Below are 56,540 nucleotides of genomic sequence, written 5' to 3' on the forward strand. Positions count from 1 at the left end.
GCCATCCAGGCCAGCGTCAGCGCCAGCGGCCAGGCCAGCGCATGCGTGAGTGAAAGCAGCTCGCTCATCCAATCCTCCGGTAGGACGCGCCAACCGGCGGCAGGGAGCCGCGCAGGCACGATGGTCCGATTCGGCGCGGGGGAGCGCCAGACGCGGCAGATGGGGAAACGCTGCGCCGCGTGTCGAAAAATGCCCCCCGGCGAACGCGGGGGGCAAAAAGAAACGGGTTGAGCCGCCTCATCGCTGATCGGGCTCCCGGACGCTACCGGTTGCCACCCAGCTATACTGCACGAAAAATATAATCGTGGCAACCCTATTTGTGCGAATGTACAGACAGGCGATATGGCGCCCTACCCGCACATTGTCGTAGGAATCCGATCGTCAGCGCATCTTGCGCGCCTTGTGCGCGCGAAAATATTGACATGGATGAAACAGATGGGGCGTATTAGAAGAAACGTTACCGGGATGGCTGCCGAGCGGATGCCGGGATTGCTGGCGGGCGCCGCGCTGCTGCCGGGCGCCTACGTCGGGTTGCGTTCCACGCTGCCGCAACGGCTAGCGATCGCCCTGCGTGGCCAGGTAGGCGACGATGTCCCCGGCCTGCTGTTCGCTCATGAAATTCATGAAGCGCATGCTGTTGCCGGGTATGACCGCGTCGGAGTCGCGGATGAAGGCGGCCAGGTTCCGTTCGTCCCATACCAGCCTGGACGCTTTCATCGCCGGCGAATAGGCGTAGCCGGCCACGCCGCCCGCCTGGCGGCCGAGCACGCCGTTGAGCTGCGGCCCGAAGATATTGCCCGCATTCGGCCCCACCTGGTGGCAACCGGCGCAGCGCGCGAACAGCTTGCGCCCGGCCTCGATCCGGGCCGCCGACGGCGCGCCGGCGGCGCCGGCCACGCCTGCCGCGGGCGCGGCAGCGTCGCGCCCGCAGCCACCCAGGGCCAGGACCAGAATCAGGACCAGGCCCGGCGCCACGCCCGGCCAGACTCGCGGCGCGCGCATCTACTTGACCCGCTGTTTTTCGAGCTTGCGCGCCAGGGTGCGCCGGTGCATGCCCAGCCGTCGCGCGGCCTCCGAGATATTGAAGTCGGTCTCGGCCAGCACGGCGTGAATGCGCTCCCATTCCAGCGTCTTGATCGAGGTCGATCGATTCGTGACCTCGACGTCGGCGCTGCCGGCCACGTGGCCGAAGGCGGCCTCGATGTCGTCGGCGTCCGACGGCTTGGCCAGGTATTGCACGGCGCCCAGCTTGATCGCCTCGACCGCGGTGGCGATGCTGGCAAAGCCCGTCAGCACCACGATCAGCATGTCCGGGTCGTGCTCGTGCAGCAGCTGCACGCAGGCCAGGCCCGAGGTATTGCCCTTGAGTTTCAGGTCGACCACGGCGTAGCCGGGGTTGTGCTGGGCCAGCAGGGCCTGGGCCTCGTCGTGGCCGGTCGCGCCCAGCACCCGGTAGCCGCGCCGCTCGAAGGAGCGGGTCAGGGTGCGGGCGAAGGCGTCGTCGTCTTCGATGATGAGCAGCAGCGGCTCAGGATTCTGCATCGTCTGTTTCCTCCAGTTCGATCGCGGCCAGGGGCAGGCGCACGGACACTTCGGCGCCGCCGCCCTCCTCCAGGCGCCGGTTGCGCGCGGTGACGGTGCCGCCGAGCTTGCGCACGACGTTCACCGCCAGGAACAGCCCGAGTCCGCCGCCGGGCTTGCCCTTGGTCGAATGATAGGGCTTGCCGAAATGGGCCAGCATGCTCGGCGCAAAGCCGGGACCGCGGTCGAATACGGTCAGCACCAGGGTGCGCTCGTCGATGTGGGCGTCCATGTAGACCCAGTCGGGCGACGCTTCGAGCGCGTTGTCGAGCAGGTTGTCGACCGTCTGGCGCAGCGCCGAGTCGCTCGCCACCGGCAGGTCGTCGGCGATCCGGTTATTGTAGATGAAGGTGCGCACCGGACGGCTGGCCTCCCAGCCTTCGGCGAGCTCGTCGAGGAACCGGCGGATGGTGGTGCGCTCGGCCGACTCGCCGCGCGCCTCGCCGGCCGACAGCAGGATGCCGCTGACGATCGCCTTGCAGCGCTTGAGCTGGGTCTGCATCTCGGTCAGCTCGCCCAGCAGCTCGGGGTCGTCGCGCAAGGCCGGCATGCGCTTCCAGTCGCCCAGGATCACCGAGACCGTCGACAGCGGCGTGCCCAGCTCGTGGGCGGCGCCGCTGGCGAGCAGGCCCATGCGCACGATGTGCTCTTCCTCGGCCGCACGCTGGCGCAGCGCGGCCAGCTGGGTCGCCTTGTCGCGCACGTTCTCAGAAATGCGCGAGATGAACATCACCAGCAGGGCGGCGTTGAGCGCGAAGCAGACCAGCAGGCCTTGCACGTACAGGCTGCCGATGCCGCGCGCATGGTCGAACGGCAGCGCGAGCGGCTGGGCGTAGACGGCGAGACCGGCCATGCAGGCGATCGTGATCAGCACGATGCTCCAGGTCCACAGCACGTCGAGCAGCACGGCCGAGACGATCACCTGCAGCAGATAGAGAAAGGCGAACGGATTGGTGGTGCCGCCCGACAGGTACAGCAGCACGGTGAGGCTGGAGACGTCGACCAGGATCGCCAGGAACATCTCGCCGTTCGACACCGGCCGCCGTTCGTGCCAGCGCAGGTGGCTGGCGACGTTGAAGGCGATCAGGCAGGCCAGCACCTGCAGCATGTGCACCAGCGGCAGCTCGATCCCGAAGATCAGGATGGCCGAGGCGATGGTGGTGATCTGGCCGATGACGGCGATCCAGCGCAGCTCGATCAGCTGCAGCATGTTCTTGTGGCCGGCCGCGAACTCCACGTTGGCGGCGGCGGCGGACGGCGAGGAGCGCGCCGCCCTGGCAAAAAAATCCAGCGGAGATTGCATCGGAATCCGTTATGTCTGTCCTGCGGCCCGCGCGCGCGGCGCGGCAGGCGTCTTAATCGTCGGCGTCGCCGCCCCGTCCGGCCCTGGCTTCGTAGCGCACGACCCACCACGCGGCGGCGGCCACCATGAGGGCCAGAGCATACCAAGTGAGCGCGTAGACGAGGTGATTATTCGGGAAAGCGATGACGGTCAGGCCGCCCACGGCGGTTTCCGGCGCGGCGGCAGGGTCCTGGCCCTTGCCGGCGTCGACGAAGAACGGCGCGACCCTGGCGAGGTCGAAGCCGCGCGCGGCGGCGATGGCGCCGACTTCGCGCGCGTACCAGCGGTTGTTGACGGGATCGTTATCGCGCAGGAAGCCGCTCTTGGGCTCGGCGATGCGCAGCAGGCCATGGAAGTCGACGCGTTCGCCGGTGGCGGCGGCGCAGGGATCGGCGCCGGCGCGACGGCCAGGATAACGGGTCGCGATGTCGCCGCTCGAGGCAATGAAGCCGCGGTTGACGAGGATGATGTGGCCGTCGTCGAGGCACAGCGGCGTGAGCAGCCAGAAACCGGCGCCGAGGTCGGACAGCGCCTGCACCGGTGTGGTCAATTCGTAGAGATAGCGGCCCGACAGGCGCACGCGCCGGTATTCGTCGGACTCTCTTGAGACTTGCGCCCATTGCGCCGCCGCGGGCGGCGCAACGGGTTGCGCATGAACGCGTGCGTCGACGCGTTCGATCAGGTCCAGTTTCCATTGCAGGCGAAACACCTGCCAGGTCCCCAGACCGGCAAACAGCACGAACAGCAGCAGGGCCGCCACCGCCAGCGCGCGCCGCACGAAGGCGGAGCGCGGAGGATGCGCCGGCGCCGCCGGCTGTTCGTGCACTACCGACATCAGGTCATGTCGTGGGTGCTGTTCGGACCCATGCCAGGCATCATATTGGTGTTCATATGATGCATGACCCAGATCGAACCGGCCAGCACGATGACCAGGATCACGACGGTCAGGATCAACGCCATCATGTTCCAGCCGCCTTCGGCCTTCGAGTTCAAGTGCAGGAAATAAACCATCTGCACGATCAGCTGCACGCCGGCGAACGCGAGGATGATCCACTTGGTCGTTTCCGGCGCCAGCACGTTGCCCATCACCAGCCAGAACGGGATGATCGTCAGGATCGCCGACAGCGCGAAGCCGATCATGTAGTCCTTGGCGCTGTAGTGCGTCACGTGGACGTCATGGCCATGATGGCCGTGGTCGTGGTGGTCGCTCATGGCAGGACTCCCATCAGGTAGACAAAGGTGAAGACGAAGATCCAGATCAGGTCCAGGAAGTGCCAGAACAGCGACAGGCACGACAGGCGACGGAAGTTTTCCGGGGTCAGGCCGTGTTTACCCAGCTGGAAGTACAGGGTCACCAGCCAGATGATGCCGAAGGTCACGTGCAGGCCGTGGGTGCCGACCAGCGCGAAGAACGCGGTCAGGAAGCCCGAACGCTGGGGACCGGCGCCCATGTGGATCAGGTGCTGGAACTCATAGATTTCCACGCACAGGAAGGCCAGGCCCAGGATGCCGGTCACGGCCAGCCACATGCGGGCCTTGGACAGGTTCTTCGCCTGCGCGGCGATCATGGCGAAGCCGAAGGTCAGCGACGACACCAGCAGGAACGCGGTGTTGAGCGCGATCAGCGGCAGCTCGAACAGCTCGGCGCCGGTCGGACCGCCGGCATACGAGCGGCCCTGCACCGCATAGGTCGCAAACAGGGACGCGAAGATGAGGCAGTCGCTCATCAGGTAGAGCCAGAAGCCCAGCAGCGTGCCCTGCTCCGGGTGGTGTTCGCGGGCGATGTAGCGCCCGCTCACGTCATCGGCGACGCTGCCGCCGGTTACAGATGCTTTAAGTTCAGACATGGCTTTCCATCATACGGGTACGCTCTGCTTCGGTACGGGCCACTTCTTCGGCCGGAATGTAGTAGTCGCGCTTGTAGTTGAAGGTATGGATGATGATCGCGGCCATCATGGCGACGAACGAAACCACGGTCAGCGCCCACATATGCCAGATGATGCCGAAGCCCACCACGCACGAAATCGCGGAGATGATGATGCCGGCGCCGGTGTTCTTCGGCATGTGGATCGCCACGAAGTCCTTCAGCGGACGACGGTAGCCGTTCTTCTTCATGTCGGCGAAGGTGTCGTTGTCGAACACCACCGGGGTGAACGCGAAGTTGTAGTCCGGCGGCGGCGACGAGGTCGCCCATTCCAGCGTACGGCCTTCCCATGGATCGCCGGTGAAGTCGCGCAGGCGAGCGGTGTTACGGTCACGGAAGCTGACATAGAACTGCATCAGCAGCGCGGCGATACCGCCGGCGATCATCAGGGTGCCCACGAACGAAATCTGGAACAGCCACTGGACCGAAGGATCGTCGAAATGGCTGACGCGACGGGTGTAGCCCATGAAGCCCAGGATGTACGGCGGGGTGAACGCGACCCAGAAGCCGATCGACCACAGCCAGAACGAGACCAGGCCCCAGAAACGGTCCAGCTTGTAACCGAAGGCTTTCGGGAACCAGTAGTTGATGCCGGCGAAGATACCGAACACGACGCCGCCGATGATCACGTTGTGGAAGTGGGCGATCAGGAACAGCGAGTTGTGCAGCACGAAGTCGGCCGCTGGAATGGCCAGCATGACGCCGGTCATGCCGCCGATCACGAAGGTCAGCATGAACGAGATCGTCCACAGCATCGGCAGTTCGAAGCGGATACGGCCGCGGTACATGGTGAACAGCCAGTTGAAGATCTTGGCGCCGGTCGGGATCGAGATGATCATCGTCGTGATGCCGAAGAACGCGTTGACGCTGGCGCCCGAGCCCATGGTGAAGAAGTGGTGCAGCCAGACCAGGTAGGACAGGACCATGATGACGCAGGTCGCGTACACCATCGAGGTGTAGCCGAACAGGCGCTTGCCGCAGAAAGTCGAGACGACTTCGGAGAAGATGCCGAACGCCGGCAGGATCAGGATGTACACCTCGGGGTGGCCCCAGATCCAGATCAGGTTCACGTACATCATCGGGTTGCCGCCACGGTCGCTCGTGAAGAACGCGGTGTCGAGCAGGCGGTCCATGCCCAGCATGGCCAGCACGGCGGTCAGGATCGGGAAGGTGACCACGATCAGGATGTTGGTGCACAGCGAGGTCCAGACGAAGACAGGCATCTTCATCAGGTCCATGCCCGGCGCGCGCATCTTGATGATGGTGACGATCAGGTTGACGCCCGAGAGGGTCGTGCCCACGCCCGCGATCTGCAGCGCCCAGATGTAGTAATCGACGCCGACGCCCGGACTTGCCAGGATGCCCGACAGCGGCGGGTACGCCAGCCAGCCGGTACGCGCGAATTCACCGACGAACAGCGACGCCATGATCAGCACGGCGCCCATGGTGGTCATCCAGAACGAGAAGTTGTTCAGGAACGGGAAGGCCACGTCGCGCGCGCCGATCTGCAGCGGCACCACATAGTTCATCAGCCCCGTCACGAACGGCATCGCCACGAAGAAGATCATGATCACGCCGTGGGCGGTGAAGATCTGGTCGTAGTGGTGCGGCGGCAGGAAGCCGGCGTTGTCGCCGAAGGCGATCGCCTGCTGGGCGCGCATCATCAGTGCGTCGGCAAAGCCGCGCAGCAGCATGATCAGGCCCAGGATCATGTACATGATCCCGATTTTCTTGTGGTCGATACTGGTGATCCAGTCTTTCCACAAGGTGCCCCACAGGCGGAAGTACGACAGGATGGCCACGAGGGCCAGGCCGCCGACGATCACGCCTGCGAAGGTAGCGAGCAGAATCGGCTCATGGAGCGGGATCGCGTCCCAGCCCAGCCGACCGAAGATGAACTTCGTCAAGTCGAATGATTCTTGCATGATTACTTCATCAAGGTATTAATAGGAGCGACGCACATTTCCAGCGCTTCCGCCAGCTGCGACTTACCGCCCAGCGATTGCTGGCGGATGGCGGCGGCCATCTGGTTGCGCTTCTCGTCTTCGTGCATCTGCTGGTTCATGCACATGCTGCCTTCCGCCACGCAGCGGTTGACGACGCGGTTGAACAGCGCAGGCTCGACCTGGCCGTAGTGGCGCACGGCCTCCTTGGCGGTCGGCTTTTCCAGCACCAGGTAGTCGGCGCGATCCAGCACGGCTGGATTGGCCTTCATTTCCTGCACCCAGGTGTTGAACTCTTCGTTGGTGACACCCTTGTAGGCGAACTTCATGTGCGAGAAACCGTCGCCGCTGAAGTTGGCCGACAGACCGTGGTAGTCACCGGTCTTGTTCAGGACCGCGTTCAGCTCCGTCTCCATGCCCGGCATCGCGTAGATCATGCCTGCCAGGGTCGGGATGTAGAACGTGTTCATCACGGTCGAGGCGGTGATCTTGAAGCGCACCGGGGTGTCGATCGGGGTCACCAGCTGGTTGACCGAGGCGACGCCCTGTTCCGGATAGATGAACAGCCATTTCCAGTCCAGCGCCACGACCTGCACTTCGAGCGGCTTGGTCGAGGCCGGGATCGGACGGTGTTCGTCCAGGCGTTCGAGCGGACGGTAAGGATCGAGCTTGTGGGTGCTGACCCAGGTGATCAGGCCAAGGACGATGATGATCAGGAGCGGAGCGCCCCAGATGATGAGCTCGAGCTTGGTCGAGTGGTCCCAATCGGGTTCGTACTTCGCGTTGGCGTTCTTGCGATAGCGCCAGGCGAACAGGACAGTCAGGATCATCACGGGGACGATGATCAACAACATCAGCACTACCGATATGGTGATCAGATCGGCCTGCTGCTTCGCAATATCACCGGTGGGATTCATGACGACCGTGTTGCAGCCGGCCAGCGCTGCGAGCGGAAGTAATGGGAGTCCGCGGCGGACAATTTTAGGAATCATGCTAGGTATCTAACGTTACATGGAATAAGAACATGCTACTGTAATGCCAACGGTCGCCAAAGAACATTGGACACATTGTCCCACCTTTGCCAAAATGCAATTTCAACAACAGTGGCGGCCGTCGACTTCTCTGGAGAACACAATATGCCAAGCACGACGACGTACGGCGGCGCCGGGGCCGCTCCGATCACACACCCCAATAGCGGGGCTCGCAACATCAATGCCAGGGATGCACACGTCGATCCGGGCGACATCGCCGTCGGCGTGGTGATCGGCCGTTCGGCCGAATACTTCGAGTTCTTCACGTACGCCATCGCGTCGGCCCTCGTCTTCCCCGCCATTTTCTTCCCGTGGGCCGACCGGCTCGAGGGCACCCTGTATTCGTTCGCCATCTTCGCCCTCGCCTTCATTGCGCGTCCGATCGGCACGGTCGTGTTCATGGCGATCCAGAAGCGCTGGAGCCGCGACATGAAACTCGGCATCTCGCTGCTCATGATGGGAACCAGCACCGTCGTGATCGCCATGCTTCCGGCCTATAGTGAAATCGGCGCCGCCGCGATCATCCTGCTGGCGGCCCTGCGCATCGCCCAGGGTTTCGCCCAGGGTGGCTCGTGGGATGGGTTGCCTTCGCTGCTGGCGCTCAGTGCCCCGGAGAACAAGCGCGGATGGTACGCCATGCTCGGACAATTGAGCGCACCGCTAGGCTTCGTGATCGCGGCCGGCATCTTCGCCTTCCTGATCACCTATACGTCCGAAGAAGACTTCCTGACCTGGGGCTGGCGCTTCCCGTTCTTCGTGGCCTTCGCCATCAACGTGGTCGGCACCTTCGCACGCCTGCGCCTGGCCAGCACGCCCGAGTATTCGCGCCTGCTCGACTCGCACCACCTCGATCCGGCCCCGGTCGGCGAGCTGGTGAGCAAGCAAGGCAGCAATATCGTGATCGGCGCCATGGCCGCCCTGGCCAGCTATGCCCTGTTCCACCTGGTGACCGTGTTCCCGCTGTCGTGGATCCAGCTGTACGATACCCGTCCGATGGACGAGTTCCTGCACGTCCAGATGTGGGGCGCCGGGCTGGCGGCCGGGGCCATGCTGATCTCGGGCGTCGTCGCCGACAAGCTGGGCCGCCGCACCACCCTCGGCACCGCCGCGGCCCTGATCGCCCTGTACTCGGCCTCGATCCCGTTCCTGATCAATAGCGGCACCGCCGGCCAGAACGCCTTCATCCTGATCGGCTTCACCCTGCTCGGCTTCTCGTATGGCCAGGCTGCGGGCGCCACCACCTCGAACTTCCTGAAGCAGTTCCGCTACACCGGCGCGGCCCTGACCTCGGACCTCGCCTGGCTGGTCGGCGCGGCCTTCGCCCCGCTGGTCGCCCTCGGCCTGTCGGCCCACTTCGGCCTGGGCTACGTCAGCCTGTACCTGCTGTCGGGCGCCGTGGCCTCGCTGGCGGCGCTGAGCCTGAACCGCAAGCTGGAGATTCGCGACTGATGCCTGTCGCCTGACGTGACATGACGGCGGCCCCGCGGGGCCGCCTTTTTTTTTGGGCTCGGCTTTGGGCTCGGCTTTGGGCTCTGCTTTTCAGCTCTGCTTTTCAACCCTGCTTTTCAACCCTGTATATCGCACCTGGTCGCGCGCCGTGCGCCATTGCCGGGGATTGGCCGACTGCTCGTGTTCGTGGCCACGGTTCGTAATGCGCTGCTTGCCGTGCTATTCGACCATGGCGATGCTGGCGGCGGGCGATTCTCCGCGCCGGAATAGATGCCGAGCGCCGTCAGGACGCGAAAGCGGCGCGCGCCGGCCCCGCCATCGCTCATCGGCTTGACGATACTGGCGGTCGTCGGCTCGGGGGCATGCGGCGCGAGTCCAGCCGGCGCCGGGCGGCGATTTGTGCACACATTGTCGCGGCTGGCCCCGGTGTCAATGCCCGGCATGCTCGACAGCCCGGACTTCACCGCCTGCGTCACTTTGGCGCTCATGACTTCGTGCGCGCCCGCGTCCAGCGCCGCGTAGCCGCATAGCCGCATAGCCGCATAGCCGCGTTTAGCGGCCGTGGACGGCGCCCGCCTGGGGAGGAAGATCTCCCGCGTCGGGTCGGTGTCGATGGCGCGCACGCGCAAGGCGAGCACCTGCGTGCCCTGCGCGCGCCGCGACGTCGAGCATGCGCTGACGGGTGTGTTCCGTTTGGAGGGGATGGTCATGCGGTGGTGGCAAGCATGGGATGATCGTCAATGCGACCATCCCGCCATGCCGGTCACCGGGATGTCACGACAGCGCCGTGTCGAGCACCGTCATCAGGATGAAGCCGAAGACCAGTGCGATGCTGGCCTGGGTGCCGTTGCCCGACTGGCGCGACTCGGGGATCACGTCGTTGACGATCACCAGCAGCATGGCGCCGGCGGCGGCGGCCAGCGCATACGGCAGCAGGCCGGCCGAGATGCCGATGAGGGCCACGCCGAACACGGCGGCGATCGGCTCGACCAGGCCCGAGGCCACGCCCATGCCGACCGCGGCCAGGCGGCTGTAGCCGACTGCGTGCAGCGCGAGCGCCACCACCAGACCTTCGGGCACGTCCTGGATCGACACGCCGGTAGCGAGCGAGGTGGCTTTCTCGAGGTCGATGCCGGCGAAGGCCACGCCGATGGCCAGGCCTTCCGGCAGGTTGTGCAGGGCCACGGCCCACACGAACAGCCAGGCGCGCCGCACCGACACTTTGTCGGGCTCGTTGGACAGGATGCCCTCGGTGCGCACCGCGCGCCCGAGCAGCAGGATGGCGCCGGCGCCGAACATGATGCCGGCGCCGACCATGAGACTCGATTCCCAGTTGCCCGCCCCTGCCGTCTTGGCGGCCGACAGCGCCGGGATCACCAGCGAAAACGCGGTGGCGCCGAGCATGACGCCGGCACCGAAGCCGAGGAAGCAATCGTAGGTGCGCTTGGTGAAATTTTGTGCGAACAGGACCGGCAAGGTGCCCAGGGCAGTTGCCGCCGCCGCGGTGCTGCCGCCCGCCAGGGCCGCCAGCATCTTGGGATTGGCGTTGATGATCTGCTCGACCATGCTGCCGAGCAGGACGAGAAAGCCGATGGCGCAGATGCCGAAACCGATGGCGCGGCGTGGGGTCAGCCAGCGGGCAAGGCCACGAGGGTCGTTGCTCTTGTCGGTTTGGAGTTGCATGCCTGTTCCTGTCAAAGACCGCGCCAGGCCGCCCCGCACCACGCGTGGGGCGGCGACCGGCACGGCGGGGATCACTTCTGCGGCTTGGCGCCGCGCTTCGGTTTGCCGGCGCCGGTATCGTCGAGCGGACCGCCCTTGGAGCCGACGTTGGCGTCGCCCATCGCATTGCCGCCCGATCCACCCATCGTACCACCAGTTGCCGATTGCATCATGCCCAATTCGGAACCGGTCCGTGGCGTGGCCGTGGGATCGGACATCGTGCGCATCGCCATATTGCGCAGGACATCGATGTCATCGGTCGGCAGGGCCACTTCGGCCTCGCCCGAGCCGCCGTCGACGGCCATCTGCTTCTCGCGGTCGCTGATGAAGTCCCAGTCGGCGCCCTGGTTCCAGGCGCCGCGCACCTCGCCCGCGCCTTGCGACATATTGTAGTAAACGCTGGCGAAGGCCGGGATCACCGGCATCTTGCCCGGTGGGAAGTTGGGCTCCATCGCATACAGCGCCTTCTCGAACGACTTCATGTGCGCCACTTCGCGCGTCATCAGGAAGCCCAGCGCCTCTTTCACCCCCGGGTCGTCGGTCAGCGCGATCAGGCGCTCGTAGACGATCTTGGCGCGCGCCTCGGCGGCGATGTTCGAGCGCAGGTCGGCGGTCGGCTCGGTGATCGAGTCGATGTAGGCGGCGGTCCACGGCACGCCGGCCGAGTTGGTCAGCGGCGCGCCGGCCCCGTACAGCACTTGCGTGATATGGCTGTCGTTGCCCGGACCGGTGATGGCGCGGTACATGTCGGCCTCGGTGTCGATGGCTTCGGCCAGGCGGCCCTTGGCCCCCTTGTTCAGCATGGCGACGATGTTGCCGATCACCTCCAGGTGGCTCAGCTCCTCGGTCGCGATGTCGAACAGCATGTCCTTGCGGCCTGGATCGTCTTCGGCGACGGCCTGGGTGAAGTACCGCATGGCCGCAGCCAGCTCGCCCTGCGGTCCCCCGAACTGTTCGAGCATGAGGTTCGCCAGGGCCGGGTTGGGCCCGCTGACGCGGACTGTATATTGCAAGCGCTTGTTGTGTGCAAACATGTCAGGATTCTCCGTTGAGGTGGAACTCCGGCACCCACGCGAGCTGCGTGCCCTGCCGTTAAAGAGGCTGCCGCCGGGACCGGCAGCTCGAACACCCATGTTCGCAGGTCGGCAGTGAACTGACAGTCAGGAGTCGTCCCGTGTCCATGTAGGACATATGTGACATGCAATTGTTTCAGTTCAACATTCCTCTTCAACATCGCGCTTCGATATTCCGCGTCACCATTCCTGGTCCGCGTGTATCTGCCATCCGAAGCGCGCGCCCGGCTGGGCCGGTGGCCGACAAGCCACCGGCGCGCGCGCCTACAGTCTTCCCGCGCCGACCCGGCCTACCATATTGTTCAAACAATCACGAACGGGGGTACTACCATGAATCTCAAACGACTGAGCCCAAGTATTACCGACATGATCCGCTTCGACCATTCGCATGTGATGGTCACCTTCCACCAGTATTCCAAGGACAAGAGCCCAACCGTCAAGAAGGCGCTGGCCGACACCATCTGCGACGGCCTGGAAATCCACGCCACGCTTGAGGAAGAGATCTTCTATCCGGTGATGCGGCAGCGCGACGGCGGCGAGCCGTTCATCCACGAGGCCGAGCCCGAGCACGATGACATGCGCCGCCTGATCGCCGAGCTGCGCGCCACGTCCGGCGCCGACCCGCGCCACGATGCGCTGGTGATGGAATTGATGCGTGACGTGATGCACCATGTCGCCGAGGAAGAAACCAAGCTGCTGCCGGACGCCGAGGCGATCCTCGGCAAAGAGCGCCTGGCCGAGATGGGCGCCGAGATGACGCGCCGCCGCATGCAGCTGGTGGGGCCGAAGGCCGGAAAGCTGGCCAAGGAACACCTGGTCGGCTTCTCGGGCAGCACGGCGGCGATGGTGATCGGCGTGGCCGGCGCCCTGCTGGCCGCGTTCGCGCTCAAGCCGAAGAAAACTGCATGGAAGTCGCAGCCGGCCAATACCTGACCGCGCTTTACTGCTAACGACCACGCCGCCGCTCGCAAGACCGGCGGCGTATTGCGTTCTTCTTACCTTAGACTTGGTCGGGGAAGAACACGGGCATCGGGTCAAGCGTGGACTTGACCCCGAGATGGGCGCCCTGCTCCTTCAGCCAGCGGTCGGCCGTCTTGACGCCCTGGTCGTGCAGCAGCTGGAGGAAGGGCATCTCGGCATTCATCTTGGCCGAGATGCCGTGATCCTGCAGGAACTCGTTGCCGCTGATGAGGTGCAGGTGCATGCCCTTGGGCGTCGCCCCGGCGCCGCGGCGTTCGTCGGGCAAGCCGTCCAGGTAGCGCAGCGCGCTGATTTCGCGCACGAAACTGATGTTGAACGCGATCTCGTTGGACCGATTGGCGATGTCGGCCATATTGGTCGGCATGTCGCCGCGCGCGATCGGATTGTTCTGGATGATGATCAGGTCGCTCGCGGCCGAGTGCCGCATCAGCGGCTCCAGGGGCGGATTGGCGACATAGCTGCCGTCCCAGTACATCTCGCCCTCGACCTCGACCGCCGCGAACACCGTCGGCAGGCAGCACGAGGCCACCAGGCGCTGCACGTCCATCTCTTCGCGCCGGAACAGCTTGCCGGTTCCGGTGCGCACGTTGGTGGCGGCGATGAACACCTGCAGTTCCTCGCAGTCGCGCACCCGGTCGAAGTCGATCATGGTGGCGAGGAAGTTGCGTAAGGGATTGAGGGTGAGCGGACCTTCGCGCACCGGCCCCATCAGGGCGCCCATCAGTTCGAGCAGGTGGTAGGCCGGCGAGAACGCCATCGTGAAGGTGGGCGCCATGCGGTCGAGCGGCGTGCGCTGCAGCGGGCTCAGGGCCGCCGCGCTGCCGAGCGTGCGCCAGAACTTGTCGAGCGCCCGGCGCGCGCCCTCGCGTCCGCCGCCGCGCGCGTAGCCGTCGGCCACCACCACGGCATTGAGCGCGCCGGCGCTCGAGCCGCTCAATGCGTCGATGACCAGGTCCGGCTCTTGCAACAGGCGGTCGAGGACACCCCAGCCGAATGCGCCGTAGGTGCCCCCACCCTGGATGGCGAGGCTGATCGTTTTATAGTTGGTCAAAATCTGCTCCGTCATGAATGAATTGGAAACAGATTAGCCCGGCTGTCGATTGTGCGGGGCAGCGGTGCCCTACTGCATCCACCTCATCACGAGGGGCACCAGCCAGGGCGCCAGCAGCGCCGTCAGCGCGCCGTTCAGGCCCATCGCCAGGCCGGCGAAGGCGCCCATCCCGGGGCTGACCTGGAACGCGCGCGCGGTGCCGATGCCGTGCGAGGCCAGGCCCAGCGCGAAGCCGCAGGCGGCCTCCGAGCGCACGCCCAGCAGCATGAAGACGTAGCGGCCGAACACGGCGCCGAAGATGCCGGTGCCGATCACCAGCGCCGCGGTCAGCGCCGGGATGCCGCCGAGCCGCTCGGACACCGCCATCGCGATCGGCGAGGTGGCCGATTTCGGCCCCAGCGTGTATGCCAGCTCCGGCGTCGCGCCGAGCAGCAGCGCCACCACCACCGCCGACACGATGGCCGTCACGCTGCCGGCCAGCAGCGCCGCGCCCAGCGGCAAGGCGGCGCGGCGCAGGCGCGGCAGCTGGCGCACCAGCGGCACCGCCAGCGCCACCGTGGCCGGCCCGAGCAGGAAGTGGACGAATTGGGCGCCGCTGAAATACCGCTCATAGGACATGCCGGTGAGCCACAGCACGGCCACGATCAGTGCGACCGCGATCGCCACCGGATTGGCCAGCGGCGACGCATTGCACAGGGCGAAGATACGCTGCGCCGCCAGGTAGGCACACAGGGTGAGGGTCAGTCCCAGCAGGGGTGAGGCGGAAAGATAGACCCAGAAATGGCTGAATCCGGCGAAATCAGGCATCGCCGCCCTCCGTCGCATTACCCATCCCGCGCAGGATCAGGCCGGTGACGGCCAGGGCCAGCACGGTGCTGACCACGAGCGAAGCCAGGATCGCGAACCAGTGGCCGCTGCCGCTGCTGGCGGCGACCACGATGCCCACGCCGGCCGGCACGAACAGCAGCGACAGGTGCGACAGCAGCGTATTGGCGGCCCCCTCGACCAGCGCCTTCAGCTTCGGCATGGCCAGCAGCGCCCCCATGAGCAGCAGCATGCCGGCGACCGGCCCCGGCAAGGGCAGCTGGAACACGAATACGACGCCTTCGCCCAGGCACTGGAACAACAACAGGACCGCGAACGCAGCCAGCATACCTCTACTCCCGACACGAGACGGCGGCCGGGCCCGTTGCCCGTCCGCCAAAAAGTGTACAGGATAGCAAATCCGGCCGTGCGCCGTGCGAACGCCGGCTGCCGGCCCGGCCCGGGATCAGGCTGCGGCCGTCGCCTGCGCTCCTTCGATCGCGCCGCGCTTGACCTGGTCGCGCTCGATCGACTCGAACAGGGCCTTGAAGTTGCCTTCACCGAAACCGTCGTCGCCCTTGCGCTGGATGAACTCGAAGAACACCGGGCCCAGTTGCGGCACCCCGAAGATCTGCACCAGGAGGCGCGCATGGCCGTCCTTCACGGCGCCGTCGAGCAGCAGGCCGCGCACCTTCAATGCCTCGGCATCCTGGCCGTGGCCCGGGATGCGCTCGTCCAGCATCTCGTAATACGTGTCCGGCGGCGGCGCCATCAGGGGCACGCCGGCCGCGCGCAGCCTGTCGACGGTCGCGATCAGGTCGTCGGTGAGCAGCGCGATGTGCTGGATGCCTTCGCCGTTGAACTGCATCAGGAATTCCTCGATCTGGCCGCCGCCGGCCTTGCCTTCCTCGTTCAGCGGAATGCGGATCATGCCGTCCGGCGCCGTCATCGCCTTCGAGGTCAGGCCAGTGTACTCGCCCTTGATGTCGAAGTAGCGGATCTCGCGGAAGTTGAACAGTTTCTCGTAGAAGCAGGCCCAGTAGGACATGCGGCCGCGGTAGACGTTGTGGGTCAGGTGGTCGATGATCGCCAGGCCGTGGCCCACCGGGTGACGCTCGACGCCTTCGATGAACTCGAAGTCGATGTCATAGATCGACTTGCCCTCTTCGAAGCGGTCGATCAGGTACAGCGGCGCGCCGCCGATGCCCTTGATGGCCGGCAGGCGCAGCTCCATGGGACCAGTCGGGATCTCGACCGCCTGGGCGCCCAGCGCCAAGCAGCGCGCATAGGCCTTGTGCGCGTCCTTGACACGGAAGGCCATGCCGCAGGCCGACGGCCCGTGCTCGGCCGCGAAATACGCGGCGTAGCTTTTGGGCTCGTTGTTGATGATGAAGTTGATGCCGCCCTGGCGGAACAATGCCACGTCCTTGGAGCGATGGGTCGCCACCCTGGTAAAGCCCAGCGCCTCGAACACCGGCTCCAGCACGCCCGGCGTGGGCGACGCGAACTCGACGAACTCGAAGCCCATCAGGCCCATCGGATTTTCGAACAGGTCTGCCATTGTCTCTTCCTTTATCTAGCTAGCGATCGTTGACTGTTGCTCTTTACTACTGACTCAGGTTTCCGCGAACACGTCGGCCAGGAGTCCCCGCAGCCACTGGCTGCCCGGATCCTGGTTGAAGCGGCGGTGCCAGAAAATATTCGTCTGCAGCGGCGGCAGGTCGAGCGGCGGCGTCGCCCATTCGAGCCCGAACGGCGCGGCCGCGCGCTCGGCCAGTTTTTGCGGCACCGTCACCACCAGGTCGCTGGTGCTCACGATATACGGCACCGCCGTGAAATGCGGCACCCTGTAGCGTATCCCGGGCCCGTGCGCCGCCTGCCCGACACCGGCCCTGGCCAGCGCCGCGTTCACCCGGTCGTACGGACTGTCGGCGGCGTCCACCAGCAGGTGCTCGGCCGCGACGAAGCGCTCCAGCGTCAGCTCGCCGCGCGCCAGCGGGTGCCCCTTGCGGAACATCGCCACGAACGGCTGGCGGAACAGGTGGCGCTGGTACAGCGCCTCGGAGACGTCCTCGAACGGCCCGACCGCCAGGTCGACCCGCCCGCCTTCCATCTCTTCCTTGAGCGACAGCGTGGCCACCCGCACCGAGCTGATCTCGACGTGGGGCGCCAGCTGGCGGCAGCGCTCGATCAGGGTCGGCATGAAATACACTTCGCCGACGTCGGTCATGGCCAGCATGAAGCGCCGGTTGCTGGACCCTGGCTCGAAGCGGCTGCGCTGGTTCAGGGCCAGCGCCACCTGCACCATCGCCGCCCCGATCGGCTCGGCCATCTGGCTCGCCAGCGGGGTGGGCTGCATGCCGCTGGCGGTGCGCACGAACAGCTCGTCGCCGAAGCTGCGGCGCAGCCGCGCGAGCGCGTTGCTCACGGCCGACTGCGACAGCCCCAGGCGCCGGGCGGCCGACGAGATCTGGCGCTCCCGGTAGACCTCGTGGAATACCGAGAGCAGGTTCAGGTCGATATCGTGTGCTTCGATCATGTACCGTGTGCTTCGTTCATGGATTTCCCCGGCTGCCGGCCGCACCGGCGACTGACATGCATTGTCCACGCCAGGGCCGTGGCCCGAACAGTAATATTTATGATATGAATAGTCTACATTCTTCTATTCATCTCGTAAAAGATGGCGGAGTATTCTAGAGTGGCGCCATCGACGACACGACCCACCATCCAGGAGACCCCATGCGCCACGAGCCCGGCCATCCGTCCGCCTACATGAGCGGTTTCGGTAACGAGTTCGCCACCGAAGCCCTGCCCGGCGCCCTGCCCCGGCACCGCAATTCGCCGCAGCGCGTGGCTTATGGCCTGTACGCCGAGCAGCTGTCCGGCACCGCCTTCACCGCCCCGCGCAGCCAGAACCGGCGCTCGTGGCTGTACCGCATCCGTCCGGCGGCGGTGCACGGCAGCTTTGTGCCCCTGGACGCCCCGCGCCTGGCGGCCCGCTTCGACACGCCCGCGCCGCCGAACCAGCTGCGCTGGAGCCCGCTGCCGATGCCCCATGCACCGACCGACTTCATCGACGGCTGGGTGACCATGGCCGGCAACGGGTCGCCGGATGCGATGAGCGGCTGCGCCATCCATCTGTACGCGGCGAATCGCGCGATGGAGGGCCGCTATTTCTATGACGCGGACGGCGAACTCCTGATCGTGCCGCAGCTGGGCCGGCTGTCGATCGCGACCGAGCTGGGCCTGCTGGAGGTAGAGCCGCAGGAAATCGCCGTGATCCCGCGCGGCGTGCGCTTCCAGGTGCTGCTGCCCGACGGCGCGGCGCGCGGCTACATCTGCGAGAACTTCGGCGCCCTGCTGCGCTTACCCGACCTGGGCCCGCTCGGCTCGAACGGCCTGGCCAACCCGCGCGACTTCCTCACGCCGAGCGCGCGCTACGAAGACCTGGAGGGCGAATTCGAGCTGGTGACCAAGTTCGGCGGGCGCCTGTGGCGCGCCCCGATCGGTCACTCGCCGCTGGACGTGGTGGCCTGGCACGGCAACTACGTCCCCTATAAATACGACCTGCGCCACTTCAATGCGATCGGCTCGATCAGCTACGACCATCCCGACCCATCGATCTTCCTGGTGCTGCACGCGCCGTCGGACACGCCGGGCGTGGACACGCTCGACTTCGTGATCTTCCCGCCGCGCTGGCTGGTGGCCGAGGACACCTTCCGCCCACCCTGGTTCCACCGCAACGTCGCCAGCGAATTCATGGGGCTGATCCACGGCGCCTACGACGCCAAGGCCGAAGGCTTCGTGCCGGGCGGCGCCAGCATCCACAACTGCATGAGCGGGCATGGGCCTGACGCCGCCACCTTCGACAAGGCCAGCAGTCTCGATACCAGCCGCCCGCAGAAGGTGGGCGACACCATGGCCTTCATGTTCGAGACCCGCGCCGTCCTGGCGCCGACGGCGCAGGCGCTGGCTTCGCCCCAGCTGCAGGACGACTACCAGCAGTGCTGGGCCGGCATCCGCAAGCAGTTCCGGCTCACGCCCTGAATCGCCTGCGCACGCTGCGGTCTTCCGGGATTTTGTCATTTATGCCATGATTCGCCGGCAGGCCATGGTGGCCTGCCCGGTCACGGCCCGGCATGACCGGTCATGGGGCAAGAGCCCAGCATGTCAGACATATTGATCATCCTCGTCCTGATCCTGTTGAACGGGGTATTTGCGATGAGCGAACTCGCGCTGGTCTCCGCCAAGCGCATGCGCCTCGAACGACGCGCCGAAGAAGGCAGCCGCGGCGCCCGCACCGCCATCGCGCTGGCCGACAATCCCAGCCATTTCCTGTCCACCGTCCAGGTGGGCATCACCCTGATCGGCATCTTCACCGGCGCCTTCGGCGAAGCCTCGCTGGTGTCGCGCCTGACCCCGCAGATCGAAACCGTCACCGTGCTCGCGCCGTATGCGTACGAGATCGCGCTGTTCATCGTGGTGCTGGCGATTACCTTCGTCTCGATCGTCCTGGGCGAGCTGGTCCCGAAACGCATCGCCATGCGCCATCCCGAGACCATGGCCACGCTGATCGCGCCGCCGCTGAACATGCTGTCGCTGATCATGTCGCCGTTCGTCAAGGTGCTGTCGCTCACCACCGAAGCGATCGTGCGCCTGTTCGGCATCCACGACGCCAAGGAAGACGCGCCGACCGAGGAAGACATCACCGGCATGTTCAAGGAGGGCACCGACGCCGGCCTGTTCGAGAAGACCGAATACGACATCGTCTCGCGCGCGCTGCGCCTGGACGACCGCCACCTGAAGGCCCTCATGACGCCGCGGGTCGACCTGGTCATGATCGACCTCGACGCCGAGCGGCGCGACATACTGGAGCTCATCAGCTGCCACAGCTACAGCCGCTTTCCCGTCTACCGCGGCGACCGCGCCCAGATCCTGGGCTACGTGAAAGTGCGCGACCTGCTGGTCCAGGCGGTGCGCCATGGCTCGCTCGAGGCGATCAACATCGAGCACGCGGTTTCCGACGTCCTGTTCGTGCCCGAGACCGTGAGCGCCATGGTGCTGCTCGAGCTGTTCAAGAAGAACCGCGCCGAACTGGCCCTGATCGTCGACGAGTACGGCGACATCCAGGGCATGGTCACCCTGTCCGACGTGATGAGCGCGCTGGTGGGCGACGTCACCGTGATCGGCGAAGAGAACGACCCGGACGCCGTGCAGCGCCAGGACGGCAGCTGGCTGATCGACGGCGGCGTGGACCTCGACCGCTTCCGCGACCTGATGAACACCGACGTGCGCTTCCCGGACGAAGGCACCGGGGCCTACCACACGCTGGCCGGCTTCGTGCTGTACCATTTCGGCTACATTCCCAAGACGTCCGAATTCTTCGAATGGGACGGCTACCGGATCGAGGTGGTCGACATGGACGGCAACCGCATCGACCGCATCCTGGTGCAGCAATTGCCCGAGCCGCCGCCGGTCGTCGACGAAGCCTGACCCGGCCGCCCGCGCACCATGGACGCCGTCAGGCTCGGTTCCCTCGTCATTCCGCTGTCGGCCATGCTGGTGGTGCTGGCCCTGCTGGCGGCCACCACCAGCGCCGACTGGCTGCGCCGCCGGCGCGGCGTCGACGCCGGCGCAGTGCTGTGGCGCATGATCGTGACGGGCTTTCTGGCCGCGCGCGCCGTTTTCGTCCTCAAGCACCACGACATCTATCTGAAGGCGCCATGGAGCGCGCTGGACATCCGCGACGGCGGCTTCGAGCCGGTGGCCGGCCTGATCGTCGCCGGCGTGGTCGGCGCCGAACTGACCCGGCGTCACGCCGCGCTGCGCCGCCCGCTGCTGGCCAGCATACTGGCCGGCGGCGCGGTCTGGATCGGCGGCCTGCTGGCGGCCCAGGCGCTGGCGCCGCCGCGCCCGCCCTTGCCGGACCTGATGGTGCGCCAGCTCGATGGCGCCGAGGTGCCGCTACGCAGCCTGGGCGGCCCCGCCCCCCGTCCGCTGGTGATCAACCTGTGGGCCACCTGGTGTCCCCCCTGCCGGCGCGAGATGCCCGCCATGCAGGCCGCGCAGGCGGCCAACCCGGACATCGGCTTCGTGTTCGTCAATCAGGGTGAATCGGGCGTGGCGGTGCGCCGCTTCCTGGCCACCCAAGAGCTGCGCCTGCAGAACGTCGTGATCGATCCCGCCGGCCAACTCGCGGCGCGCACCGGCGCCGTCGGCTACCCCACCACCCTGTTCTACGATGCCGACGGCAAGCTGCGCCTGCGTCACGTCGGCGAGCTGTCGGAAGCGACGCTGCGCGACAAGCTGGCCAGCCTGCGCTGAACGGCCTCCCCGCCGCCAGCGACTTGTGGTACAACGGACGGGGCAACCGAGGAAATATCCATGCAAGTCAATCCGATCCAGCTGTTCGACGCCGAATCGTCGACCTTTACCTATATCCTGGCCGCGCCCGGCAGCTACGACGCCGTCATCATCGACCCGGTCGACCGCCATTTCACGCGCGACCTGGCGCATGTCGAGCGACTCGGCCTGCGCCTGACCCACGTGCTGGAAACCCACGCCCACGCCGACCACGTGACCTCGGCCGGCCGCCTGCGCGAGCGCACCGGCGCCACGGCCTGCGTGCCGAGCGGATGCGACATCCCGCCGGCCGAAGTGCAGCTGCAGGACGGCGACCAGATCCGCTTCGGCCTGCACGAGCACATCGCCGTGATCCACACGCCCGGCCATACCGCCGGCAGCATGTGCTATCTGTGGCGCGGCAACCTGTTCACCGGCGACACCCTGCTGATCGACGGCTGCGGCCGCACCGACTTCCAGAGCGGCAGCGCCGGGCGCCTGTACGACAGCGTCACCCGCAAGCTGTTCGCGCTGGACGACCATGTGCGGGTGTGGCCGGGCCACGACTACAAGGGCCAGTCGGTATCGACCATCGGCTGGGAGCGGCGCCACAATGCGCGCCTGGCCAACCGCAGCCGCGACGATTTTTTGGCCCTCATGGGCGCGCTCGACCTGCCGCATCCGCGGATGATCGACGTCGCCGTGCCGGCAAACCGCAATCTCGGCCTGCCGCACGGCGTGTGACAGCGCAGAACCTACCGGGATAGGTTCTTAGTAGCGCCAGGTGCGCTTGGGCGCCGGCGGGCGCTTCAGCACCTTCGTTTGAAACTGTTTCCAGATCAGCCCTGCCAGGGCCATCATGATCATCTTGCGCATGGTTTCTCCTCGGTAGTCGTCGGCGGCTTGCCGTCAGCCCCAGCATAGCGCGAGCCTCGACTTGGCGGCGCAGGTTTGCCTGGCCCGGAGGATGCAGTAGAATCCCTGTCTTTCTGGCAAGACCAAGAGACGGACCATGGCCGACGGGCACAACGAACTCAAGCGCGGGCTGAAGAACCGCCACATCCAGCTGATCGCGCTTGGCGGCGCCATCGGCACCGGCCTCTTCCTCGGCATCGCCTCGACCATCCAGATGGCCGGCCCCTCGGTGCTGCTGGGCTATGCGATCGCCGGCGCGGTGGCCTTCCTGATCATGCGCCAGCTCGGCGAGATGATCGTCGAGGAACCGGTGGCCGGCTCGTTCAGCCACTTCGCCGACAAGTATTGCGGGCGCTGGGCCGGCTTCGTCTCGGGCTGGAACTACTGGGTCATGTACATCCTGGTCAGCCTGGCCGAGCTGACCGCGCTCGGCATCTACATGCAGTACTGGTTCCCTGACCTGCCGACCTGGGTCTCGGCGCTCGGCTTCTTCATGCTGGTCAACGCCATCAGCCTGCTCAACGTGAAGGCGTTCGGCGAAATGGAATTCTGGTTCGCCGTGATCAAGGTGGTCGCGGTGGTCGGCATGATCGTGTTCGGGGTGTACCTGCTGGTGGGTGGCGGCGCCGGTCCCGAGGCGGGCGTGGCCAATCTGTGGCGGCACGGCGGCTTCTTCCCGCACGGCGTGGCCGGCCTCGCGATGGCGATGGCGGTGATCATGTTCTCGTTCGGTGGCCTGGAACTGATCGGCATCACCGCCGCCGAGGCGGACGATCCGGCGCGCACGATCCCGCGCGCCACCAACAACGCCTTGTACCGGATCCTGATCTTCTACATCGGCGCGCTGGCCGTGCTCCTGATGCTGTATCCGTGGCAGAAAGTGGTGACGGGCGGCAGCCCCTTCGTGCTGATCTTCCAGGCGCTCGACAGTGGCTGGGTCGCCAACGTCCTCAACCTGGTCGTGCTGACCGCCGCGCTGTCGGTGTATAACGGCTGCGTGTATGCCAACAGCCGCATGCTGTTCGGCCTGGCCGAACAGGGCAATGCGCCGGCCTCGTTCAAATACACCAACCGGCGCGGCGTGCCGCTGGTGGCCCTGGGCGTGTCGGCGCTGGCCACCGGATCGGCGATCGCGATCAATTATTTCCTGCCGCGCGAGGCGCTGGGCATGGTCATGGCCCTGGCCACGGCCGCCCTGGTGCTCAACTGGGCGATGATCTCGTGGAGCCACCTGCGCTTTCGCCGCTACAAGGACAGCCGGGGGGAGCGCGCGAGCTTTCGCAGTCCGTGGTTCCCGCTGTCGAACTACGTGTGCCTGGGCTTCGTCGCGCTGCTCCTGCTCGTGATGCTGCTGACGCCGGGCCTGCGCATCTCGGTGCTCCTGATTCCGGTGTGGCTGGCGGTGCTGGGCTGCGGCTACTGGCTGCGCGAGCGGCGAGCGGCGGCCCGGGCGGCTCAGGCAGCGACGACCGCGGGCCGCCTTTAATGGCGCACGGGGCCGGTCGTCTCGAGCAGTGCGCCCGGCCGGCCCCCGGCCGGGGGGGCCAGGATGAAACGCGGTAGCGTGATCGCGAGGCCGGAATGCGGCAGTCTGGCGTCGCGCACGCCACCGGACTGGGTCTGGCGGGCGGCGCCGCCGGCGCCCACCAGCGTGGCGAAACCGAAATCGCGCATGACGTTGGCGAACAGGACGGCCGACGAATAGGTGCCGGGACCGATCCGGACCTCGGTCCGGCCCTGGAAACGCAGGGGATTGGCGGGCTGAGGTTGGCGCCAGGTCGCGATCTCGCCGCGCATGGGCTGGGCGGGGGAACCCGCCGGGGCGCGCGCCAACCCGCGGTAGGTGGAGCCGGTCCGGTACGGCCGCGTGGCCAGATAGGGCATCAGGCCATCGATCCAGACCGCGTCGTCGCCCCCACCGTTCCTGCTGATGTCGATCACCAGGCTGGTCACGCCCTGCGCGCGCATCCGGGCGAAGGCCTCGCGCGTAAACGCCATGAATAGCGCGGGATCGGGCAGGCTGAAGGTGTCGACCGTCAGCACCGCGCGGCGGTCCGGGCCGATGGCCAGGTCGAAAGCCCGCCGCGCCTCCTGCGCCAGGATGCGCGGCAGCCTGCGTCGGGCGGGAATGGCGACCGTGCGCCGCACACCTTCCTGTTCCAGCTCCAGTTCGTAGGTATCGGGCGCGCCGAACATCTTCCAGTAGTACCACCACCAGCGCTGGCCCAGCAGGTTCGCCCGGAAGCGCGGCGTATCGCCGTGCACCATCGACGACAGCGTCGTCACGAGTTCCTTCGCGGCCACGCCATTGACGGACAGGACCCGGGCCGGCCCGGCGTCGGCCTCGGCAAACAGCGACGGCGCCCCATCCGGATCGACGCTCACTTCGAACGGAAACAGGCTGCCGCCCGCCGCCAGCCAGGCGCGCGTTTCCTGGCGCCAGTCCGGATAGCCAATAAAGAAATGCCCGTCTGCCAGCAGCGCGTTGACCGACGCCAGGCGTCGCCAGGCTTCGTCGCGCGTGAGCGTGGGCGGCAACCCGTGCCCCCCTTGCGCGATCCGGTCCAGTGCAACGTGCATGGCGGGCGCGTCGGTCGAAAATGCCGGGTCGGGGTGCATGCGGGCAATCATGGCGCGCACGAAGGCGACATCTTCGCGAAATTGCGCTGCCGTGATCCGCTCCGGGCCGCCGCCCGCAGCCGCCATGTCCGCGCACAGCAGCAGGCACGCCGCCAGACCTGCGCGCGCCAGGGACATGAAAGACCGGGGACATTGATGCATGCGCGCTCCAGGACGTTGCCAGATACCTCATTAGTCATGGAACGCATCCTCGCACCGCGCGGGCTGGACGACACGCGGTTTGCGACGAAACGCAACATCGTGCGACGAGCGCAGGTAAACGCGGTTCAGGGCCGGTCGTTCATCCATTCACTTAGCCCTGCCCAACAAGCGCGCTGCCCCGATGCGCTATCGTCGCCGCTGAGCCCGCGGTGTGCGGCGCACCCATGGCGCATGGCTTGCCGCGGGCGCGCCAGTCCGGGCGTTTCGCGCCCAACGGCGAAGTGCGGGCACGGCGCGGCGCCCGCCTATGCTGCACAGCAATATGAAAATAGTTACGCGCAGTTGACGTAAACGTCAACTAAGGGTCTATGATGCCTCTTGCTGCAAAACACCTCAAAAGGGAAAGCATATCTATGAGCCAGAGCAAACCTCTGTCGCTGCACGTACCGGAGCCTACCGGCCGCCCGGGCTGCAAGACCGATTTTTCGTTTCTCCAGGTGAGCGCTGCCGGTTCGGTCCGGCGTCCACCGATCGATGTCGCGCCGTTGGAGACCAGCGACATCGCCCAGCAACTGATCCGCGTGCTCGACGAGCACGGCAACGCCGTCGGCCCGTGGGCCGAGGAGCCCGACCGCGAGCTGCTGCGCTTTGGCCTGCGCACCATGATGAAGACCCGCGTGTTCGATGCGCGCATGGTGATCGCCCAGCGCCAGAAGAAGATGTCGTTCTACATGATCTCGCTCGGCGAGGAAGCGATCGGCACCGCCCACGCCCTCGCGCTGCAGGACGGCGACATGAATTTCCCCACCTACCGCCAGCAAAGCCTCCTGATGGCGCGCCAGGTGCCCATGGTCGACATGATCTGCCAGCTGCTGTCCAACGAGCGCGATCCTCTCAAGGGCCGCCAGCTGCCCGTGATGTACTCGGTGCGCCAGGCCGGCTTCTTCACCATTTCCGGCAACCTCGCCACCCAGTACCCGCAAGCGGTGGGCTGGGCGATGGCGTCCGCCATCAAGGGCGACACAAAAATCGCCTCGGCCTGGATCGGCGACGGCGCCACCGCGGAATCCGATTTCTCGACCGCCCTCACCTTTGCCCATGTGTACCGCGCGCCGGTCATCCTCAACGTGGTCAACAACCAGTGGGCGATCTCGAGCTTCCAGGCGATCGCCGGCGGCGAGAGCGTGACCTTCGCCACGCGCGGCATCGGCAGCGGCATCGCCTCGCTGCGTGTGGACGGCAACGACTTCCTGGCCGTGCTGGCGGTCTCGCGCTGGGCCGCCGAGCGGGCGCGCAGCAATCTCGGCCCCACCCTGATCGAATGGGTCACCTACCGCGCCGGCCCGCACTCGACCTCGGACGATCCTTCGCGCTACCGCCCGGCCGACGACTACGCCCGCTTCCCGCTGGGCGACCCGATCGCCCGCCTGCGCCAGTACCTGACCAACCTGGGCTGGTGGTCGGACGCCGAGCACGAAGCCGTGCAGGCCGAACTCGAGGCCGAAGTGCTGGCCGCGCAGAAGGAAGCCGAGAGCTACGGCACCCTGGGCGACGAGCGCGCGCCGAGCGCCGCGACCATGTTCGAGGACGTCTACAAGGACATGCCGGAGCACCTGCGCCGTCAGCGTCAGCAGCTGGGAGTATGAAGATGGCACGAGACGATCAACCGAAAGAAACGGCGAATCTGCCACAGACGATGCCGATGACCATGATCCAGGCGCTGCGCTCGGCCATGGACGTGATGATGGAACGCGACGGCAACGTCGTGGTGTACGGCCAGGACGTCGGCTACTTCGGCGGCGTGTTCCGCGTCACCGACGGGCTGCAGGCGAAGTACGGCAAGTCGCGCGTGTTCGACGCGCCGATCTCGGAAGGCGGCATCGTCGGCACCGCGGTCGGCATGGCCGCCTATGGCCTGCGCCCCGTGGTCGAGATCCAGTTCGCCGACTATTTTTATCCGGCCACCGACCAGATCGTGTCCGAGGCGGCGCGCCTGCGCTACCGCTCGGCCGGCGAATTCACCGCCTCGATGGTGATCCGCATGCCCTGCGGCGGCGGCATCTATGGCGGCCAGACCCACAGCCAGAGCCCCGAAGCCTTCTTCACCCACGTGTGCGGCCTGCGCACCGTGATGCCGTCGAACCCGTACGACGCCAAGGGTCTCCTGATCGCCTCGATCGAGAACGACGATCCGGTGATCTTCCTGGAGCCCAAGCGTCTCTACAACGGCCCGTTCGACGGCCACCACGACCGGCCGGTCGTGCCCTGGTCCGGCCATCCGAAGGGCGAAGTCCCGCCCGGCTACTACACCGTCGACCTCGACAAGGCGGCGATCGTCCGCCCCGGCAACGACGTCACCGTGCTGGCCTACGGCACCATGGTCTGGGTCGCCGAGGCGGCGGCGCGCGAGTCCGGCGTCGACGCCGAGGTGATCGACCTGCGCAGCATCTGGCCGCTCGACCTCGACACCATCGTCGACTCGGTCAAGAAGACCGGCCGCTGCGTGATCGTGCACGAAGCGACGCAGACCAGCGGCTTCGGCGCCGAACTGGCGGCGCTGGTGCAAGAGCACTGCTTCTACCAGCTGGAGGCGCCGATCGGGCGCGTCGCCGGCTGGGACACCCCGTATCCGCATGCGCAGGAATGGGCTTATTTCCCGGGGCCCGACCGCGTCGGCGCGGCCCTGAAACGCGTGATGGAGGGTTGAGGCAATGGGTATTCACGTCATCAAGATGCCCGACCTCGGCGAAGGCATCGCCGAAGTCGAAGTGGTGGCCTGGCACGTGCAGCCGGGCGATGTGGTCAGGGAAGACCAGGTGCTGGCCGACGTCATGACCGACAAGGCGACGGTCGAGATCCCGTCGCCGGTCGCGGGCACCATCGCCAGCCTGGGCGGCGCGATCGGCCAGTCGCTGGCCGTGGGCGCCGAACTGATCCGCCTCGACGTCGAAGGCGCCGGCAACCTGAAGGACCACGGCGGGCCCAAGGCCAGCCAGGAACCGGTCAGGACGGCCGCCGCCGCCGCGCCGGCCGAGGAAGTGGCCGAACCGCAGCTCGAGGCCGTCGCGGGCGGCGCGGCCGGCGACTCAGCGGCGCCGGCCGCTTCTGCAGCCCCTTCTGCAGCCCCTTCTCCAGCCCCTGCGCCGGCCCCGACCTCCAGGCCGGCGCCGAGCGCACGTCCGGCCTTGGCGTCCAGGGGCGCGCCCCAGCTGCGCGCCGAAGGCGACAAGCCCCTGGCGGCGCCAGCCGTGCGCCAGCGCGCCTGGGACCTGGGCATCGAGTTGCAGTTCGTGGCCGGCAGCGGCCCGGCGGGCCGCATCACCCACGCCGACCTCGACGCCCACGTGGCGGGTCGCCGCGGCGGCGCGGCCAATGGCGGCCCTGACGAGCGCTATGCCGAGCAGCATGGCGAACACGCGACCCAGGTGATCGGCCTGCGCCGCAAGATCGCCGAGAAGATGCAGGAAGCCAAGCGCAACATCCCGCACTTCACCTATGTCGAAGAAGTCGACGTCACCGAACTGGAAGCGCTGCGCCTGCAGCTCAACGCGCGCTACGGCGCCGAGCGCGGCAAGCTGACCCTGCTGCCGCTCCTGATGCGCGCCGTGGTGCTGGCCCTGCGCGAGTTTCCGATGATGAGCGCGCGCTACGACGACCAGCACAACCTGCTCACCACCTACGACGCGGCCCACATCGGCATCGCGGCCCAGACCGAGCACGGCCTGATGGTGCCGGTGGTGCGCCATGCCGAATCGCGCGACCCGTGGTCGAGCGCGACCGAGATCGCGCGCCTGGCCGAGGCCGCGCGCGCTGGCCGCGCCACGCGCGAGGAGCTCACCGGCTCCACCATCACGATCACCAGCCTCGGCGCGCTGGGCGGCATCGTCACCACGCCGGTGATCAACCGCCCGGAAGTCGCCATCGTCGGCGTCAACCGCATCGTCGACCGTCCGGTGATCAGGGATGGCGCCATGGTGGCGCGCAAGATGATGAACCTGTCGTCCTCGTTCGACCACCGCGTGATCGACGGCATGGTGGCGGCCCAGTTCGTGCAGGCGATCCGCGGCTACCTCGAATTTCCCGCAACCCTGTTCGTGGAGTGAGCCGATGGAGACGATCAACACCACCTTGCTCATCATCGGCGGCGGCCCCGGCGGCTACGTGGCCGGCATCCGCGCCGGGCAGCTGGGGATCCCGGCCATCGTGGTCGAGGGCGCGACCCCCGGCGGCACCTGCCTGAACATCGGCTGCATTCCGTCGAAGGCGCTGATCCACGCGGCCGACGAGTATCACAAGGGCGCCACCTATGCGGCCCAGGAGTCGCCGCTCGGCATCAGCGTCGAGTCGCTGCGGATCGACCTGGCGCGCACCGTGGCGTGGAAGGACGGCATCGTCAAGCGCCTCACCGGCGGCGTCGGCTCCCTGCTCAAGAAACAGGGCGTGCGCGTGGTGCGCGGCTGGGCGCGGATCCTGGACGGCAAGACCGTCGAAGTCGAGGCCGATGGCCAGGAAACGCTGCGCATCCGCTGCGAACACCTGCTGCTGGCCAGCGGTTCGCAGCCCGTCGAGCTGCCGTTCATGCCGTTCAGCCACGATGGCGGCCCGGTGATCTCGTCGACCGAGGCGCTGGCGCAAGACAGCGTGCCGCGCCGCCTGGTGGTGGTCGGCGCCGGCTACATCGGCCTGGAGCTGGGCACGGCTTACCGCAAGCTGGGCAGTCAGGTGACGGTGGTCGAAGCGGCTGACCGCATCCTGCCGGCCTACGACGCCGACCTGGTGAAACCGGTGGCCAGGTCGCTCGAACGGCTTGGCGTCGAGCTGCGCCTGGCGACGCAGGTACTGGGCATGGAAGACGGAGTGGAAAGCGGCGTGGACGCGGCGCGCGTGAAAGTGCGCGACGCATCCGGCGTCGAGGCCTACCTGGAAGCCGACAAGGTGCTGGTGGCGGTCGGCCGCAGGCCCGCGACCACCGGCTGGGGCCTGGAGAACCTGATGCTCGACATGGCGGGCCGCGCGATCAAGGTCGACGAGCAGTGCCGCACCTCGATGCGCAATGTGTGGGCAATCGGCGACCTCACGGGCGAGCCGATGCTGGCCCACCGCGCCATGGCCCAGGGCGAGATGGTGGCCGAGATCATCGCCGGCAAGCGCCGCTGGTTCCAGCCCTCGGCGATTCCCGCAGTGTGCTACACCGATCCCGAGATCGTCGTGGCGGGGATGTCGCCCTCCGAGGCGCAGGCCGCCGGCATCGACGCCATCCAGGCCAGCTTCCCGTTCAGCGCCAACGGCCGCGCAATGACGATCGAGGGCACGGATGGTTTCGTGCGCGTGGTCGCGCGCAAGGACAACCACCTGATCCTCGGCTGGCAGGCGGTCGGCGTCGGGGTGTCGGAACTGGCCGCGGGCTTTACCCAGTCGATCGAGCTGGGCGCCCAGCTGGAAGACGTCGCCCGCACGATCCACGCCCATCCGACCCTGGGCGAGGCGGTGCAGGAAGCCGCGCTGCGCGCGCTCGGCCACGCCCTGCACGTCTGAACCTGCGCCACCCCGGGGGTGGCTTTCCCGCCCATGCCGGGCGGCTTTCCCACCTGTGCCGGACCGGCGTACCCGCCTACCCCGGTGGGGCGGACGTGCGCGGCGGCGCGACCAGCGCCGCGCCCAGGCGCAGCGCCGCCTCGACCGCCTGCTCGATCGGCGGCTGGTAGCCGTCTTCGATCCAGCGCAGGGCAATGTGAATCACACCGCCGATCACCCCCGCCTGCAGCAGCTCATCGTCCGCCCCGGCGGCCAGCGCGTGCGCGACCTGGCGGCCGATGGCGCGCAACGAAGCGTCGAACGCCTGGTCCACGGCGCGGCTCACGCCCCGGATCTCGACCAGGAACACGCGCGCCGACTGTGGCGCGCGCTGCAGGGCTGTGAAATACGCGTGCAGCATCGCACGCGCGCGCGCCGCCTGGCCGCGCCCGGCGGCTTCGCCCGCAGCCATGATCTCGGCCAGTACCGCATTCGTGACGGCATGGTAAGAATCGATCAGCAGCGCTTCGCTGTTGGCGAACGACTCGTAGAAGTACCGTTCGGTCAGGCCGGCCGCTTCGCACACCGCCTTCACCGTGGCCTGGTGATAGCCGCGCTCGCCGTAGACGGCGATGGCGCCCGCGATCAGGCGGTGGCGGCGCTCGGCGCGACGCTGCTCCTGCGATTGGCCGCGGTAGGAGCGCGTCAGCGCGGGCGGTTTGGAAAACTTGTCATTCATCGCCACATTCTGACACAAACTTGCCGCCGGTCATCAAAATTGCGGCGTGTGCGTGCGCGCAGGCGGGTCGGGACCGGCTGTGGTGCTCCTGCGCCATGCAGTGCCAGCTGAAACCGGCGCTATGCGCCCACCGCCTTCTGGGTGCAGGCGGCTAAGGCTGGCGCCGCGCCGTCCCCTGGTCGTACTCGTCGTCGGCGGCATCGGCCGCGCCTGCCCCAGCCCGACGCTCGGTCCGATGTTCAATTTGACGTTCAGTCCGATAATTTCCAGCAATGCCCGACTGGCGGTTGGCGCCACTCCGGAATCCCTCGTCGGACTGCTCGTCGTTCGAACCGCCGGCCAGCAGGTCGTCGGTGCGACCGGCCTGACTGCCTTGCCCGCCTTGCTGCATCGCACCATCACCCTGGCGCCGGGCCGGATCGTTGCGCTCGGCGCTGGCGCCGACTTCCCCGGTCGCCCCGGCGCCCATGGTTGCCGCGCTGGTGGTGCCCCCGGTGACCTGGTCCCAGCTGCGTCCCTTCACGTCCTTGCCTTCGTCTTGCGTCGCCATGGCATTCTCCCGATGTTCAATAACATGTTGCCCATCCTAGCCGCTGCACGCCTGAAGACAATAGGCGGGCGTCCTCGCCTGCTGTAGGACTGGGCGCGCATGGCATCCAGGCCGATCGGCTCGGGAATTTTGCTGCAAGGCAACACCATTTCATTATTGCGATACACTATCGGTTATCGCATCTCGATTGATGCTTGTTATGTACCGGCCCCGCTGTCGTCTTGCCTTGCGCACGCACGCCGGCGGTCGCGCCGCCAACCAAGAGAGAATATCCAGTGAAAAACCTGAAGATCGGCGCCCGACTCGGGCTCGCCTTTGCCGTCGTCCTTGCCCTGCTGCTGGCCATGGCCGCCACCGCCCTCACCCGCATGCAGACGGCGGGCGACCTGACTTACCGTCTCGTCAATACCAGCACCAAGAACCAGCTGACGGTGGCCGAATGGCGCAAGGCGATCGAGGTGAGCGACACCATGATCGACGCCGTCTACCATGGGGGCGACGCCGGCGTGGTGGCGCAGCTCACGCCGCGCCTGCGCGCGACCATCCGCCAGGCCGAGGCCCTGCAGGCCGACGTCGACGCCAACCTGCTCAACAAGAAGGTGCGCGTCTTCCTGGACCGCGCCAAGGAACTGCGCGCCGGCTATGACGGCGCGCGCGAAGCCGTGCTCGAGGCCAAGCTGGCGGGCGACCCGGTCCGCCTGGAGCAGGCCTATCACCGTGACTTCGTGCCACGCGCCCGCGCCTTCGAGGACGCGCTGACGGAATTCGCCGCGCGCCAGAGCACCGCCACCGCCGGCGTCGGCACCACCATCCTGACTTCGTATGCCGAGACCCGCATCATCCTGCTGGTGCTGGCCGTGGCTGCGGTCGCGCTTGGCGCCGCCTTCGCCTGGTTCATCACCCGTTCGATCACCGCGCCGCTGCGCCAGGCGGTCGAGGTGGCCGAGCGCGTCGCCGACGGCGACCTTGGCAGCCGGGTCGAGGCGCACGGCCGCGACGAGGTGGCCCAGCTGATGGAAGCGCTGGGTCGCATGAACGTCAACCTGGCCGCGATCGTCGGCCAGGTGCGCGACGGCAGCGCGGCAATCGCGCAGGCCTCGGGCGAGATCGCCAGCGGCAACCAGGACCTGTCGCGCCGCACCGAGCAGCAGGCCGGCTCGCTGGAAGAAACCGCCGCCTCGATGGAAGAACTCACGACCACCGTGCGCCAGAACACCGAGCACGCGCGCCGCGCCAACGGCCTGGCCGCCGGCGCTGCCGGCGTGGCCGGCGAAGGCGGGCGCATGGTGAACGAGGTGGTCGGCACCATGGGCCGCATCGACGCCGCATCGCAGCGCATCGTCGACATCATCGGCGTCATCGACGGCATCGCCTTCCAGACCAATATCCTGGCCCTGAACGCGGCGGTGGAAGCAGCGCGCGCCGGCGAGCAGGGCCGCGGCTTCGCGGTCGTCGCCGGCGAGGTGCGCACCCTGGCCCACCGCTCGGCCGCCGCGGCCAAGGAAATCAAGGGCCTGATCGACGACTCGGTGAACCAGGTGCAGCAGGGCACGCAGCAGGTCGCCCGCGCCGGCGCCACCATGGAACAGATCGTGCAGGGCATCGCCCAGGTCACCGCGATCATGGGCGAGATCGCCGCCGCCAGCGAAGAGCAGAGCGCCGGCATCGAGCAGGTCAACACGGCCATCGTCGAGATGGACCGCGTGACCCAGCAGAACGCGGCCCTGGTCGAACAGGCCGCGGCGGCGGCCGATGCGATGCGCGAGCAGGCCGGGCAACTGTCGGCCGTGGTCGGCACCTTCCGCCTTGGACAGGGCGAACCTGCCAGAACCGCGCCGCGCCAGCAGCAGGTGCGCGCCGCCCTGCCGGCTTGAGCAGGGTGCAGGCTGGCCGGTCGGGACGCACGGCCGGCCGGGCCGGCGCGTTAAATTGCAACATGGGATTCTCCACATATTGAAAATTTGCCGCTTGGAAATCCAGTTACTGAATTTGCCAGTTATACTCGGGCCTCGATCCGGCGGTGCCCGCGGCGTTCCTCACAGGAGCCTGCGCGGCGCCAGTCCGGTCCGGCCGTCCGCGGTCCTCCTGCAGATTACAGCAGCCTGGAAACCACCCTCGTGAAAAAACTGAATATCGGCGCCCGCCTGGGCATTGGCTTCGCTACCGTTCTCATCCTCTTGCTCGCCATGAGCGCCACGGCCCTGACCCGCATGCAGTCCGCGGCGGACCTGACCGACCGTATGGTCAACAGCAGCATGCAGAACCAGCGCAGCGTCGCCGAATGGCGCCGCAACATCGAGATCAACAGCTCCATCAACGAAACCGTCTATTACGGCGCCGACGCCGGCATCCTCGACGTGATCGGCCCGCGCCGCCAGGCGATCACCACCCGCTCCAATGCGCTGCAGAAGGAAATCGAAGCGTCGCTGCGCAACCCCGACGTGCGTGAGCAGTTCAAGCTGGTGACGGTAGAACGGCTGGGCTACATGGCCGCGCGCGACGCCCTGTTCCAGGCCAAGCGCGAAGGCGACCAGTCCCAGCTCGACCAGATCTACCGCGAGCAGCTGACGCCGCGCACCGTGTCCTACCTGGCAGCCGTCGACAAGCTTGCCACCCTGCAGATCGCCTCCACCGATGGCGTGGCCCGGTCGATCCTGGCGTCCTACGCCAGCACCCGTGTGATCCTGTTCACGCTGGGCGGCGCGGCCCTGCTGCTGGGCGCCGCCTGCGCCTGGTTCATCAGCCGCTCGATCACGGCGCCGCTGCGCCAGGCGGTCGAAGTCGCCGAACGCGTGGCCGGCGGCGACCTGACCAGCCGCTTCGAGCGCGAGGTGCTCGAGCGCGGCGACGAAGTCGGCCAGTTGATGGCGGCGCTGTCGCGCATGAACGTCAATCTGGCGGCCATCGTCGGCCAGGTGCGCGACGGCACCGCAACAATCGCGCAGGCGTCCGGCGAGATCGCCAGCGGCAACCAGGACCTGTCGAGCCGCACCGAGCAGCAGGCCAGCTCGCTGGAAGAAACCGCCGCCTCGATGGAAGAACTCACGACCACCGTGCGCCAGAACACCGAGCACGCGCGCCGCGCCAACGGCCTGGCCGCCAGCGCCGCCGGCGTGGCCGGCGAAGGCGGCCGCATGGTGAACGAGGTGGTCGGTACCATGGGCCGCATCGACGCCGCATCGCAGCGCATCGTCGACATCATCGGCGTCATCGACGGCATCGCCTTCCAGACCAATATCCTGGCCCTGAACGCGGCGGTGGAAGCGGCGCGCGCCGGCGAGCAAGGCCGCGGCTTCGCGGTCGTCGCCAGCGAGGTGCGCACCCTGGCCCACCGCTCGGCCGCCGCGGCCAAGGAGATCAAGGGCCTGATCGACGACTCGGTGAACCAGGTGCAGCAGGGCACGCAGCAGGTCGCCCGCGCCGGCGCGACCATGGAGCAGATCGTGCAGGGCATCGCGCAGGTCACCGCGATCATGGGCGAGATCGCCACTGCCAGTGAAGAACAGAGCGCCGGCATCGAGCAGGTCAACACCGCCATCGTCGAGATGGACCGCGTGACCCAGCAGAACGCGGCCCTGGTCGAACAGGCCGCGGCGGCGGCCGATGCGATGCGCGAGCAGGCCGGACAGCTGTCGGCCGTGGTCGGCACCTTCCGCCTCGAACACGGCGCGGCCAGCGCCGCGCCAGGCCGTCGCGCGGCGCCGGCCATGCGCCCTGCCCTGGCGGCCTGACCCGGGCCAGCGGTCGGTCGGCGGCGCTGCCGCGACCGACCGCGCGATGAACCCTGCGCAAGACCGCGCCGCGCACCGCGTTAATGTTGGCGCTGTACCCATAAGCTGTTGATGACCCCGAATGCAATGCGCAGCAATTGCTCGATAGATGGTACTCGCCCGCCATCGAGCGCCCAATGCCAGCCCAGGTAGTTGGGCAGCCAGCGCGACGCCACGCCATGAAAGCGCGACAGCCATTCCTTGAAGCGCCGGTGATAGGCGTTGACATGTTGAACATGGATGGCGCCCTCGGCGCCCTTGCGCACCCGTTCGCCGGCACTGACATTGACCGCTTGATGCGCGACGCCGTGGGCGCGGGCGAAGGGGGCATAGGCGGCGTTGGCGTCCGTCACCAGCAGCGCCTGGGGATCGAGTTTCGGCAACAGGTGCCTGACCAGCCGGGCCAATTTTAACGCGCCGCGTCCGGTCACGGCGTCGATGGTCTGGCCGCTGCGGTCGCGCGCCACCAGGATGCAGTCGAGGTGGTGCGAGATTCCGCGCAGGGCGGCCTTGCCGCCGCGCTGGCGCGGCTGGCGATCGAGCTTGCGTGATCCCTTTTGCGATTCGAGCAGGAACATTTCGTCGGCCTCGACGATGCCTGAAAGACGCGCCGGGCGGTCGTCCTTGACCCGGTCGAGAAAGCGATGACGCCAGCGAAAGGCCGTATTGCGGTGCACGCCGACACGCTTGGCCGCAGAGCGGACCGAGCGGGAGTCAAACACCGTTTCCAGATAGGCGAGCCACTTGCCCTTGAGCCTGAGCCGCGCCAGCGGCGTGCCGGTCAGGTCGTTGAAAGTCCGGCCGCATGCGCAGCAGCGGTAGCGTTGCAGGCCGTTGGCCTGGCCATGCCGGTGGCAGCGCTGGCAGGCGCAGTGCGGACAGCGCCTCCCGGTTGACCGGATCTCGCCGATGAGGGCGATCACCCGGTCCAGTCCGGCTGCCGGATGCAGGGCGGCGAGCACCTTCTGGCGCTGAGGCTGGTTTAGCTCTGGCAGCTGGGCGAACAGTTGCGCGAACTGTGGCGCTTTCATCGTACGCTCCCGATCGATGACGACCGGGATTGGACCGCGGGTCAGCTCAGCAGTTCAGTGCTCATCCACAGCTAGCGGTGACAGCGCCTTAATGTTTCAACCACGATCCAGATTGCCTGGCGTTGCATTCCGTCGTATTTTGTTCAATAACTTCCCCATAGACTATTGCCTGTAGTCACGAGCTGTTAGACTCGCAGACTCGCATAATACGGCGCAATTTTATTTGCCCGAGCAGAACAATCGAGGTGATCTTGCCCAGTGCGGGCAAGTATCGGTCCAGACGGGGATTTATTTACATGAAAGCAATTCAGGCCCGGCGAGCCCGGCAGCTGCTGGTCGCGGCGGTGTCGGGACTCGTGGGCGGCGTCGCCCACGCCCAGCAGATTCCCCCTGGCCAGGACGATGGCGCGGCCGTGCCGGAAGTCGTGGTCACCGCCCAGCGCACCGCATCGCTGGCCTCGCGCACCCCGGTCGCGGTCAGCGTCGTCAGCGGCGAGCAGCTGCGCGACCTCGGCGCCATCAGCCCGGCCGACCTCGGCCCGCGCCTGCCGAACGTGCACATCGACCAGGCCTTTTCGGGCCTGCGCGTGACGATCCGCGGCATCGGCAACAACGACACCACCGACAAGGGCGATCCGTCGGCCGCCTTCATGCTCGACGGCGTCTACATCGCCCGCCCCGCCGGCCAGAGCGCCAACCTGCTCGACGTCGACCGCATCGAAGTGCTGCGCGGCCCGCAGGGCACGCTGTACGGACGCAACACCACCGCCGGCCTGGTCAATGTGATCTCGAACGCCCCGACCGACCGCCTGGAAGGCGCGCTCGGCCTCGAGGCCGGCACCTACGGCCGGCGCAAGGTCGACGGCGTCGTCAACGTCCCCGTCAACGACGCGCTGGCGCTGCGCGCCGCGCTCAGCCAGCTGCGCCAGGACCCGTTCCTGAAGAACGGCCAGGGCACGCCGCACCGTCCCGGCATGGACCGCGACGAACGCGATGCGCGCCTGAGCGCCAGGATCAGGTTCGACCGCGACGCCACCCTGGTGATGCGCTACGACTACGGCGAGACCGGGGGCAATAACGACCGCATCGTGCCGGACACCAACTTCTTCGACGGCGTGGCGAGCGGCCGGCCGGTGTGGCGCGACAGCACCACCGACGCGCGCCTGACGAACGGCTTCCGACCGCCGAACATGACCCCGGCGCAGGGCTGGCACGACCGCCGCGTGCGCGGCCTGTCGGCCGACCTGAGCTGGAACCTGGGTCCGGCGACCGTGCATTACCTGGGCGCGCACCGCAAGCTGGACCAGGCAATCCGCCAGAACTATCATTACCGCGTGGCCCCGACGCTCGCCCTCGGCGTGATCAACGACTACGATGGCCACAACGCGCAGGATTCGCACGAGCTGCGCATCGCCACCCATGGCGGCGGTCGGCTCGATGGGCAGGCCGGCCTCTACTATTTCAGCGAAGACTCGCACACCTCGTACGCCTTCCAGGGCCTGCGGCGCGTCGGCCTGCCCCCGTACTACGCCTTCCCGCTGCACACCCGGGCGCACAGCCGCGCGGTCTTTGGCCAGCTGACCTGGCGCGTGCTGGACGCGCTGCGCCTGACGGCCGGCGCGCGGCGCACTGCCGACGACAAGGACCGCGTCGGCTCGACCGATTTCCAGCAGGGACCGGCGTTCAATCCGGCCACCGACCGCCGCCTGCCGAACGCCGCCGCGCTGTCCACCACGCGCACCACCTGGCGCCTGGGCCTTGACGTCGACCTGGCGCCGGGTACGCTGCTGTACGCCAGCCTGGCCACCGGCTACAAGGCCGGCGGCTTCAACGACGGCTGCGTGGCCGGCGCCGACATCGGCGGCGTCACCTGCCCGGCGGCGGCCGCGGTCGCGCCGGACTACCTGTATTACCAGCCCGAGGAATTGCGCGCCTGGGAGGCCGGTCTCAAGTCGCGCCTGCTCGACGGGCGGGTCAGCTTCAATGCCGCCGCCTTCTACTACGACTACGCCAATCTGCAGCTGAGCAGCAATGCGATCGTCTCGGGCGCGCCACGCCTGCTGACCGGCAATGCCGGCCAGGCCCGCTCGCGCGGCCTGGAGCTCGACGGCGAGCTGCGGGTCGGCGCCAACGGCCGCCTGCGCTACGGCGCCACCTTCCTCGACGCCCATTACGCGGTCTACCGGCCGAACGTCGGCGTGTCCTGGGCCGGCCGCAAGCTGGACCGGGCGCCGGGCCATGTCTACACCCTGGGCTACGAGCACCGCTTCCATGCGCTGGACGGACAGCTGCACGCCGGCGTGTTCTCGCGCCGCAGCGCCGATTACGCGATCACGATCCCGAGCAACGCTCTGGAATACCGGATCCCGGCGCATACCACGACCGACGCCACCCTGCGCTACCAGCCGGCGCACGCCAGCTGGAGCCTCCTGGCGCGGGTGCGCAATCTCGAGAACGCGGTGCGGCCGACGCTGATCGACAGCTTCGGCATGGCCACGCCGAGCGCGCCGCGCAGCGCCGACCTGCGCCTGGCTCTGCGCTTCTGACCCGAGCCGCTTTTCGACGATTCCCGACGCTTCCCACCGCCGTACCAGGAGACCGTATGCACCGCGACGCACCCCATCCGCCGTTCACGCCGGCCCCGTCCATGCGCGCCGATCCGCCTGCCGATCTCGCCGTCGCCGCCATGCTGGCCGGCGCCGACGGTCCGCAGCAGCTGGCCGAACGCATCGCCGCGGTCAATCGCGAGCTGGCGCGCTGGGACAGCAACGGCGCCCTGGCGCACTGGCAGCCGGGGCCGGGCCTCGATCCGCGCGCCGCCGCGGCGCTGAACGACTACCTGGCCGCCTGCCGCGCCCTGCCCGGGTGGGCCGACCCGGAGCGCATCGCGCGCGCGGAAGGCCTGTTCATGGACATGAGCATGCTGTCGTGCACCCTGCTGTTCTGCGCCAGCCTGCCCGAATGCTACGTGCTGCCGGATCTTTCCGCCGTGCTGCACGCGGCCGGCCAGCTCGAGGCGCACACCGACTACCGGGTGCGCTCCACCGCCGCCATGATCTTCCCGGTCATGCTCGCCGGGGGAATGACCGCCAGCCAGGGCGCCGGCGTGGCGCAGGCGTTGAAGGTCAGGCTGATCCACGCCACCATCCGCCACCTGATCCTGCGCGGCTCGCCCGACGACTCGCTGGGCGCCGGTCCCGTGCGGCCGCTGCTGCCCGCCGGCGGCGGTATCTACCACACGCTGTATGCCCATGGCTGGAACACCGCGCAAAGCGGCCTGCCGTGCAACCAGGAAGAGCTGGCCTATACCCTGCTGACCTTCCACTACGTGTTCCTGCGCAGCCTGCGCAAGCTCGGCCTGGGCCTCGCGCGCCGGGACGAGGAAGACTACCTGCATGCCTGGAACGTGCTGGGGCACCTGCTCGGCATCGAACGCTCCCTGATGCCCGACACCATGGCGCAGGCGCAGCAGGCGTTCCACGACATCCAGGCGCGCGGCCGAGAATTGGTGCGCGCTCCCGATCCGCGCCCGGCACTGGCGGCGGCCCTGATGGGCGCGATGGAGGGCGAGATTGCGCTGCGCCTGTTCAAGCCCTTCCCGACCCTGCTCACGCGCTACCTGTGCGGGCGCGACGCCAGCGCCGACCTCGGGCTGAACCGGCGCCAGCCGCTGTCGTCGCGGCTCGTGTTCGCGGGCGGCCTGGCCCTGGTGCGCGCCACCGACGCCGTCGTGCGCCTGGCTGTGCCGGGCTTCTCGATCAGCCGCATGCTCACGCGCGCCTTCGGCTACCGGCTGGTCACGCGCTTCCTGATGGACCAGACCCGTCCCCTGCGCCTGCCCGACGCGCTGCTGGGCCAGGTGCGCGACGCGCTCGGCCAGTGGCGCCACGACCCGCGCGCGCCGCGCTGGCTGGGCCGCCTCGAAGCCAGGCTGGCCGGGCATGGCGAAGCGGCCGCTGCCAGCGGCAGCGCCGACGTGGATGCGGACAAACGGGCGGCTTGACCATGCGCGCCCTGTCCATCCTGCTCGGCCTGGCGCTCTGCCTGTTGCTGTCCGCGCGCGCGGCGGGCGCCGCCCCGGCGGTCCTGGCCGCCGACACCCCGGCGGTCGAAGGCTGGCCAGCGGCGCGCCTGCTGCGCGACCCCGGCAAGAGCCTGGACGTGGCCGGCGCCCTGGCCGCGCAGGATCGCTTCACGGCGCCCGACAAGGCGTATGGCACCCTGGGCCTGAACCCGGCGCCGAGCTGGATCCGGATCCCGTTCCGGGTCGCGCCCGACGCCCCTGCGCACTGGGTGGTGCAGTTCGACGTCGCCCTGCTGGAATACCTCGACGTCTACCTGGTCGAGGGCGGCGCGCTGCGCAAGCTGGCCGCCACCGGCCGGCGCCAGGACATGAAGGGCGCACTCAAGGGCCGGGTGCCGGCGGTCGCGCTCGAACTCACCCCGGGCCGCGACTACACCTTGCTGGTGCGGGTCCAGTCGCGCGGTCCGAAGCTGCTGCCGGTGACCTTCTTCCAGCAGGACGCCTTCCATCGCGCCGCGCTCGGGGAACAGATGCTGCAAGGGCTGCTGTTCGGCATCGCCGCCTGCCTGGTGCTCTACAGCCTGGGACAGTGGGTCGCGCTGCGCGATGCGCTGTTCTTCAAGTATGCGCTGTTCATCGGCGGCCTGACCGTCTACCTCACGATCTGGCACGGCACGGCCGAGCAGTTCCTGTGGCGCGACCACCTGTGGCTCAGCGAGCACATGATGGGGCTCTCGTCGATGGTCGGCTCGGTCGGCGCCTACCTGTTCGTCGAGCAGATCATGGCGCGGCCCGGGCGCGACCGCAGGTTCCGGATCGTCATGCGCAGCGGCGCGGCGATCTGCGCGCTGACCGGTGTGGCCTGGGCCTTCGACCTGATCACGCACCTGCCGATGATCGCCATCACTTCCACCGTGGGCGCGGTGCCGATGTTGCTCGGGGTGCCGGCGGCATTCCGGCGCATGCGCGAGCGCGACGCGATCGGCACCTACTTCCTGATCAGCTGGGTGGCCAGCTACGGCGGCACGATCACCCAGGGCCTGCTTGCCGCCGGCGAGGTGCCGGTCAATTTCTGGACCAACCACTCGCTGCAGCTGGGGATCACCTTCGACATGCTGGTCTTCATGCACATCCTGAGCCTGCGCGCCAAGACGCTGCGCGCGGCGATGCAGCGCGCCGAATCCGAGGCGCGCATGAAGTCCGAGTTTCTGGCCAATATGAGCCATGAGATCCGCACCCCGATGAACGCCATCATCGGCATGAGCCGGCTGGCCTTGACCGCCGATCCGAATCCCCGGCTGCGCAACTACGTCTCCGGGATCCTGGGCGCCGGCGAACACCTGCTGGGCATCATCAACGACATCCTCGACCACTCGAAGATCGTGGCCGGCAAGATGTCGCTGGAGGCGGCGCCGTTCGCGCTCGACGAGATGCTCGAGCAGCTGTCGAACCTGGTCGGGATGAAAACCGAGGCCAAGGGCATCGAGCTGGTGTTCCGGGTCGGGCCCGGCGTGCCGCAACGGCTGGTGGGCGATCCGCTGCGCCTGGGCCAGGTGCTGATCAACCTGACCGGCAACGCGGTCAAGTTCACCGAGCGCGGCGAGATCGTGGTCGCGGTCGAAGCCCAACCGGGTGCGGCCGGCGACGGCCGGATCATGCTGGCGTTCTCGGTCAGCGATACCGGCATCGGCATGAACGCGGGACAGCTCGAACGCCTGTTCGACGCCTTCACCCAGGCCGACAGCTCCACCACCCGGCAATACGGCGGCACCGGCCTGGGCCTGTCGATCTCGCGCCAGCTGGTCGAGCTGATGGGCGGGCGCATCTCGGTCCAGAGCACGCCCGGCGCCGGCAGCTGTTTCACTTTCACCGTCCCGCTCGGGCTCGACGACGGCCAGCCTGGCGCCGGCGCGCTGCGCCCGGCGATCCTGACCGACCTGCGCGCGCTGGTGGTCGACGACAGCGCCAGCGCGCGCGCCGCGCTGGCCGGCATGCTGGACACCTTCGGCGCGCGGTCCGACAGCGCCGCCTCGGGCCAGGAGTGCCTGCGCATGCTGGCCGCGGCGCAGGCCGAAGGCCGCCCCTACCAGATCGTGCTGATGGATTACCTGATGCCCGGCCTGGATGGCGTCGAGACCATCCGTCGCATCCCCGCCCACGTCGCCGGCGCCACGCCGCCGGCGATCCTGATGGTGTCGGCCGTCGGCCGCGAGGCGGTGCTGGAGAGCGCCGGGGAACTGCCGGTCGACGCCTTCCTCGACAAGCCGGTCGGCCCGGCGCTGCTGTACGACAGCGTGCTGCAGGTACTGCATCCGCACGCCGCGCCGGCGCAGGACGGCGGCGACGCGCGCGCCGCGCATACGCCACCGGCCATCATGGCCGACCTGCCGCGCCTGGACGGCGCGCGCATCCTGCTGGCCGAGGACAACGCCAACAACCGCGAGGTCGCGCTCGACTTCATGGCGGCCGCGCGCACGCAGGTCGATGTCGCCTTCAACGGCGAGGAAGCGGTGCGCATGGCGCGCGCGGGCGACTACGACCTGGTGCTGATGGACATCCAGATGCCGGAGCTGGACGGCCACGCCGCCACGCGCGCGATCCGCCTCGATCCGCGCCTGCGCACGCTGCCGATCGTGGCCATGACGGCGCACGCCATGGCCAGCGACCGCGAGCAGAGCCGGCTGGCCGGCATGAACGACCACGTGACCAAGCCGATCGACCCCGACCTGCTGTTCTGCACCCTGCTCAAGTGGATCGACCCGGCCCGCCTTGACGGCCGCTCCCTGCCAGCGGACGAACGACCAGCGGCGGTGTCGGCGGAATCGGTGCAATCGACGGGATCGGCGGAATCGGCGGCAGCCATCGCGCGCGCCCTGCCGGCGGTGCCCGGCATCGACTGGGGCCTGGCCCTGGACCATGTCGACGGCCAGCGCAGCCGGCTCGAGAAGCGCGCCGGCAGTTTCGTGCGCGAGTACGGCGATGCGCCCGCCATCCTGCGCGAGGCGCTGGGCGGCGGCGACCATGCGCGCATGCAGTCGCTGGCGCACAACCTCAAGTCGAGCGCGGCCTATGTCGGCGCCTTCGCGCTGTCGGCCGCCGCCGGCCGCCTGGACCAGGACCTGCGCGCCGGACGGCATGAACGGATCGGGGTCCAGGTGCCCGCGCTGATCGCCGCCGCCGAGCCGGTGCTGGCCGGCCTGGCCCGGGTGGCGGCCTTCGGCCGGCCGCCACCGGCTGCCGCGCCGGCGCTGGCCGAGGTGGTGGCCCGTCTCGACGGCTGGCTGCGCACCGACGACGCCTGCGCCGAGGACGCGCTCGATCAGCTCGAGGCGCTGCTGGCCGGCGGCCAGCGCGCGCCGCAACTGGCCCTGCTGCGGCGCGCGATCGACGACCTGGACTACGGCGCCGCGCTGGCGCCGCTGTCGGCGCTGGCGGCGCAGCTCGGCCTGAGTCACGGCCTGAATCACGGCTTCAGTCAAGGCGTTAGTCACAGCGTCGCCCTGGAAGGTAACAGATGAACCTGGTGGAAACCCAAAAAGTCCTGGTGGCGGACGACGACGCCATCAACCGCGAAGTGCTGGGCGAACTGCTCAAGCCCGAATACACGGTGCTGCTGGCCCGCAACGGCGCCCAGACCCTGGAGCGCGCCGCGCGCCACCTGCCGGACCTGATCCTGCTCGACGTGATGATGCCCGACGTGGACGGCTACGAGGTGCTGCGCCGCCTGCGCGCTGCGCCGCGCACGGCCCACATCGCGGTGATTTTCATCTCGGGCCTGAACCGCCCCGAGGACGAGGCAAACGGCCTCAGGATGGGCGCCTCGGACTACATCGTCAAGCCCTTCAACCACACCGTGGTGATGGCGCGCGTGGCGCTGCACCTGCAGGTGGTGCGCCAGCGCCGGATGCTGGAGCGGCTCGCCAACATCGACGGCCTGACCGAACTGGCCAACCGCCGCCGCTTCGACGAAATGTACGACCTCGAATGGCAGCGCGCACGGCGCTCGGGGCGCCCGCTGTCGCTGGCACTGCTCGACATCGACGCCTTCAAGCAGTTCAACGACCGCTACGGCCACCCGGCCGGCGACCGCGCGCTGCGCTCGGTGGCGCGGGTGACCGGCGCCGCCTTGCGCCGCCCGGGCGACCTGGCGGCGCGCTACGGCGGCGAGGAATTGCTGCTCCTGATGCCCGACACCGACGCGTTTGATGCGCGCCGGGTAGCCGAAGGGGTGCGCGAGGCGGTCACCGCTCTGGGCATCGCGCACGAGGCGTCGAGCGTGGCGCCGCTATTAACGGTCAGCATCGGCGGCGCCACCCTCGATCCTGGCGGCGACGAGCAGCAAGCCGGGCTGTTCGAAGCGGCCGACGCCCATCTGTACCGCGCCAAGCAGAACGGACGCAACCAGGTCTGGTGGCGCGCCGGCTCTACTATCCCCGAGGCGTCCCGGCCGTCCTGAGGTGAGTACTTTAGGACTCCTGCGCCTTGGCGCGCTTCTTGAAGGTCGCCACCCGGTACAGGTACCAGCCGAGCAGGCCGATCAGCACCGCCTTCGAGACCGGATCGACGTATTGCGCCACCCGTTCGTACTGGCTCTCGAGCATGTAGCCGGCGCCGGTCAGGATGCCGGTCCAGACCAGCGAGCCCACCGTCGAGTACAGCAAAAACTGTCCCATCGGCATGCCGGCGAGGCCGGCCGGGACCGAGATCAGCGTGCGGATCGCCGGAATCAACCGTCCGAACAGCACGACCTTGCGTCCATGCTTCTCGAATGAATCCATCGCATGCTCGATGTCGCCATGGGTGACGGTCATCCAGCGCGCATGCTTGTCGGCAAATTTTTCCAGGCGTTCTTTGCCATAGACCTTGCCGGCGTAGTACCAGGGCAAGGCCCCGGCCACCGAACCGGCGGTGCCGGCAAGCAGCACACCGACCACGTGCAGGTCGCCGCGCGCGGCGACGAAGCCGGCGAACGGCATGATCAGCTCGGACGGAATCGGCGGGAAAATATTTTCCAACGCCATCAGGGCGAACACGGCCAGGTAGCCGCCGCTCTGCATGAACTCGGTGATGAAGTCGAACACGGGGCGCTCCCACTGGTTAGGCAGCCTCCACCATATCCCGTCCGATGGTGCGCTTCTGTTCGCTTTCGTACGGATCGGCCGCGCGGCCCGGCCGGTGCAGGCAGCGCCAGACGTGGGGCGACAGGCCGGCCACCTCGTGGAAGGTGCGGGTGAAACGCGACTGGTCGCAGAAACCGTGGGCGTGGGATGCCGTTCAGGTGCGGTGGCGTCCAGTCACGGCTTACCGCGTTCGTTCCGGTTCGGCGCCAGCCACAGCGCCGCCAGCAGCACGTGAATCAGCGCCGCCATCAACGGTTGCCACAGCGACACCCCCACCGCCAGTGCGTAGATGGCCAGCGACAGCCGGTTCTTGCCGTTCTGCCAGGTGTGGGCGTGATCCAGGCCGGCAAGCGCGCCCAGGCGCCACGCCAGCAGCATGAAGGACACCGAGCACAGGAACAGCACCACGCCGTACAGGGCCACCGGGGCCGGCGCCAGCGGGTGTTCGGCGGCCCAGGCGGTCACGAACGGGATCAGCGACATCCAGAACAACAGGTGCAGGTTGGCCCACAGCGTGGCCCAGTCGACCCGCTCCACGCGCTCGAACAGCGCATGATGGTTGACCCAGTAGATGCCGATGTAGACGAAACTCAGGGCGTAGCGCAACCAGCCCGGGACGACCGCCAGCATGTCGCCGAACGCCGCGTCGTGCGGCGGCGTCAGCTCCAGCACCATGATGGTGAGGATGACGGCAATCACGCCGTCGCTGAACGCCTCCAGGCGGTTCTTGGTCATTGGAATGTCCTACGCCTGAATGTCCTACGCCTGGCCGAGGCCGGGCTTGACCAGGTGCAGGCACAGGATCGCCACCGGGACGATCAGCGCCACGAAGCCGGCCGCCAGGAACAGGAAGGCGCCCGCCGCGCAGCCGAGCGCGAAGCCGAACAGCGGCCAGAAGAACTTGCTGCAGCGCGCCGTGGTGGCGGCGTCGCCGGCCCCGCGCAGGTGGTCCACGGTATCGATCACCAGCTGGGTCACGTTCCCGGTCATCATCGAGGTCGGCGCCAGGTGGGCCAGCAGCAGCTTGCTGGCCGCGCTGTGCGCCCCCATCGCCGCGGTGCCGAGCAGGCCCGCCGCCATGGCCAGCGCCGACATGTCGCGCGTGACCGGCTCGGCCAGCATGCCGCAGGCCATGAAGCCGATCAGCAGCACCAGCTGCAGCAGGTATGACGGCCGCTGCGCATCCCTGCCGCGCCGCTCGCACCACGCCACCAGCAGGCGCGCCGCGGCGATGCCGAGGATAAACGCCGGAAAGGCCAGGATCTTCAACAGCGACGGGATGTTCGCCGGGTCGGCCAGCGAGGCGCCGAGCAGCACGAAGTTGCCGGTGACGTGGGCCGTGAACAGGCCGAACAAGCCGATGAAGCCCAGGGTGTCGACGTAGCCGCCGAGAAAGCCCATGTCGAAACCCTGCAGGCGCGATGGAGCGGCAGGCACAGTCGCAGGGGCAGGAGCAGGGGCAGGAGCGGCCATCGTCAGAACGCGAAGCAGCTGCAACCGAGCGCGCCCCAGAAGCCGCCGACATCCGACACCGGCACGTTCGCGCGACGCGCGGCGTCGTGGCCGTGGGCATGCACGCCGCACGGGCCGCTGCACTGGTGCGGCAGCGCCTGCCGTGGCAGGTTCGGCTGGGCGCGCGCTTCGGCCGCGTTGGCCCGTCTCCAGTGGCCCGCCACCTGCGTCACCGGCGACCAGTCGGGCAGCACCGGAATCGGCGGCGGTCCCAGGCTGCTGAACTCGGCGGCGCCATGCACGATGCGCCCACCGACCACGGTCAGCACCGATTCGATCGCCTTGATCTGTTCGGCGTCGATGCTGAAGAAGTCCTCCGACAGCACCGCGAGGTCGGCCAGCATCCCCTCGCGGATGCGGCCCTTCTTCTGCTGCTCATTGGAGAACCAGGCGCTGCCCGCGGTCCACAGTTCCAGCGCCACCTGGCGCGGCAGGTGGCCGGCGCTGCCGTACAGCGGCAGGCCGCCCACGGTGCGGCCCGTCACCAGCCAGTACAGCGAGGTCCACGGGTTGTAGCTGGCCACGCGGGTGGCGTCGGTGCCGGCGCCGACCGGCACGCCAGTCTGCAGCATCCGTTTCACCGGTGGGGTGGACTGCGCCGCCGCGCTGCCGTAGCGCTCGATGAAGTATTCGCCCTGGAACGCCATCCGATGCTGGATCGCGATACCGCCCCCGAGCGCGGCGACGCGGTCGATATTGCGCTGGGTGATGGTCTCGCAGTGGTCGAACATCCAGTGCAGGCCGTCGAACGGGATGTCGCGGTCGACCTTCTCGAACACGTCGAGCATGCGCGAAATCGATTCGTCGTAGGTGGCGTGCAGGCGAAACGGCCAGCGCTGGGCCACCAGGTGGCGCACCACGCGTTCCAGTTCGTCTTCCATGCCGGGGGCGAGCTCGGGGCGCGGCTCCAGGAAATCCTCGAAGTCGGCCGCCGAGAACACCAGCATCTCGCCGGCGCCGTTGTGGCGGTAGTAGTCGCTGCCCTGCCCCGGCGTCACCATGCCGGTCCAGCGCCGAAGTCTTCCAGCTCCTTGCCCTTGCTCTGGGTGAACAGGTTGTAGGCGATGCGGATGGTGAGCTGGCCGGCCTTGTCGAGTTCCTCGATGACGGCGTAGTCGTCGGGGTAGTTCTGGAAGCCGCCGCCGGCGTCGATCGCGCTGGTCAGGCCCAGGCGGTTCAGTTCGCGCATGAATTGCCGGGTCGAGTTCACCTGCAGGTCGTAGGGCAATTTCGGCCCCCTGGCCAGGGTCGCATACAGGATCATCGCGTTCGGACGCGCGACCAGCATGCCGGTCGGGTTGCCGGCGCCGTCGCGCACGATCTCGCCGCCCGGGGGATCCGGCGTGTCCTTCGTGTAGCCGACCGCGCGCAGGGCCGCGCGATTGAGCAGGGCGCGGTCGTACAGGTGCAGGACGAACACCGGCGTATCCGGCGCGGCGGCGTTGATCTCGTCCAGGGTCGGCATGCGGCGCTCGGCGAACTGGAATTCGGTCCAGCCGCCCACCACCCTGACCCATTGCGGATTGGGCGTGCGATCGGCCTGCTCCTTGAGCATGCGCAGGGCGTCAGCCAGCGACGGCACGCCTTCCCAGCGCAGCTCGAGGTTGTAGTTGAGGCCTCCGCGGATCAGGTGCAGGTGCGAGTCGTTCAGGCCCGGCACCACGGTGCGGCCGTTCAGGTCGATCACCTGGCTGCCGTCGCGGCGGTGGCGCATCACGTCGTCGGTGTCCCCCACGGCCAGAAAGCGCCCGTCGTGGATGGCGACCGCGCTGGCCTGGGGCTGTTCGCGGTCGACCGTCGCGAAGCACCCGTTGATCAGGATGAGCGGCGGGGCCGATTGCGCGCCCGCGCTGGACTGTGCTTGGTTCATGCGTGTACTCCCGATAGCGCCTGGCGCGGCTCGCCCGGCGGGTTTGCGGTGGCGAAAACGCCGGTCGCTTCCGGCGTGTCGGTCGGCGTGTTGGCCGGCATGTTGGTCGGCGCGCCGATCAACGGGCAGGATGGGCAGGAACCGGCGCCAGCATCTCGTGCGTACCCTGGGCGCGCGCCGCGGCCTTGTGCACCATGGTGTAGGCGTAGTCCACGCCCATGCCGTAGGCGCCCGAGTGCTCGGTGACGATCTTCATCACCGCCTCGTAGGTGTCGCGTCGGGCCCAGTCGCGCTGCCACTCGAGCAGCACCTGCTGCCAGGTCACCGGCACCGCGCCGGCCTGCACCATGCGCAGCATGGCCATGTCGTGCGCTTCCCTGGTGGTGCCGCCCGAGGCGTCCGACACCATGTAGATCTCGTAGCCGCCTTCGAGCATCGCGCACAGGGCGAAGGTGGTGTTGCACACCTCGGTCCACAGGCCGGCCACGACGACCTTCCTGCGGCCGTTGCTGGCAAGCGCGTCGCGCACCTTCTGGTCGTCCCACGAATTCATCGAGGTGCGCTCCAGGATCGGCTGGCCCGGGAACACGTCCAGCAGTTCGGGGTAGGTGTTGCCCGAGAACGACTCTGTCTCGACCGTGGTGATCGTGGTCGGGATGTTGAACACCCTGGCCGCCTTGGCCAGGCCCACGACGTTGTTCTTGAGGGTCTGGCGGTCGATCGACTGCACGCCGAACGCCATTTGCGGCTGGTGGTCGATGACGATCAGCTGCGAATTCTGCGGGGTCAGGACTTCGAGTTTTGGATTGCTCACGATGTTCTCCGTGGGTTGAAAAACGCGCTGGCTGGTGAAATCCGCGGATCAGCCCTGGTGCGGACCGTCCGGTTCCTGCGCATGGGCTTGCGGCGGCTTGGCTACGCCCGTGATCTTGGGCTGGCATTCGCTGGCGAACCAGCTGGCGGTGACCGGGCGGCCGTCGATCAGGCGCTTGGCCACCGGGACGATCTGTTCGCCGATCAGCATGCCCAGCAGGCCAACCAGGGCAATGGCCGGCGGCGCCGGCGAGCGCACGTTGATCAGGCCATACAGCAGGCCGGCCAGGATGCCGGCGCCCAATGAAATCAGATACATGTTCAGCTCCTTCTTGCAGGCGACGCCCGATCGGCGCCCGGTCGATGAAGTATCGTTAGACCAGCGCCACGGCGATAGAATCAGATTGCCATGTTGAGCAAGCCAATACTTGGTGCGGGCCGGTGCTTGGCGCTACCATGGCGCCATCACCCAACGTGGGAAATACAATTGCTCAAGCTCAGCCTCGACGCCCTCCAGATCATCGAAACCATCGCCCGTCGCGGTTCCTTCGCCGGGGCGGCGAAGGAACTGTTTCGCGTGCCATCGACCATCTCGTATACCGTCTCCAAGCTCGAGGACGACCTGGGCGTGCGGCTGTTCGAACGCTTCGGCCCCAAGGTGACGCTCACCGCGGCCGGCCAGGAACTGCTCAGGGAAGGCCGCTACCTGCTGCGCGCCGCCGGCGACCTCGAATCGCGGGTGCGGCGGGTGGCCTCGGGCTGGGAGACCGAGATCGCCCTGGGCATGGATTCGGTGTTATCGAGCGGGGCGCTGCAGCCGGACATCGAAGCCTTCTATGAGGTGGCCGACCAGACCCGGTTGCGCATCGTCCGCGAGTCGCTGTCGGGCACCTGGGACGCCCTGCTCGACCGCCGCGTCGACCTGCTGGTAGGCGCGGCCGGCGAAGGCCCTTCGGGCGGCGGCTATACCGCCGAACCGCTCGGCAGCAGCGCCTTCGTGTTCACGGTCGCCCCGCACCATCCGCTGGCGCGGATAGCGCATCCGCTCGACAAGACCGACCTGCTGCCCTACCGGGCGATCTCGGTCTCGGACTCGGCGCGCGTGCTCGGCGCGCGCACCGTCGGCCTGCTGTTCGGGCAAGACACGCTGGCGGTGCCCGACATGCGCACCAAGTACGAGTTCCAGGTCCAGGGGCTCGGCTTCGGTTTCCTGCCGGAAGCATGGGCGCGACCGGCCATCGACCAGGGATTGCTGGTCGAGAAACAGGTGGTGGAACCGAAGGCGGACGAGACTTTCTATCTCGCCTGGCGCAGCGGCGAGGATGGCGCCGCGCTCAAGTGGTGGATCGCGCGCATGCGCACCGGGGCGGCCTTCGCGCGCATGCTGCCCGACCCCTGCGCGGGCCCAGCCTAGATCGCGTCGGTCAGGATCCGGATCGGGCCTGACAGGGTCTTGTGGACCGGGCACTTGTTGGCGATGTCGAGCAGACGGGCGCGTTCCTCCGCGCTCAGCCGGCCGACCAATTCGATGCTGCAGCGAAACACGTAGGCGTCGTCCTGCTGGCCATGGTCGATGGCGACCCGCACGTCGTCGAGTTGCATGCCCTTGCGCCTGGCATACATCGTCACGGTCAGCGCGGTGCAGGCCGCCAGGGAGGCGGCCAGGAGATCGTGCGGCGCGGGACCGCTGTCGTCGCCGCCCAGGGCTTCGGGGGCGTCGGCGATCAGCTCATGCTTGCCGATCCGGATCTTGTATTGCAGCTTGTCGTTGCCGCGCGTAGTGGTCACTTGCATGGCGGTCTCCCGTTATCGTCGCCAACTTCGTCATGTGCCGGGGGCCGCCCCTCCTGGGGGCGGCGAGCGCGGCGGCTCCTTATTGCGGCAGGTCGAACAGCAAGACCTCGGCGCCGGCCGCCTGCGCCAGGGTCACCGCGTCCTCGGCGGTCACTTTCAGCGCGTCGCCGCCGTCCAGCGCGATCCCGTTGACCGTCACCCGGCCGCGGACCACGTGGACGTAGGCCTGGCGGCCGGCGGCCAGGGCGTGCTCCACCCGATCGTCGCCATCCAGGATGGTCGCATACAATGCGGCGTCCTGGCGCATCGACACCGATCCCTCGCGGCCGTCGTTTGAAGCGATCAGGCGCAGCTTGCCGGTCTTGTCGGCCGCGTCGAAGTGCTTTTCTTCGTAGCGCGGCTCGGCGCCGCCCACGTTCGGCATGATCCAGATCTGCAGGAAGTGAACGCCCTCGGTCTTCGAGTGGTTGTATTCGCTGTGCACCACGCCCGAGCCCGCGCTCATGAGCTGCACGTCGCCGTAGCGCAGCACCGAGCCGTTGCCCATGCTGTCCTTGTGCTCCAGCGCGCCGTCGAGCACATACGAGATGATTTCCATGTCGCGGTGGCCGTGCGAATCGAAACCACGGCCGGGCTCCACCTTGTCCTCGTTGATGACGCGCAGCGGACCGAAGCCCATGTGCTTCGGATCATGGTAGTGGCCGAAGGAAAAGGTGTGCTTCGAGTCGAGCCAGCCGAAACTGGCGCCGCCGCGTTCATTGCTTTTACGTACGTTCAACATGGTGTCATCCTTTCGTAATGGGTAATCATCGATCCACTCGATCGCCGGGGCGGAGAAATCCGCAGGTCTTTCCGGCTTGTGTTCGACGCGATGGAGTCATTATGCTCGCACGACGAGGACTTGAAAAACGGATAATCTCACCGCCTTTCATCGAAATTTTCGAACATGGCGCCGACGTCAGCGCCGCCGTTGATGCCGAAGGGAGAGAACGCCGGGGAGATCGGGAGGAGCATGGGCGGGGCCTGTCGTCCAGGCGCCGCGCCCGTATGGGAGGACCGCGCCGGTAGCCCGGCATGGTCGATGTGCGGCGCCGGACGGCGCCGCCGGTGGGTCATTTCTGCGCCAGGATCCACTTGGCCAGGGTTTTCGCCTCGGCGTCGCTGACCTGCGGGTTGGCCGGCATCGGCACCGGACCCCACGTGCCGCTGCTGCCCTTCTGGATCTTCAACGCCAGGCGCGCTTCGGCGCCGGCGTCCTTCGCATACTTGGTGGCGACGTCCTTGTACGACGGACCGACGAGTTTGCTCGCAACGGCGTGGCAGGCCATGCAGGCCTTGGCCTTGGCCAGGTCGGCGCTGGCATGGGCCGAAGGGATGGCGGCGGCGGCGGCAAGGCTCGCGGCCAGGATCATGGTCTTCTTCATGTGTACTCCTCAGGGGGCTGTAATGACAATGGGGCGCTGGCCGGGACCGACAGCCTCGTCCCTGGCGCACCCGGCATGATAGCCGACAACCTGCCGCCCTAGCGACCAATGGCCGAGTTCGGAGGCGCCCGGCCCCCTCATCGATGCCACATTTCTACAAATAAGAATAGGAATGATTCGTATTTGTGTTTAGAATATGAGCAACCTGATCTTTACATCGCTTTACATCTGTATCTACACGCTCTTAATTAAAACCACGGAAAAATGATGCCTACCCCAGTTCTTCACGCCCCGCTGCTGCGCCGTTCGCTCCTGAGTCTGGCCATCGGCGCCCTGCCCGTCGCCGCGCATGCCGACGCCGTCCCGGCCGACATGGCGACCGTCGTCGTCTCGGCCTCGGGCTTCGAGCAGACCATCCGCGAAGCGCCCGCCTCGATCACCGTGCTGACCCGCGACCAGCTCGAGAAAGAGCGCTTCGGCAACCTGGCCCAGGCCCTGGAAAGCGTGGAAGGCATCGACGTGGCCGCCGCCGGCGACAAGACCGGTGGGATGAACATCAGCGTGCGCGGCATGCCGAGCGATTACACCCTGCTCCTGATCGACGGCCGGCGCCAGAACGCGGCCGGCAACGTCACGCCGAACGGCTTCGGCGGCACCTCGACCAGTTTCATGCCGCCGGTGAGCGCGATCGAGCGCATCGAAATCATCCGCGGACCGATGTCGACCCTGTACGGTTCGGACGCGATGGGCGGCGTGGTCAACATCATCACGCGCAAGGTCGGCAAGCAGTGGAACGGCTCGGTCTCGGCCGACTACACGGTGCAGGAAGAATCGGCATTCGGCGACGTCAAGGCCGGCAAGTTCTACCTGAGCGGCCCGATCGCGAGCGAGGTGCTGGGCCTGGCCCTGCGCGGCAGCGCCCAGCGGCGCGACGCCGCCAGCATCACCTACGAGGGCCAGACCAACGGCCTGAACATGGGCGCCAATCCGGTTGAATCCACCGTGCGCAATCTCGGCGCGCGCCTGGCCTTCACGCCTCATCGCAACCACGAGGTGACGCTTGACGCCGACGCCACGCGCCAGAAGTACGACAATTCGACCGGACTACTCGGCACCCTGGGCGTGCAGGGCGGCTACGGCCCGGAGCAGCAGTACAACCGCAACCAGTACACCGCCGCCTACAAGGCACGCCTGCCGTTCGGCACCTGGGACAGCAGCTATATGGTCAACCAGACCGAGACCAATGGCCGCACCATTCCGCCGGGGACGCCGGGCGCGGCGGCCGGCTCCCCGCGCACGCTGGAAGTCGAGAGCAAGGTGTTCGACACGAAGCTCCTGGTCCCATGGGGCAATCACCTGACCACCATCGGCGCCCAGCACTGGGATGCCGAGATGGTCGACGGCGTCGCGCCCGAGGTGTTCGCGTTCACCCAGAAGGCGCTGTTCCTGGAAGACGAATGGCGGCTGCACGAGCGCCTGGCCCTGACCCTGGGCGCGCGCTACGACGACCACAGCATCTTCGGTGGCCAGACCAGCCCGCGCGCCTACCTGGTGTGGACGACGTCGCCGCGCTGGACCTTCAAGGGCGGCGTCAGCAAGGGCTATAAAACGCCGCGCGTCGAGCAGCTTTCGCCCGGCATCATCGGCTTCGGCGGCCAGGGCACGATTCCCCTGGTCGGCAGCCCGGGCTTGACGCCCGAGACCAGCGTGACGACCGAGCTGGGCGCTTATTTCGACAACGGCGCCGGCTGGACCGGCAACGTCACCGTGTTCAACAACGAGTTCCAGGACAAGATCACCAGCGGCACCGGCCTGCTGAACTGCGCCTACCGCCTGGCGCCGGACCGCCCTGGCTGCGTCAGCTTCGGCAACTGGCCGAACGTCGATGCCTTCAGCCAGTCGATCAACGTCGACGAGGCAGTGACGCGCGGCGTGGAACTGGCGACCCGCTTCCCGCTGGCCGCCGGCTGGGTCGCCAGCGCGAACTACACCTATACCGAGAGCGAGCAGAAAAGCGGCGCCAACGCCGGCAAGCCGTTGTCCGACACGCCCGAGCACGCGCTCAATGCGCGCCTGACCTGGGACATCTCGCAGCAGTGGAACGCGTGGCTGCGCGCCGAGTACCGCAGCGAGCGCTATCGCGATCCGGGCGTCTCGGCCGTCACCCGCGCCGCCAAGGCGACGCTGGGCGACTACAAGGGCTATGGCATGCTGCACCTGGGCACCGCCTACCAGCTCAGCCCGACCATCTCGATCAATGCCGCGATCTACAACCTGCTCAACAAGGACTTCGTCGACTACCGTCCTTACCAGTCGACCCCGACCGCGGCGCCGACCTATGGCAGCGTGTACGTCAACAATATGGACGGTCGTCGCCTGTGGGTGTCGATGAACGTCGACTTCTGACCATCCTCGCTCAGCGCTTCTTCTTGCCCGGCGGTGGGCAGGGAAAGCGCCGGCGCAGCTCGGCCAGCACCAGCGGCGCCGCGTTGCGTTTCAGTTCGGCCGGCTTGCGCGTCGCCTTCAGGCGGCGCACGACGGCCACGTTCAGTTCCTGCGGCAGCACGGGCCTGGCCAGGCACCATTCGCGGCCATGGCCCGCATCCTTGATGCCGTTCAGGTAGGCGTCCACCCGTCCCACCTTCTTGCGGTTGATGTAGTCGAGCTAAGTCCTGGGCTCCTTGAGGCGATGCTCGATCACTTCCTGGCCGGTCATCGCATTGAACGGATACACATAGGGAATCGAGGCCAGCGCGCCGGCCGGCATGCAGGCCGCGAGCGCCATCCAGGTGCCGGCTTTCATGGGCTCTCCTGTGGAACAATCGGCGTCCCATGGTGCGGCGGCGGCGCCCGGCGCCGCTTGCGGACCCTCAATCGTGCGCCAGCCGCAGGTCCGGCTCGGCCTCGAACACCCCCCGTCAGCTGGCGTGCGGCGACTGCGTGGCGGCGCCGGATGTGATCTAATCAACCATCGCACCGACACAGGACCCCGCATGCAAGCCAATGAATCCACCCTGCCGGCCACGCCGGCGGAACTCGACGAAGCCACCCTCGCATGGTTGCGCGAGGTGTTCCAGTACGCCCGCAAGGGCGACGCCGAACCGCTCGGCGCGCTGCTGGCCAAGGGCTTGCCGCCCAATCTGCGCAACGAGCGCGGCGACAGTCTCCTGATGCTGGCCTGCTACCACGGCCACCTCGACGCCGCGCGCGTGCTGCTGGAGCACGGCGCCGATCCGCAACTGTTGAACGACGCCTCCCAGGCGCCGCTGCACGGCGCCGCCTTCAAGGGCGACCTGGCGGTAACGACGCTCCTGCTGGACCACGGTGCCATCGCCGACCATGCGGGACCGTCCGGCAGGACCGCGCTGATGTTCGCCGCCATGTTCAACCGGGTCGACATCGCCCGCCTGCTGATCGAGCGCGGCGCCGACCCGGCGCTG

The 56,540-nt window shown here is 67.7% G+C and carries 51 protein-coding genes and 1 pseudogene (2 of these 52 cut by a window edge); 20 read left to right on the forward strand and 32 right to left on the reverse strand.

Annotated elements, in window-relative coordinates; translation table 11 throughout:
* The 9 genes from ABIB38_RS04020 to cyoA all read right to left on the reverse strand — a co-directional run.
* Window positions 1-68 carry the 5' portion of a cation:proton antiporter gene (locus ABIB38_RS04020; protein WP_429201953.1) on the reverse strand. Its footprint begins 1,162 nt before the window's first position, so only the first 68 of its 1,230 coding nucleotides appear in the window; its start codon is at window positions 66-68; its stop codon lies beyond the left edge, outside the window.
* Between the two features lie 487 nt (window positions 69-555).
* Window positions 556-1,002: a c-type cytochrome gene (locus ABIB38_RS04025; protein ID WP_429201954.1), complete on the reverse strand. Its 447-nt coding sequence runs from the start codon at window positions 1,000-1,002 to the stop codon at window positions 556-558.
* Window positions 1,003-1,542, reverse strand: a complete 540-nt coding sequence (locus ABIB38_RS04030) for a response regulator transcription factor (protein ID WP_429201956.1) — start codon at window positions 1,540-1,542, stop codon at window positions 1,003-1,005.
* Window positions 1,529-2,884 carry an ATP-binding protein gene (locus tag ABIB38_RS04035; RefSeq protein ID WP_429201958.1) on the reverse strand — a complete coding sequence of 452 codons (1,356 nt, stop codon included), beginning with the start codon at window positions 2,882-2,884 and terminating at the stop codon, window positions 1,529-1,531. The genes ABIB38_RS04030 and ABIB38_RS04035 overlap by 14 nt, the downstream gene beginning before the upstream one ends.
* Before the next feature lie 52 nt (window positions 2,885-2,936).
* Window positions 2,937-3,758 (reverse strand): SURF1 family protein, encoded by an 822-nt coding sequence (locus tag ABIB38_RS04040; protein WP_429201959.1) that lies wholly within the window; start codon window positions 3,756-3,758, stop codon window positions 2,937-2,939.
* Window positions 3,758-4,135, reverse strand: coding sequence for a cytochrome o ubiquinol oxidase subunit IV (gene cyoD, locus ABIB38_RS04045; protein WP_429201960.1), 378 nt, complete (start codon window positions 4,133-4,135; stop codon window positions 3,758-3,760). The genes ABIB38_RS04040 and cyoD overlap by 1 nt, the downstream gene beginning before the upstream one ends.
* Window positions 4,132-4,770, reverse strand: coding sequence for a cytochrome o ubiquinol oxidase subunit III (gene cyoC, locus ABIB38_RS04050; protein ID WP_429201962.1), 639 nt, complete (start codon window positions 4,768-4,770; stop codon window positions 4,132-4,134). The genes cyoD and cyoC overlap by 4 nt, the downstream gene beginning before the upstream one ends.
* Complete coding sequence (gene cyoB, locus ABIB38_RS04055) at window positions 4,763-6,772, reverse strand: cytochrome o ubiquinol oxidase subunit I (RefSeq protein WP_429201964.1); 2,010 nt, start codon at window positions 6,770-6,772, stop codon at window positions 4,763-4,765. The genes cyoC and cyoB overlap by 8 nt, the downstream gene beginning before the upstream one ends.
* 2 nt (window positions 6,773-6,774) lie before the next feature.
* Window positions 6,775-7,782, reverse strand: a complete 1,008-nt coding sequence (gene cyoA / locus ABIB38_RS04060) for a ubiquinol oxidase subunit II (RefSeq protein ID WP_429201966.1) — start codon at window positions 7,780-7,782, stop codon at window positions 6,775-6,777.
* Window positions 7,783-7,926: 144 nt separating this feature from the next.
* On the opposite strand from cyoA, the gene ABIB38_RS04065 reads away from it, so the two are divergent.
* A complete protein-coding gene (locus ABIB38_RS04065) occupies window positions 7,927-9,270 on the forward strand; it encodes an MFS transporter (protein WP_429201967.1) in 1,344 nt (447 codons plus the stop codon).
* Between the two features lie 116 nt (window positions 9,271-9,386).
* Here ABIB38_RS04065 and ABIB38_RS04070 read toward each other — a convergent pair whose 3' ends face one another.
* From ABIB38_RS04070 to ABIB38_RS04080, 3 genes are all read right to left on the reverse strand, one after another.
* A complete protein-coding gene (locus tag ABIB38_RS04070) occupies window positions 9,387-9,980 on the reverse strand; it encodes a hypothetical protein (protein ID WP_429201969.1) in 594 nt (197 codons plus the stop codon).
* Window positions 9,981-10,044: 64 nt separating this feature from the next.
* Window positions 10,045-10,953 carry a ZIP family metal transporter gene (locus ABIB38_RS04075; protein WP_429201971.1) on the reverse strand — a complete coding sequence of 303 codons (909 nt, stop codon included), beginning with the start codon at window positions 10,951-10,953 and terminating at the stop codon, window positions 10,045-10,047.
* A gap of 71 nt (window positions 10,954-11,024) precedes the next feature.
* The gene (locus ABIB38_RS04080; RefSeq protein ID WP_429201972.1) at window positions 11,025-12,026 is read right to left on the reverse strand and encodes a manganese catalase family protein; all 1,002 of its coding nucleotides are present in this window, start codon (window positions 12,024-12,026) and stop codon (window positions 11,025-11,027) included.
* Window positions 12,027-12,395: 369 nt separating this feature from the next.
* On the opposite strand from ABIB38_RS04080, the gene ABIB38_RS04085 reads away from it, so the two are divergent.
* The gene (locus ABIB38_RS04085) at window positions 12,396-12,998 is read left to right on the forward strand and encodes a hemerythrin domain-containing protein (protein WP_429201974.1); all 603 of its coding nucleotides are present in this window, start codon (window positions 12,396-12,398) and stop codon (window positions 12,996-12,998) included.
* Between the two features lie 67 nt (window positions 12,999-13,065).
* On the opposite strand, the gene ABIB38_RS04090 is transcribed toward ABIB38_RS04085, so the two are convergent.
* The 5 genes from ABIB38_RS04090 to ABIB38_RS04110 all read right to left on the reverse strand — a co-directional run bounded on the left by ABIB38_RS04090 (window position 13,066) and on the right by ABIB38_RS04110 (window position 17,440).
* Complete coding sequence (locus ABIB38_RS04090) at window positions 13,066-14,097, reverse strand: patatin-like phospholipase family protein (protein ID WP_429201976.1); 1,032 nt, start codon at window positions 14,095-14,097, stop codon at window positions 13,066-13,068.
* A 69-nt stretch (window positions 14,098-14,166) separates the two neighbouring features.
* Window positions 14,167-14,904 carry an LrgB family protein gene (locus ABIB38_RS04095; RefSeq protein WP_429201978.1) on the reverse strand — a complete coding sequence of 246 codons (738 nt, stop codon included), beginning with the start codon at window positions 14,902-14,904 and terminating at the stop codon, window positions 14,167-14,169.
* On the reverse strand, window positions 14,897-15,250 hold the full coding sequence (locus ABIB38_RS04100) for a CidA/LrgA family protein (protein ID WP_429201980.1): 354 nt from the start codon (window positions 15,248-15,250) through the stop codon (window positions 14,897-14,899). Before ABIB38_RS04100 ends, ABIB38_RS04095 begins: the two co-directional genes overlap by 8 nt.
* A gap of 117 nt (window positions 15,251-15,367) precedes the next feature.
* Window positions 15,368-16,462: a 4-hydroxyphenylpyruvate dioxygenase gene (gene hppD, locus ABIB38_RS04105; protein ID WP_429201982.1), complete on the reverse strand. Its 1,095-nt coding sequence runs from the start codon at window positions 16,460-16,462 to the stop codon at window positions 15,368-15,370.
* Window positions 16,463-16,516: 54 nt separating this feature from the next.
* The gene (locus ABIB38_RS04110) at window positions 16,517-17,440 is read right to left on the reverse strand and encodes a LysR family transcriptional regulator (RefSeq protein ID WP_429201984.1); all 924 of its coding nucleotides are present in this window, start codon (window positions 17,438-17,440) and stop codon (window positions 16,517-16,519) included.
* Between the two features lie 167 nt (window positions 17,441-17,607).
* Between ABIB38_RS04110 and hmgA the strand changes: the two genes are divergently transcribed.
* From hmgA to ABIB38_RS04135, 5 genes are all read left to right on the forward strand, one after another.
* Window positions 17,608-18,948 carry a homogentisate 1,2-dioxygenase gene (gene hmgA / locus ABIB38_RS04115; protein WP_429202827.1) on the forward strand — a complete coding sequence of 447 codons (1,341 nt, stop codon included), beginning with the start codon at window positions 17,608-17,610 and terminating at the stop codon, window positions 18,946-18,948.
* A gap of 120 nt (window positions 18,949-19,068) precedes the next feature.
* Window positions 19,069-20,394, forward strand: coding sequence for a hemolysin family protein (locus ABIB38_RS04120; protein WP_429201985.1), 1,326 nt, complete (start codon window positions 19,069-19,071; stop codon window positions 20,392-20,394).
* An 18-nt stretch (window positions 20,395-20,412) separates the two neighbouring features.
* Window positions 20,413-21,225 (forward strand): redoxin domain-containing protein, encoded by an 813-nt coding sequence (locus ABIB38_RS04125; protein WP_429201986.1) that lies wholly within the window; start codon window positions 20,413-20,415, stop codon window positions 21,223-21,225.
* 60 nt (window positions 21,226-21,285) lie between these two features.
* On the forward strand, window positions 21,286-21,987 hold the full coding sequence (locus ABIB38_RS04130) for an MBL fold metallo-hydrolase (protein WP_429201987.1): 702 nt from the start codon (window positions 21,286-21,288) through the stop codon (window positions 21,985-21,987).
* Window positions 21,988-22,255: 268 nt separating this feature from the next.
* Window positions 22,256-23,644 carry an amino acid permease gene (locus tag ABIB38_RS04135; protein ID WP_429201989.1) on the forward strand — a complete coding sequence of 463 codons (1,389 nt, stop codon included), beginning with the start codon at window positions 22,256-22,258 and terminating at the stop codon, window positions 23,642-23,644.
* On the opposite strand, the gene ABIB38_RS04140 is transcribed toward ABIB38_RS04135, so the two are convergent.
* Window positions 23,641-24,939, reverse strand: a complete 1,299-nt coding sequence (locus ABIB38_RS04140) for a S41 family peptidase (RefSeq protein WP_429201990.1) — start codon at window positions 24,937-24,939, stop codon at window positions 23,641-23,643. The genes ABIB38_RS04135 and ABIB38_RS04140 overlap by 4 nt on opposite strands.
* A 413-nt stretch (window positions 24,940-25,352) precedes the next feature.
* Between ABIB38_RS04140 and ABIB38_RS04145 the strand changes: the two genes are divergently transcribed.
* Genes ABIB38_RS04145 through lpdA form a run of 4 tightly spaced genes read left to right on the forward strand, consistent with a single transcriptional unit; the run spans window position 25,353 to window position 30,474 of the window.
* Window positions 25,353-26,585, forward strand: a complete 1,233-nt coding sequence (locus ABIB38_RS04145) for a 3-methyl-2-oxobutanoate dehydrogenase (2-methylpropanoyl-transferring) subunit alpha (protein ID WP_429201991.1) — start codon at window positions 25,353-25,355, stop codon at window positions 26,583-26,585.
* A 50-nt stretch (window positions 26,586-26,635) separates the two neighbouring features.
* Complete coding sequence (locus ABIB38_RS04150; RefSeq protein ID WP_429202829.1) at window positions 26,636-27,646, forward strand: alpha-ketoacid dehydrogenase subunit beta; 1,011 nt, start codon at window positions 26,636-26,638, stop codon at window positions 27,644-27,646.
* Between the two features lie 4 nt (window positions 27,647-27,650).
* A complete protein-coding gene (locus ABIB38_RS04155; protein WP_429201993.1) occupies window positions 27,651-29,042 on the forward strand; it encodes a dihydrolipoamide acetyltransferase family protein in 1,392 nt (463 codons plus the stop codon).
* Window positions 29,043-29,046: 4 nt separating this feature from the next.
* Window positions 29,047-30,474 (forward strand): dihydrolipoyl dehydrogenase, encoded by a 1,428-nt coding sequence (lpdA, locus tag ABIB38_RS04160; protein ID WP_429201995.1) that lies wholly within the window; start codon window positions 29,047-29,049, stop codon window positions 30,472-30,474.
* 76 nt (window positions 30,475-30,550) lie between these two features.
* Here the strand turns inward: lpdA and ABIB38_RS04165 are convergent, their stop codons facing one another.
* Together ABIB38_RS04165 and ABIB38_RS04170 are read right to left on the reverse strand one after the other, a co-directional pair.
* A complete protein-coding gene (locus ABIB38_RS04165; RefSeq protein ID WP_429201997.1) occupies window positions 30,551-31,192 on the reverse strand; it encodes a TetR/AcrR family transcriptional regulator in 642 nt (213 codons plus the stop codon).
* 151 nt (window positions 31,193-31,343) lie between these two features.
* Complete coding sequence (locus ABIB38_RS04170; protein WP_429201999.1) at window positions 31,344-31,742, reverse strand: hypothetical protein; 399 nt, start codon at window positions 31,740-31,742, stop codon at window positions 31,344-31,346.
* A gap of 275 nt (window positions 31,743-32,017) precedes the next feature.
* Here ABIB38_RS04170 and ABIB38_RS04175 point away from each other — a divergent pair, with 275 nt between their 5' ends.
* Both ABIB38_RS04175 and ABIB38_RS04180 read left to right on the forward strand, forming a co-directional pair.
* Entirely contained in the window at window positions 32,018-33,616 is a 1,599-nt protein-coding gene (locus ABIB38_RS04175; protein WP_429202001.1) for a methyl-accepting chemotaxis protein, read from the forward strand.
* Between the two features lie 243 nt (window positions 33,617-33,859).
* Window positions 33,860-35,473 (forward strand): methyl-accepting chemotaxis protein, encoded by a 1,614-nt coding sequence (locus ABIB38_RS04180; protein WP_429202003.1) that lies wholly within the window; start codon window positions 33,860-33,862, stop codon window positions 35,471-35,473.
* Window positions 35,474-35,553: 80 nt separating this feature from the next.
* Here the strand turns inward: ABIB38_RS04180 and ABIB38_RS04185 are convergent, their stop codons facing one another.
* Window positions 35,554-36,543: an IS1595 family transposase gene (locus ABIB38_RS04185; RefSeq protein ID WP_429202005.1), complete on the reverse strand. Its 990-nt coding sequence runs from the start codon at window positions 36,541-36,543 to the stop codon at window positions 35,554-35,556.
* Between the two features lie 296 nt (window positions 36,544-36,839).
* On the opposite strand from ABIB38_RS04185, the gene ABIB38_RS04190 reads away from it, so the two are divergent.
* Genes ABIB38_RS04190 through ABIB38_RS04205 form a run of 4 tightly spaced genes read left to right on the forward strand, consistent with a single transcriptional unit; the run spans window position 36,840 to window position 45,023 of the window.
* The gene (locus ABIB38_RS04190) at window positions 36,840-39,089 is read left to right on the forward strand and encodes a TonB-dependent receptor (protein WP_429202006.1); all 2,250 of its coding nucleotides are present in this window, start codon (window positions 36,840-36,842) and stop codon (window positions 39,087-39,089) included.
* Between the two features lie 56 nt (window positions 39,090-39,145).
* Entirely contained in the window at window positions 39,146-40,546 is a 1,401-nt protein-coding gene (locus ABIB38_RS04195) for an oxygenase MpaB family protein (protein ID WP_429202007.1), read from the forward strand.
* A gap of 2 nt (window positions 40,547-40,548) precedes the next feature.
* On the forward strand, window positions 40,549-44,085 hold the full coding sequence (locus tag ABIB38_RS04200; RefSeq protein ID WP_429202008.1) for a response regulator: 3,537 nt from the start codon (window positions 40,549-40,551) through the stop codon (window positions 44,083-44,085).
* The gene (locus tag ABIB38_RS04205) at window positions 44,082-45,023 is read left to right on the forward strand and encodes a diguanylate cyclase (protein ID WP_429202010.1); all 942 of its coding nucleotides are present in this window, start codon (window positions 44,082-44,084) and stop codon (window positions 45,021-45,023) included. The genes ABIB38_RS04200 and ABIB38_RS04205 overlap by 4 nt, the downstream gene beginning before the upstream one ends.
* Window positions 45,024-45,033: 10 nt before the next feature.
* On the opposite strand, the gene ABIB38_RS04210 is transcribed toward ABIB38_RS04205, so the two are convergent.
* The 6 genes and pseudogenes from ABIB38_RS04210 to ABIB38_RS04235 all read right to left on the reverse strand — a co-directional run bounded on the left by ABIB38_RS04210 (window position 45,034) and on the right by ABIB38_RS04235 (window position 50,207).
* Window positions 45,034-45,648, reverse strand: a complete 615-nt coding sequence (locus ABIB38_RS04210; protein ID WP_429202011.1) for a DedA family protein — start codon at window positions 45,646-45,648, stop codon at window positions 45,034-45,036.
* A gap of 213 nt (window positions 45,649-45,861) precedes the next feature.
* Window positions 45,862-46,422 (reverse strand): TMEM175 family protein, encoded by a 561-nt coding sequence (locus ABIB38_RS04215; protein ID WP_429202013.1) that lies wholly within the window; start codon window positions 46,420-46,422, stop codon window positions 45,862-45,864.
* Window positions 46,423-46,446: 24 nt separating this feature from the next.
* Window positions 46,447-47,124: a YoaK family protein gene (locus tag ABIB38_RS04220; RefSeq protein WP_429202015.1), complete on the reverse strand. Its 678-nt coding sequence runs from the start codon at window positions 47,122-47,124 to the stop codon at window positions 46,447-46,449.
* Window positions 47,125-47,162: 38 nt separating this feature from the next.
* Window positions 47,163-49,069, reverse strand: a pseudogene (locus ABIB38_RS04225) (amidohydrolase).
* Between the two features lie 118 nt (window positions 49,070-49,187).
* Entirely contained in the window at window positions 49,188-49,883 is a 696-nt protein-coding gene (locus tag ABIB38_RS04230) for a hydrolase (RefSeq protein WP_429202017.1), read from the reverse strand.
* A 48-nt stretch (window positions 49,884-49,931) separates the two neighbouring features.
* Window positions 49,932-50,207 carry a XapX domain-containing protein gene (locus ABIB38_RS04235; RefSeq protein WP_429202831.1) on the reverse strand — a complete coding sequence of 92 codons (276 nt, stop codon included), beginning with the start codon at window positions 50,205-50,207 and terminating at the stop codon, window positions 49,932-49,934.
* A 162-nt stretch (window positions 50,208-50,369) separates the two neighbouring features.
* On the opposite strand from ABIB38_RS04235, the gene ABIB38_RS04240 reads away from it, so the two are divergent.
* Complete coding sequence (locus ABIB38_RS04240) at window positions 50,370-51,296, forward strand: LysR substrate-binding domain-containing protein (RefSeq protein WP_429202019.1); 927 nt, start codon at window positions 50,370-50,372, stop codon at window positions 51,294-51,296.
* Here ABIB38_RS04240 and ABIB38_RS04245 read toward each other — a convergent pair.
* From ABIB38_RS04245 to ABIB38_RS04255, 3 genes are all read right to left on the reverse strand, one after another.
* Complete coding sequence (locus ABIB38_RS04245) at window positions 51,293-51,676, reverse strand: OsmC family protein (protein ID WP_429202021.1); 384 nt, start codon at window positions 51,674-51,676, stop codon at window positions 51,293-51,295. The genes ABIB38_RS04240 and ABIB38_RS04245 overlap by 4 nt on opposite strands.
* A gap of 79 nt (window positions 51,677-51,755) precedes the next feature.
* Window positions 51,756-52,457 carry a pirin family protein gene (locus ABIB38_RS04250; RefSeq protein WP_429202023.1) on the reverse strand — a complete coding sequence of 234 codons (702 nt, stop codon included), beginning with the start codon at window positions 52,455-52,457 and terminating at the stop codon, window positions 51,756-51,758.
* Window positions 52,458-52,788: 331 nt separating this feature from the next.
* Complete coding sequence (locus tag ABIB38_RS04255; RefSeq protein ID WP_429202025.1) at window positions 52,789-53,100, reverse strand: c-type cytochrome; 312 nt, start codon at window positions 53,098-53,100, stop codon at window positions 52,789-52,791.
* 267 nt (window positions 53,101-53,367) lie between these two features.
* On the opposite strand from ABIB38_RS04255, the gene ABIB38_RS04260 reads away from it, so the two are divergent.
* Window positions 53,368-55,506 (forward strand): TonB-dependent receptor domain-containing protein, encoded by a 2,139-nt coding sequence (locus tag ABIB38_RS04260; RefSeq protein ID WP_429202027.1) that lies wholly within the window; start codon window positions 53,368-53,370, stop codon window positions 55,504-55,506.
* A gap of 10 nt (window positions 55,507-55,516) precedes the next feature.
* Here the strand turns inward: ABIB38_RS04260 and ABIB38_RS04265 are convergent, their stop codons facing one another.
* On the reverse strand, window positions 55,517-55,741 hold the full coding sequence (locus tag ABIB38_RS04265; RefSeq protein WP_429202029.1) for a Rap1a/Tai family immunity protein: 225 nt from the start codon (window positions 55,739-55,741) through the stop codon (window positions 55,517-55,519).
* Between the two features lie 24 nt (window positions 55,742-55,765).
* Window positions 55,766-55,903 (reverse strand): hypothetical protein, encoded by a 138-nt coding sequence (locus ABIB38_RS04270; protein WP_429202030.1) that lies wholly within the window; start codon window positions 55,901-55,903, stop codon window positions 55,766-55,768.
* Between the two features lie 190 nt (window positions 55,904-56,093).
* Between ABIB38_RS04270 and ABIB38_RS04275 the strand changes: the two genes are divergently transcribed.
* Window positions 56,094-56,540, forward strand: partial view of an ankyrin repeat domain-containing protein gene (locus ABIB38_RS04275; protein WP_429202032.1) — the 5' portion only. The gene runs 87 nt beyond the window's last position; 447 of the gene's 534 nt are visible here — the first part of the coding sequence; the start codon lies at window positions 56,094-56,096; the stop codon falls past the right edge of the window.

Origin of the sequence: Massilia sp. UYP11 (assembly GCF_050434805.1) — a bacterium.
In the GTDB taxonomy this organism is placed as follows: Bacteria; Pseudomonadota; Gammaproteobacteria; order Burkholderiales; family Burkholderiaceae_D; genus Telluria.

What these genes read in the sequence shown, in the direction of transcription:
- ABIB38_RS04085 (WP_429201974.1), top strand. Translation starts at nt 12,396, where the DNA reads ATGAATCTCAAACGACTGAGCCCAAGTATTACCGACATGATCCGCTTC.
- ABIB38_RS04245 (WP_429202021.1), bottom strand. Translation starts at nt 51,676, where the DNA reads ATGCAAGTGACCACTACGCGCGGCAACGACAAGCTGCAATACAAGATC.
- cyoA (WP_429201966.1), bottom strand. Translation starts at nt 7,782, where the DNA reads ATGATTCCTAAAATTGTCCGCCGCGGACTCCCATTACTTCCGCTCGCA.
- ABIB38_RS04150 (WP_429202829.1), top strand. Translation starts at nt 26,636, where the DNA reads ATGCCGATGACCATGATCCAGGCGCTGCGCTCGGCCATGGACGTGATG.
- ABIB38_RS04065 (WP_429201967.1), top strand. Translation starts at nt 7,927, where the DNA reads ATGCCAAGCACGACGACGTACGGCGGCGCCGGGGCCGCTCCGATCACA.
- ABIB38_RS04100 (WP_429201980.1), bottom strand. Translation starts at nt 15,250, where the DNA reads ATGCTGGCTGCGTTCGCGGTCCTGTTGTTGTTCCAGTGCCTGGGCGAA.
- cyoD (WP_429201960.1), bottom strand. Translation starts at nt 4,135, where the DNA reads ATGAGCGACCACCACGACCACGGCCATCATGGCCATGACGTCCACGTG.
- ABIB38_RS04145 (WP_429201991.1), top strand. Translation starts at nt 25,353, where the DNA reads ATGAGCCAGAGCAAACCTCTGTCGCTGCACGTACCGGAGCCTACCGGC.
- ABIB38_RS04200 (WP_429202008.1), top strand. Translation starts at nt 40,549, where the DNA reads ATGCGCGCCCTGTCCATCCTGCTCGGCCTGGCGCTCTGCCTGTTGCTG.
- lpdA (WP_429201995.1), top strand. Translation starts at nt 29,047, where the DNA reads ATGGAGACGATCAACACCACCTTGCTCATCATCGGCGGCGGCCCCGGC.
- ABIB38_RS04155 (WP_429201993.1), top strand. Translation starts at nt 27,651, where the DNA reads ATGGGTATTCACGTCATCAAGATGCCCGACCTCGGCGAAGGCATCGCC.
- ABIB38_RS04165 (WP_429201997.1), bottom strand. Translation starts at nt 31,192, where the DNA reads ATGAATGACAAGTTTTCCAAACCGCCCGCGCTGACGCGCTCCTACCGC.
- ABIB38_RS04030 (WP_429201956.1), bottom strand. Translation starts at nt 1,542, where the DNA reads ATGCAGAATCCTGAGCCGCTGCTGCTCATCATCGAAGACGACGACGCC.
- ABIB38_RS04135 (WP_429201989.1), top strand. Translation starts at nt 22,256, where the DNA reads ATGGCCGACGGGCACAACGAACTCAAGCGCGGGCTGAAGAACCGCCAC.
- ABIB38_RS04070 (WP_429201969.1), bottom strand. Translation starts at nt 9,980, where the DNA reads ATGACCATCCCCTCCAAACGGAACACACCCGTCAGCGCATGCTCGACG.
- ABIB38_RS04025 (WP_429201954.1), bottom strand. Translation starts at nt 1,002, where the DNA reads ATGCGCGCGCCGCGAGTCTGGCCGGGCGTGGCGCCGGGCCTGGTCCTG.
- ABIB38_RS04110 (WP_429201984.1), bottom strand. Translation starts at nt 17,440, where the DNA reads ATGATCGAAGCACACGATATCGACCTGAACCTGCTCTCGGTATTCCAC.
- ABIB38_RS04075 (WP_429201971.1), bottom strand. Translation starts at nt 10,953, where the DNA reads ATGCAACTCCAAACCGACAAGAGCAACGACCCTCGTGGCCTTGCCCGC.
- ABIB38_RS04215 (WP_429202013.1), bottom strand. Translation starts at nt 46,422, where the DNA reads ATGACCAAGAACCGCCTGGAGGCGTTCAGCGACGGCGTGATTGCCGTC.
- cyoC (WP_429201962.1), bottom strand. Translation starts at nt 4,770, where the DNA reads ATGTCTGAACTTAAAGCATCTGTAACCGGCGGCAGCGTCGCCGATGAC.
- ABIB38_RS04130 (WP_429201987.1), top strand. Translation starts at nt 21,286, where the DNA reads ATGCAAGTCAATCCGATCCAGCTGTTCGACGCCGAATCGTCGACCTTT.
- ABIB38_RS04255 (WP_429202025.1), bottom strand. Translation starts at nt 53,100, where the DNA reads ATGAAGAAGACCATGATCCTGGCCGCGAGCCTTGCCGCCGCCGCCGCC.
- ABIB38_RS04125 (WP_429201986.1), top strand. Translation starts at nt 20,413, where the DNA reads ATGGACGCCGTCAGGCTCGGTTCCCTCGTCATTCCGCTGTCGGCCATG.
- ABIB38_RS04170 (WP_429201999.1), bottom strand. Translation starts at nt 31,742, where the DNA reads ATGGCGACGCAAGACGAAGGCAAGGACGTGAAGGGACGCAGCTGGGAC.
- ABIB38_RS04195 (WP_429202007.1), top strand. Translation starts at nt 39,146, where the DNA reads ATGCACCGCGACGCACCCCATCCGCCGTTCACGCCGGCCCCGTCCATG.
- ABIB38_RS04040 (WP_429201959.1), bottom strand. Translation starts at nt 3,758, where the DNA reads ATGTCGGTAGTGCACGAACAGCCGGCGGCGCCGGCGCATCCTCCGCGC.
- ABIB38_RS04270 (WP_429202030.1), bottom strand. Translation starts at nt 55,903, where the DNA reads ATGAAAGCCGGCACCTGGATGGCGCTCGCGGCCTGCATGCCGGCCGGC.
- ABIB38_RS04205 (WP_429202010.1), top strand. Translation starts at nt 44,082, where the DNA reads ATGAACCTGGTGGAAACCCAAAAAGTCCTGGTGGCGGACGACGACGCC.
- cyoB (WP_429201964.1), bottom strand. Translation starts at nt 6,772, where the DNA reads ATGCAAGAATCATTCGACTTGACGAAGTTCATCTTCGGTCGGCTGGGC.
- ABIB38_RS04035 (WP_429201958.1), bottom strand. Translation starts at nt 2,884, where the DNA reads ATGCAATCTCCGCTGGATTTTTTTGCCAGGGCGGCGCGCTCCTCGCCG.
- ABIB38_RS04140 (WP_429201990.1), bottom strand. Translation starts at nt 24,939, where the DNA reads ATGCATCAATGTCCCCGGTCTTTCATGTCCCTGGCGCGCGCAGGTCTG.
- ABIB38_RS04190 (WP_429202006.1), top strand. Translation starts at nt 36,840, where the DNA reads ATGAAAGCAATTCAGGCCCGGCGAGCCCGGCAGCTGCTGGTCGCGGCG.
- ABIB38_RS04250 (WP_429202023.1), bottom strand. Translation starts at nt 52,457, where the DNA reads ATGTTGAACGTACGTAAAAGCAATGAACGCGGCGGCGCCAGTTTCGGC.
- ABIB38_RS04185 (WP_429202005.1), bottom strand. Translation starts at nt 36,543, where the DNA reads ATGAAAGCGCCACAGTTCGCGCAACTGTTCGCCCAGCTGCCAGAGCTA.
- ABIB38_RS04260 (WP_429202027.1), top strand. Translation starts at nt 53,368, where the DNA reads ATGCCTACCCCAGTTCTTCACGCCCCGCTGCTGCGCCGTTCGCTCCTG.
- hppD (WP_429201982.1), bottom strand. Translation starts at nt 16,462, where the DNA reads ATGGCAGACCTGTTCGAAAATCCGATGGGCCTGATGGGCTTCGAGTTC.
- ABIB38_RS04095 (WP_429201978.1), bottom strand. Translation starts at nt 14,904, where the DNA reads ATGCCTGATTTCGCCGGATTCAGCCATTTCTGGGTCTATCTTTCCGCC.
- ABIB38_RS04080 (WP_429201972.1), bottom strand. Translation starts at nt 12,026, where the DNA reads ATGTTTGCACACAACAAGCGCTTGCAATATACAGTCCGCGTCAGCGGG.
- ABIB38_RS04120 (WP_429201985.1), top strand. Translation starts at nt 19,069, where the DNA reads ATGTCAGACATATTGATCATCCTCGTCCTGATCCTGTTGAACGGGGTA.